Annotated in this window: 57 protein-coding genes, 1 tRNA gene and 1 pseudogene; 20 read left to right on the top strand and 39 right to left on the bottom strand. The window is 50.9% G+C overall.

Annotated features, from left to right (window positions below; translation table 11 throughout):
• A partial coding sequence (locus BZK41_RS27335) for a hypothetical protein (RefSeq protein WP_172313299.1) occupies positions 1-1,094 on the top strand: 1,094 nt, incomplete at its 5' end.
• Positions 1,095-1,167: 73 nt separating this feature from the next.
• Here BZK41_RS27335 and yfcD read toward each other — a convergent pair.
• Genes yfcD through yfcF form a run of 3 tightly spaced genes read right to left on the bottom strand, consistent with a single transcriptional unit; the run spans position 1,168 to position 3,021 of the window.
• On the bottom strand, positions 1,168-1,713 hold the full coding sequence (yfcD, locus tag BZK41_RS24515; RefSeq protein ID WP_079939902.1) for an NUDIX hydrolase YfcD: 546 nt from the start codon (positions 1,711-1,713) through the stop codon (positions 1,168-1,170).
• Between the two features lie 56 nt (positions 1,714-1,769).
• Positions 1,770-2,321, bottom strand: a complete 552-nt coding sequence (yfcE, locus tag BZK41_RS24520; RefSeq protein WP_079939903.1) for a phosphodiesterase — start codon at positions 2,319-2,321, stop codon at positions 1,770-1,772.
• Positions 2,322-2,376: 55 nt separating this feature from the next.
• Entirely contained in the window at positions 2,377-3,021 is a 645-nt protein-coding gene (yfcF, locus tag BZK41_RS24525; RefSeq protein WP_079939904.1) for a glutathione transferase, read from the bottom strand.
• Between the two features lie 134 nt (positions 3,022-3,155).
• Here yfcF and yfcG point away from each other — a divergent pair, with 134 nt between their 5' ends.
• The 4 genes from yfcG (at position 3,156) to BZK41_RS24545 (ending at position 5,709) form a co-directional block, all read left to right on the top strand.
• Positions 3,156-3,791 (top strand): GSH-dependent disulfide bond oxidoreductase, encoded by a 636-nt coding sequence (gene yfcG, locus BZK41_RS24530; RefSeq protein WP_079939941.1) that lies wholly within the window; start codon positions 3,156-3,158, stop codon positions 3,789-3,791.
• 54 nt (positions 3,792-3,845) lie between these two features.
• Complete coding sequence (folX, locus tag BZK41_RS24535) at positions 3,846-4,208, top strand: dihydroneopterin triphosphate 2'-epimerase (protein WP_003028107.1); 363 nt, start codon at positions 3,846-3,848, stop codon at positions 4,206-4,208.
• Positions 4,209-4,228: 20 nt separating this feature from the next.
• Positions 4,229-5,122, top strand: coding sequence for a TIGR01777 family oxidoreductase (locus BZK41_RS24540; protein ID WP_079939905.1), 894 nt, complete (start codon positions 4,229-4,231; stop codon positions 5,120-5,122).
• A gap of 71 nt (positions 5,123-5,193) precedes the next feature.
• Positions 5,194-5,709 (top strand): GNAT family N-acetyltransferase, encoded by a 516-nt coding sequence (locus tag BZK41_RS24545; protein ID WP_079939906.1) that lies wholly within the window; start codon positions 5,194-5,196, stop codon positions 5,707-5,709.
• Positions 5,710-5,742: 33 nt separating this feature from the next.
• Here the strand turns inward: BZK41_RS24545 and hisP are convergent, their stop codons facing one another.
• The 7 genes from hisP to BZK41_RS24580 all read right to left on the bottom strand — a co-directional run bounded on the left by hisP (position 5,743) and on the right by BZK41_RS24580 (position 11,584).
• A complete protein-coding gene (hisP, locus tag BZK41_RS24550) occupies positions 5,743-6,516 on the bottom strand; it encodes a histidine ABC transporter ATP-binding protein HisP (RefSeq protein ID WP_079939907.1) in 774 nt (257 codons plus the stop codon).
• Positions 6,517-6,529: 13 nt separating this feature from the next.
• On the bottom strand, positions 6,530-7,237 hold the full coding sequence (hisM, locus tag BZK41_RS24555; RefSeq protein ID WP_043017063.1) for a histidine ABC transporter permease HisM: 708 nt from the start codon (positions 7,235-7,237) through the stop codon (positions 6,530-6,532).
• Positions 7,234-7,920 carry a histidine ABC transporter permease HisQ gene (locus tag BZK41_RS24560; RefSeq protein ID WP_003028118.1) on the bottom strand — a complete coding sequence of 229 codons (687 nt, stop codon included), beginning with the start codon at positions 7,918-7,920 and terminating at the stop codon, positions 7,234-7,236. The genes hisM and BZK41_RS24560 overlap by 4 nt, the downstream gene beginning before the upstream one ends.
• A 186-nt stretch (positions 7,921-8,106) precedes the next feature.
• Positions 8,107-8,889: a histidine ABC transporter substrate-binding protein HisJ gene (gene hisJ / locus BZK41_RS24565; RefSeq protein ID WP_003028120.1), complete on the bottom strand. Its 783-nt coding sequence runs from the start codon at positions 8,887-8,889 to the stop codon at positions 8,107-8,109.
• 247 nt (positions 8,890-9,136) lie between these two features.
• Positions 9,137-9,919 (bottom strand): lysine/arginine/ornithine ABC transporter substrate-binding protein ArgT, encoded by a 783-nt coding sequence (gene argT, locus BZK41_RS24570; RefSeq protein WP_006683634.1) that lies wholly within the window; start codon positions 9,917-9,919, stop codon positions 9,137-9,139.
• A gap of 287 nt (positions 9,920-10,206) precedes the next feature.
• Positions 10,207-10,776, bottom strand: a complete 570-nt coding sequence (locus BZK41_RS24575; RefSeq protein WP_003028125.1) for a UbiX family flavin prenyltransferase — start codon at positions 10,774-10,776, stop codon at positions 10,207-10,209.
• 40 nt (positions 10,777-10,816) lie between these two features.
• Positions 10,817-11,584, bottom strand: a complete 768-nt coding sequence (locus BZK41_RS24580; RefSeq protein WP_253193791.1) for a LacI family DNA-binding transcriptional regulator — start codon at positions 11,582-11,584, stop codon at positions 10,817-10,819.
• Between BZK41_RS24580 and BZK41_RS27160 the strand changes: the two are divergent.
• Positions 11,570-12,654: pseudogene (locus tag BZK41_RS27160) on the top strand (beta-L-arabinofuranosidase domain-containing protein); the annotation flags it as partial. The gene BZK41_RS24580 and the pseudogene BZK41_RS27160 sit on opposite strands and share 15 nt — an antisense overlap.
• Positions 12,655-12,688: 34 nt before the next feature.
• Here the strand turns inward: BZK41_RS27160 and BZK41_RS24595 are convergent.
• The 4 genes from BZK41_RS24595 to BZK41_RS24610 all read right to left on the bottom strand — a co-directional run bounded on the left by BZK41_RS24595 (position 12,689) and on the right by BZK41_RS24610 (position 18,159).
• Positions 12,689-14,074 (bottom strand): amino acid permease, encoded by a 1,386-nt coding sequence (locus BZK41_RS24595; RefSeq protein ID WP_079939911.1) that lies wholly within the window; start codon positions 14,072-14,074, stop codon positions 12,689-12,691.
• Positions 14,075-14,140: 66 nt separating this feature from the next.
• Positions 14,141-15,244, bottom strand: a complete 1,104-nt coding sequence (locus BZK41_RS24600) for an alanine/ornithine racemase family PLP-dependent enzyme (protein ID WP_079939912.1) — start codon at positions 15,242-15,244, stop codon at positions 14,141-14,143.
• A 1-nt stretch (position 15,245) separates the two neighbouring features.
• A complete protein-coding gene (locus tag BZK41_RS24605; protein WP_075145869.1) occupies positions 15,246-16,667 on the bottom strand; it encodes an APC family permease in 1,422 nt (473 codons plus the stop codon).
• A 94-nt stretch (positions 16,668-16,761) separates the two neighbouring features.
• Complete coding sequence (locus BZK41_RS24610) at positions 16,762-18,159, bottom strand: alanine racemase (RefSeq protein WP_079939913.1); 1,398 nt, start codon at positions 18,157-18,159, stop codon at positions 16,762-16,764.
• A gap of 207 nt (positions 18,160-18,366) precedes the next feature.
• On the opposite strand from BZK41_RS24610, the gene BZK41_RS24615 reads away from it, so the two are divergent.
• Positions 18,367-19,794: a sigma-54-dependent Fis family transcriptional regulator gene (locus BZK41_RS24615; RefSeq protein ID WP_079939914.1), complete on the top strand. Its 1,428-nt coding sequence runs from the start codon at positions 18,367-18,369 to the stop codon at positions 19,792-19,794.
• Positions 19,795-19,829: 35 nt separating this feature from the next.
• Here the strand turns inward: BZK41_RS24615 and purF are convergent, their stop codons facing one another.
• The 9 genes from purF to pdxB form a co-directional block, all read right to left on the bottom strand.
• Positions 19,830-21,347 carry an amidophosphoribosyltransferase gene (gene purF, locus BZK41_RS24620; protein WP_003028127.1) on the bottom strand — a complete coding sequence of 506 codons (1,518 nt, stop codon included), beginning with the start codon at positions 21,345-21,347 and terminating at the stop codon, positions 19,830-19,832.
• Positions 21,348-21,380: 33 nt separating this feature from the next.
• A complete protein-coding gene (cvpA, locus tag BZK41_RS24625; protein ID WP_003028129.1) occupies positions 21,381-21,869 on the bottom strand; it encodes a colicin V production protein in 489 nt (162 codons plus the stop codon).
• Positions 21,870-22,082: 213 nt separating this feature from the next.
• On the bottom strand, positions 22,083-22,751 hold the full coding sequence (gene dedD / locus BZK41_RS24630) for a cell division protein DedD (RefSeq protein WP_003834793.1): 669 nt from the start codon (positions 22,749-22,751) through the stop codon (positions 22,083-22,085).
• On the bottom strand, positions 22,741-24,009 hold the full coding sequence (folC, locus tag BZK41_RS24635) for a bifunctional tetrahydrofolate synthase/dihydrofolate synthase (protein ID WP_079939915.1): 1,269 nt from the start codon (positions 24,007-24,009) through the stop codon (positions 22,741-22,743). Before folC ends, dedD begins: the two co-directional genes overlap by 11 nt.
• 192 nt (positions 24,010-24,201) lie before the next feature.
• Complete coding sequence (accD, locus tag BZK41_RS24640; protein ID WP_079939916.1) at positions 24,202-25,116, bottom strand: acetyl-CoA carboxylase, carboxyltransferase subunit beta; 915 nt, start codon at positions 25,114-25,116, stop codon at positions 24,202-24,204.
• Positions 25,117-25,265: 149 nt separating this feature from the next.
• Complete coding sequence (locus BZK41_RS24645) at positions 25,266-25,925, bottom strand: DedA family protein (protein WP_003028140.1); 660 nt, start codon at positions 25,923-25,925, stop codon at positions 25,266-25,268.
• A gap of 24 nt (positions 25,926-25,949) precedes the next feature.
• Positions 25,950-26,762 (bottom strand): tRNA pseudouridine(38-40) synthase TruA, encoded by an 813-nt coding sequence (gene truA / locus BZK41_RS24650; protein WP_079939917.1) that lies wholly within the window; start codon positions 26,760-26,762, stop codon positions 25,950-25,952.
• Positions 26,762-27,775, bottom strand: coding sequence for an aspartate-semialdehyde dehydrogenase (locus BZK41_RS24655; RefSeq protein WP_079939918.1), 1,014 nt, complete (start codon positions 27,773-27,775; stop codon positions 26,762-26,764). The genes truA and BZK41_RS24655 overlap by 1 nt, the downstream gene beginning before the upstream one ends.
• A gap of 68 nt (positions 27,776-27,843) precedes the next feature.
• The gene (pdxB, locus tag BZK41_RS24660) at positions 27,844-28,980 is read right to left on the bottom strand and encodes a 4-phosphoerythronate dehydrogenase PdxB (RefSeq protein ID WP_079939919.1); all 1,137 of its coding nucleotides are present in this window, start codon (positions 28,978-28,980) and stop codon (positions 27,844-27,846) included.
• Positions 28,981-29,088: 108 nt separating this feature from the next.
• On the opposite strand from pdxB, the gene flk reads away from it, so the two are divergent.
• Positions 29,089-30,090, top strand: coding sequence for a flagella biosynthesis regulator Flk (gene flk, locus BZK41_RS24665; protein ID WP_079939942.1), 1,002 nt, complete (start codon positions 29,089-29,091; stop codon positions 30,088-30,090).
• Here the strand turns inward: flk and BZK41_RS24670 are convergent.
• Positions 30,087-31,265 carry an MFS transporter gene (locus BZK41_RS24670; protein ID WP_079939920.1) on the bottom strand — a complete coding sequence of 393 codons (1,179 nt, stop codon included), beginning with the start codon at positions 31,263-31,265 and terminating at the stop codon, positions 30,087-30,089. The genes flk and BZK41_RS24670 overlap by 4 nt on opposite strands.
• 179 nt (positions 31,266-31,444) lie before the next feature.
• Entirely contained in the window at positions 31,445-31,819 is a 375-nt protein-coding gene (locus BZK41_RS24675; RefSeq protein ID WP_079939921.1) for a hypothetical protein, read from the bottom strand.
• 172 nt (positions 31,820-31,991) lie between these two features.
• On the opposite strand from BZK41_RS24675, the gene BZK41_RS24680 reads away from it, so the two are divergent.
• The 3 genes from BZK41_RS24680 (at position 31,992) to BZK41_RS24690 (ending at position 33,299) form a co-directional block, all read left to right on the top strand.
• Complete coding sequence (locus tag BZK41_RS24680) at positions 31,992-32,237, top strand: helix-turn-helix domain-containing protein (protein ID WP_079939922.1); 246 nt, start codon at positions 31,992-31,994, stop codon at positions 32,235-32,237.
• 163 nt (positions 32,238-32,400) lie between these two features.
• Positions 32,401-32,769, top strand: a complete 369-nt coding sequence (locus BZK41_RS24685) for an NlpC/P60 family protein (protein WP_079939923.1) — start codon at positions 32,401-32,403, stop codon at positions 32,767-32,769.
• Complete coding sequence (locus BZK41_RS24690; RefSeq protein WP_079939924.1) at positions 32,769-33,299, top strand: YbjP/YqhG family protein; 531 nt, start codon at positions 32,769-32,771, stop codon at positions 33,297-33,299. The genes BZK41_RS24685 and BZK41_RS24690 overlap by 1 nt, the downstream gene beginning before the upstream one ends.
• A 50-nt stretch (positions 33,300-33,349) precedes the next feature.
• Here the strand turns inward: BZK41_RS24690 and fabB are convergent, their stop codons facing one another.
• Positions 33,350-34,564: a beta-ketoacyl-ACP synthase I gene (gene fabB / locus BZK41_RS24695; RefSeq protein WP_079939925.1), complete on the bottom strand. Its 1,215-nt coding sequence runs from the start codon at positions 34,562-34,564 to the stop codon at positions 33,350-33,352.
• A 159-nt stretch (positions 34,565-34,723) separates the two neighbouring features.
• Between fabB and mnmC the strand changes: the two genes are divergently transcribed.
• Positions 34,724-36,724 carry a bifunctional tRNA (5-methylaminomethyl-2-thiouridine)(34)-methyltransferase MnmD/FAD-dependent 5-carboxymethylaminomethyl-2-thiouridine(34) oxidoreductase MnmC gene (gene mnmC / locus BZK41_RS24700; RefSeq protein WP_079939926.1) on the top strand — a complete coding sequence of 667 codons (2,001 nt, stop codon included), beginning with the start codon at positions 34,724-34,726 and terminating at the stop codon, positions 36,722-36,724.
• A gap of 112 nt (positions 36,725-36,836) precedes the next feature.
• Here the strand turns inward: mnmC and BZK41_RS24705 are convergent, their stop codons facing one another.
• From BZK41_RS24705 to prmB, 6 genes are read right to left on the bottom strand one after another with little or no spacing between them, the layout of a single operon-like run.
• Positions 36,837-37,115, bottom strand: a complete 279-nt coding sequence (locus tag BZK41_RS24705) for a YfcL family protein (protein WP_079939927.1) — start codon at positions 37,113-37,115, stop codon at positions 36,837-36,839.
• A gap of 32 nt (positions 37,116-37,147) precedes the next feature.
• The gene (locus BZK41_RS24710; protein ID WP_003834819.1) at positions 37,148-37,696 is read right to left on the bottom strand and encodes an elongation factor P hydroxylase; all 549 of its coding nucleotides are present in this window, start codon (positions 37,694-37,696) and stop codon (positions 37,148-37,150) included.
• Positions 37,696-38,505, bottom strand: coding sequence for a sulfite exporter TauE/SafE family protein (locus tag BZK41_RS24715; protein WP_003834821.1), 810 nt, complete (start codon positions 38,503-38,505; stop codon positions 37,696-37,698). The genes BZK41_RS24710 and BZK41_RS24715 overlap by 1 nt, the downstream gene beginning before the upstream one ends.
• A complete protein-coding gene (gene mepA, locus BZK41_RS24720; RefSeq protein WP_003834823.1) occupies positions 38,505-39,329 on the bottom strand; it encodes a penicillin-insensitive murein endopeptidase in 825 nt (274 codons plus the stop codon). Before mepA ends, BZK41_RS24715 begins: the two co-directional genes overlap by 1 nt.
• A gap of 3 nt (positions 39,330-39,332) precedes the next feature.
• Positions 39,333-40,418: a chorismate synthase gene (gene aroC, locus BZK41_RS24725; RefSeq protein ID WP_079939928.1), complete on the bottom strand. Its 1,086-nt coding sequence runs from the start codon at positions 40,416-40,418 to the stop codon at positions 39,333-39,335.
• A 39-nt stretch (positions 40,419-40,457) separates the two neighbouring features.
• The gene (prmB, locus tag BZK41_RS24730; protein ID WP_079939929.1) at positions 40,458-41,390 is read right to left on the bottom strand and encodes a 50S ribosomal protein L3 N(5)-glutamine methyltransferase; all 933 of its coding nucleotides are present in this window, start codon (positions 41,388-41,390) and stop codon (positions 40,458-40,460) included.
• A 166-nt stretch (positions 41,391-41,556) separates the two neighbouring features.
• On the opposite strand from prmB, the gene smrB reads away from it, so the two are divergent.
• On the top strand, positions 41,557-42,108 hold the full coding sequence (gene smrB / locus BZK41_RS24735; RefSeq protein WP_003839296.1) for an endonuclease SmrB: 552 nt from the start codon (positions 41,557-41,559) through the stop codon (positions 42,106-42,108).
• Between the two features lie 74 nt (positions 42,109-42,182).
• On the opposite strand, the gene sixA is transcribed toward smrB, so the two are convergent.
• The 4 genes from sixA to BZK41_RS24755 form a co-directional block, all read right to left on the bottom strand.
• A complete protein-coding gene (gene sixA, locus BZK41_RS24740) occupies positions 42,183-42,668 on the bottom strand; it encodes a phosphohistidine phosphatase SixA (RefSeq protein ID WP_003028179.1) in 486 nt (161 codons plus the stop codon).
• Between the two features lie 208 nt (positions 42,669-42,876).
• Positions 42,877-45,024: a fatty acid oxidation complex subunit alpha FadJ gene (gene fadJ / locus BZK41_RS24745; RefSeq protein WP_079939930.1), complete on the bottom strand. Its 2,148-nt coding sequence runs from the start codon at positions 45,022-45,024 to the stop codon at positions 42,877-42,879.
• A complete protein-coding gene (gene fadI / locus BZK41_RS24750; protein WP_079939931.1) occupies positions 45,024-46,334 on the bottom strand; it encodes an acetyl-CoA C-acyltransferase FadI in 1,311 nt (436 codons plus the stop codon). The genes fadJ and fadI overlap by 1 nt, the downstream gene beginning before the upstream one ends.
• Positions 46,335-46,513: 179 nt before the next feature.
• Positions 46,514-46,798, bottom strand: coding sequence for a YfcZ/YiiS family protein (locus tag BZK41_RS24755; RefSeq protein WP_003834838.1), 285 nt, complete (start codon positions 46,796-46,798; stop codon positions 46,514-46,516).
• Positions 46,799-47,169: 371 nt separating this feature from the next.
• Here BZK41_RS24755 and fadL point away from each other — a divergent pair, with 371 nt between their 5' ends.
• On the top strand, positions 47,170-48,450 hold the full coding sequence (gene fadL, locus BZK41_RS24765; RefSeq protein ID WP_079939932.1) for a long-chain fatty acid transporter FadL: 1,281 nt from the start codon (positions 47,170-47,172) through the stop codon (positions 48,448-48,450).
• Between the two features lie 59 nt (positions 48,451-48,509).
• Here fadL and mlaA read toward each other — a convergent pair whose 3' ends face one another.
• Complete coding sequence (mlaA, locus tag BZK41_RS24770) at positions 48,510-49,265, bottom strand: phospholipid-binding lipoprotein MlaA (RefSeq protein ID WP_003028190.1); 756 nt, start codon at positions 49,263-49,265, stop codon at positions 48,510-48,512.
• Positions 49,266-49,553: 288 nt separating this feature from the next.
• On the opposite strand from mlaA, the gene BZK41_RS24775 reads away from it, so the two are divergent.
• Both BZK41_RS24775 and BZK41_RS24780 read left to right on the top strand, forming a co-directional pair.
• Entirely contained in the window at positions 49,554-50,495 is a 942-nt protein-coding gene (locus tag BZK41_RS24775; RefSeq protein WP_079939933.1) for a formate/nitrite transporter family protein, read from the top strand.
• Between the two features lie 75 nt (positions 50,496-50,570).
• Positions 50,571-50,645 (top strand) — tRNA-Arg (locus tag BZK41_RS24780).
• Between the two features lie 46 nt (positions 50,646-50,691).
• Here BZK41_RS24780 and BZK41_RS24785 read toward each other — a convergent pair.
• Complete coding sequence (locus tag BZK41_RS24785) at positions 50,692-51,324, bottom strand: DNA-binding protein (RefSeq protein WP_079939934.1); 633 nt, start codon at positions 51,322-51,324, stop codon at positions 50,692-50,694.
• Positions 51,325-51,651: 327 nt separating this feature from the next.
• Between BZK41_RS24785 and BZK41_RS24790 the strand changes: the two genes are divergently transcribed.
• Both BZK41_RS24790 and BZK41_RS24795 read left to right on the top strand, forming a co-directional pair.
• A complete protein-coding gene (locus BZK41_RS24790) occupies positions 51,652-52,683 on the top strand; it encodes an isoaspartyl peptidase/L-asparaginase family protein (protein WP_079939935.1) in 1,032 nt (343 codons plus the stop codon).
• Positions 52,684-53,022: 339 nt separating this feature from the next.
• Positions 53,023-53,631, top strand: a complete 609-nt coding sequence (locus BZK41_RS24795; protein WP_079939936.1) for a DUF1062 domain-containing protein — start codon at positions 53,023-53,025, stop codon at positions 53,629-53,631.
• A gap of 76 nt (positions 53,632-53,707) precedes the next feature.
• Here BZK41_RS24795 and BZK41_RS24800 read toward each other — a convergent pair whose 3' ends face one another.
• Positions 53,708-55,606: a methyl-accepting chemotaxis protein gene (locus tag BZK41_RS24800; RefSeq protein ID WP_079939937.1), complete on the bottom strand. Its 1,899-nt coding sequence runs from the start codon at positions 55,604-55,606 to the stop codon at positions 53,708-53,710.
• A gap of 622 nt (positions 55,607-56,228) precedes the next feature.
• Here BZK41_RS24800 and BZK41_RS24805 point away from each other — a divergent pair.
• Both BZK41_RS24805 and BZK41_RS24810 read left to right on the top strand, forming a co-directional pair.
• Positions 56,229-56,483: a DUF1471 domain-containing protein gene (locus BZK41_RS24805; protein WP_079939938.1), complete on the top strand. Its 255-nt coding sequence runs from the start codon at positions 56,229-56,231 to the stop codon at positions 56,481-56,483.
• 134 nt (positions 56,484-56,617) lie between these two features.
• On the top strand, positions 56,618-57,211 hold the full coding sequence (locus tag BZK41_RS24810) for a Slp family lipoprotein (protein ID WP_079939939.1): 594 nt from the start codon (positions 56,618-56,620) through the stop codon (positions 57,209-57,211).
• Positions 57,212-57,492 lie beyond the last annotated feature (281 nt).

Consider the following 57,492-nt stretch of genomic DNA (forward strand, 5'->3'; position numbering starts at 1 on the left):
TAACAATTATGAAGATAAAATATTTATATGCTATTTTACTTTTTGCTTTTTCAGGTTCCTCTGCTCTGGCCGCAGGTTGTACAATGATGCTGGGTTCAACATCCAGTTACAATGCCGATAGCGAAGTGAATATCACCGCCACAGCCAGCGGACTAGCTTTATTGCCCAGTACAGATGATGCTTTGCAAAAAAGCAGTTCGGCCCCGGTTAGTTATTGGGTAAAAAATGAAAACAAACAGACAAGAACTGTCATTTTCCTGCCTGAGGGCTCCACATTCCAGCCTGACAGTAGTAATAGCAAGGGCTGGCAAGCCGACAGCACAATTCCTGGGCTCTTTTTTACCCTGTCGGCTAACTTAACACCTCCTTCTTTTGGTTACATTACTGGCTGGAAAACAATGCCGATTTACCTCTCTAATAACGCCAACGTGAACCAATCTCTACCGGCTTCTGCTCTAGGTTGCTCCAGCATCAGCAGTCCGACCAAGGTGCAGGATGCGACCGCCGCCTTTACGCTGACTCTGTATACAACAACTGCATTCGATCCCGCAAAAGCTGCCGGAAAACAAATATTTACTACCCGTCAGAAAGCAGGTGTAGTAAAAGACAAAGATAATAGGGGCGGAGCACTGGATGTTTATATTTCAGGTCCGATAACAATCTCAGCATCAGGTTGTGGCGCATTTAATGCCGAAAAGAAAGTTGATTTAGGTGAATTAAACGCATCAGAACTACGTGCAAAACCCGATGGCGAGTTTAATAATACACCATTTAAAATAACACTTAATAATTGCTACGCCAAGCCCAGCTTAATAATTAACGTTTCTAACAACCAAATTAAAAATAACTTACTGGCGAATACAAATGGTCAGGCAGGTGGCGTAGGTATCGGTCTTGGATATAAAACAGCAACAACCAGCGAACGTCTGGACATGACAAAGGCTGTCACTATCGATGCAGCTAACATGAATTATACCGACAATTACGGGGATGGTGCTTTAGATATGTATGCGTTCTTAGGTGTTACAGATACAGCTGCGATCTCCGGGGGTTCTGTAGATGTTAGTGCGATAATTACGTTGTCCCATCCATAGTTTTCCTCGTCATTTCAGACAATAAGAGCCGCAAAAGCGGCTCTTCTTAAGAGAGAATAAACACCCCATCAGCTTACTCTGTTTCTTCTTCTTTCAGCGATTCATTTTTTGCGTTGCGGGTCATCCACAGCGCCAGGGCTTTCAGGGAGTCCGGTGTAAATTCGTCGCAGCGCGCGGTAATTTCTTCCGGCGTCAACCAGCAAACTTCACTGACCTCATCTTCCTGAAGCGCAAACGGTCCGTGGGAAACGCAGCTAAACAACCCGCCCCATACGCGACAGTTCTGGTCTTCAAAGTAAAACTGACCATGCTCGGCAAACGGCACGCCCGCAATCCCCAGTTCCTCTTCTGCTTCACGACGCGCTGACTCCAGCATCTGCTCGTCAGCCTGAACAACACCGCCTGCGGTGGCATCCAGCATACCGGGCAAAAAATCTTTTGTCTCAGTGCGACGTTGAACCAGAATTTTGCCCATACCATCATGTACAACGATATACGTTGCACGATGGCGTAAGCGTTGCGCCCGCATTTGTTCCCGGCTGGACTGTGCAATGACTTCGTTGTCTTCATTCACAATATCCACCCATTCAGTACTTGCCAAACGACGCTGTTCCACCATCAGGAAACCTTCTTTTTTCTGGCGCTCTTACGGCGCGTTTATGTTTGTGGGGTAAATTACGGATTAATCTCGATCTGTGCAATAACACTTTGATCATTGAGTGCCATTACGCTGAGAACATTATCATCCAGAATCCCGTAACTTGCCGCAAAGCCCCCTTTAGGGATGCTTACCGAGCCGGGATTGAAGTGATAAACCTCCCCTTGCCGCTCAACAACCGGCAGATGAGTATGCCCATAAACCAGAACATCGCCCGCATTGAGCACCGGCATATTTTGCGGGCCAAAAAGATGTCCGTGCGTCAAAAAGAGTCGCTGGTTTTCTGTCAGAATTTGCTGCCACGGCGCGGTCATCGGAAAATGCAGGAGCATCTGATCCACTTCGCTGTCGCAATTACCACGTACCGCGATAATCCGCGCTGCCAGCTCATTCAGCCGCTCTGCAACCTGCGCAGGTGCATAGCCTTCTGGAAGCGCATTACGCGGCCCGTGATTTAAAACATCACCCAATATCACCAGCCATTGCGCACCGCTTGCGTTAAACAGCTCGAGCACGCGTTCCGTGGCTGGCAACGAACCATGAATGTCCGATGCGAACATCAGTTTCATCACTCACTCCTCGTTGAAAAGTACCTTGTAATGATACTGGATTACGGCCCGTTTTTCAGCAGGAACGCTTCGCTGAAAGCGCGATAAAACGCTGGACTGAAGCGCGCTGCCACTGGAAGGTGGCGTATTCTGCAAGCGCTTCTGGAACCTCATCGCCGTTAAGGACCAGACGATTAAGCATTAGCGCTAAATCACAGTCGGCGATACACCATTCGCCAAATAAATTCTGTTTACCGTGGCTCAGTAAACTGCCAGCAGTGGCGAACAATTTTTCCGCACTGGCTTTCCCTGCGTCACTCAACGGAGCTTTCTTTACGCCAGCAAACACCACATCCGTTGAGCGTTCTTCACGGATAGGCATCAGATCGCTGCGGATCCACGCCTGAACCTGGCGCGCCCGCGCGCGCTTTTGTACATCGTGTGGATAGATACGCTCCCACTGCGGAGGCGAAAAGCTCTCTTCCAGGAATTCCGTAATCGCTGATGATTCGCTCAGCTCAAAACCGTCGATTTCAAGAACAGGTACACGGCGCGTCAACGCGTACCCTTGCCATGAAGGTTGCAAATGCTCACCACTGTTGAGGTCAACGGTTTTCAGCGTGAAAGGCAGCCCCTTCTCTTGCAGAGCGACATAAACAGACAGCACGTAAGGGGAGAAAAAATTGGCATCTGACCACAGCGTAATTGCAGGTTTGCTCATAATGTCCTCTGAAGTGTATTGGCTTGCTTTCAAAATATAGAGTCTTTCTCTCGCTGTCACTTGATGAAAACTCACGCACGCCAACAGGCTCTATACTTGTTATGACCCGGTTCATGACATAACGGATGCTGAAAATGATCGATCTCTATTACACGCCATCGCCAAACGGTCACAAAATCACGTTGTTTCTTGAAGAGGTGCAGCTGCAATACCGTCTGATTCATGTTGATATCAGCAAAGGTAGCCAGTTTCGCCCCGATTTTCTGCAGATCTCGCCGAACAATAAAATCCCGGCCATTATCGATCATGCGCCTGAAGATGGCGGAAGGCCCATCAGCTTGTTTGAGTCCGGAGAAATTTTACTCTATCTGGCGGAGAAGAGCGGTAAGCTGCTGAGCGGTGAATTACGTGAGCGTCACACCACGCTGCAGTGGCTGTTCTGGCAGGTCAGCGGGCTGGGCCCCATGCTGGGGCAGAATCATCATTTCAGCCACTACGCCCCACAAACGATCCCCTACGCTATTGAAAGGTACCAGGTTGAAACCCAGCGCCTGTACAACGTGATGAATAAACGCCTGGAAACGTCACCCTGGCTGGGAGGCGATCACTACAGCATTGCCGATATTGCCTGCTGGCCGTGGATCCACGCCCATCAGCGCCAGCGCATCGACCTCGACAACTACCCGGCGGTCAATAACTGGCATGAACGCATCCGCACCCGTCCCGCTACGGAACGCGCCATGCAGCAAGCACAGAGTGAGAAGCGGTGACGCGATTCGGTTCTCGTGTATCATGCAGAGGTTCATACATGGAGGAAACCTGCAATGTCACAACCTGACGCTATTATTCGTATAAAAAACCTTCGTCTGCGCACCTTTATCGGCATCAAAGAAGAGGAGATCCTTAATCGCCAGGATATCGTCATCAACATTGCCATTCACTATCCGGCAGACAAAGCTCGTACCAGTGAAGATATCAACGACGCGCTGAATTATCGTACTATCACCAAGAGCATCATTGCCCACGTGGAGGGTAACCGCTTCTCATTGTTAGAAAAATTAACTCAAGATGTGCTCGATATCGCACGCGAACATCACTGGGTCACTTATGCTGAAGTAGAGATAGATAAACTTCACGCATTGCGTTACGCCGACTCAGTATCAATGACGCTGAGCTGGCAGCGCTAAAACGTAACCCGGGAGGCGACATGCAGATTCTGATTACCGGTGGTACTGGCCTGATTGGACGTCATCTGATCCCCTGCCTGCTGGAACTGGGGCATCAGATAATCGTAGTGACACGTACTCCTGATAAAGCGCGTCAGATTCTCGACTCTCGGGTCACGTTGTGGAAAGGACTGGAAGAGCGGCAACATCTCAATGACATTGATGCCGTGATTAACCTTGCCGGAGAGCCTATCGCAGATAAGCGCTGGAGCGCACAGCAAAAGGAACGCCTGTGCCAGAGCCGTTGGGGCATTACGCAGAAACTGGTCGATTTAATCAATGCCAGCGAGACGCCGCCCTCAGTGTTAATCTCCGGTTCCGCTACCGGTTACTACGGCGATTTGGGCGAAGTTGTGGTTACGGAAGAAGAGCCACCGCATAATGAATTTACCCATAAGCTATGTGCCCGCTGGGAGCAAATTGCCAGCACTGCGCAAAGCGACAAAACCCGCGTGTGTATGCTGCGTACCGGCGTGGTACTGGCCTCCGCAGGCGGCATTCTGGCAAAAATGGTCCCGCCGTTTCGTCTTGGCTTAGGTGGTCCGATCGGTAACGGACGCCAGTATATGGCCTGGATCCATGTTGATGATATGGTCAACGGAATTATCTGGCTGCTGAATAACGATCTGCGCGGTCCCTTCAATATGGTTTCGCCATATCCGGTACACAATGAGCAGTTTGCCCACGCCCTGGGACACGCTCTGAACCGCCCTGCCATTCTGCGCGTTCCCGCCACCGTTATGCGACTGCTGATGGGAGAATCATCAGTACTGGTCCTTGGTGGACAACGTGCATTGCCCAAGCGCCTGGAAGCGTCCGGTTTTGCATTTCGCTGGTACGATTTAGAAGAAACGCTGGCGGATGTCATCCGATAACCCCTAAGCGCTATTCACAGTCGCCGTTGTGGTGATAAGGTTATAGACCAGATTTCCGCAATGGCGACGTTATGGCGATAATATCGACACCCCGACTTACCCTCTCTTTGTTTCAATTTTCTGACTGGTCTTTTTTCCAGAAACTCCGTGAATGTCCTGAAGTCATGCGCTATATGGGCGATATCGCCCCGGCGAAAGATATGCGTCTGTTATTCGCCAGACGTCTGGCCGCACGGCACACTTTCGTCATCCGCGAACATAACAACCCAACGCCGCTCGGCGATATTGGTTTACAAATCAGCCATCTTTACCCGCAGGAAGCTGACCTCGGCTACGCCGTCATGCCACAGGCTCAGGGGAAAGGTATTGCCAGCGAAGCCGTCCGCGCGGTGTGCCAGTATGCCTTCGAGCATGCAGGTGTGACGGCGATAAATGCATACGCGCTGGCGGATAATAAGGGTTCAATCCGTGTTCTGGAAAAGACGGGCTTTGTACGTACGCAGGTACTGGAAAAGGCGTATGAGATTGACGGCATCGCGTACGACGACTGGGTGTATCGTCTGGAGTCAGATGCGCTAAAATTGTAGGCCCGGAAAGCGTAACGTCTCCGGGCTGTTGGCTTACTTCAGTGAACCTTTAAGGAACTGCTGCAAGCGTGGGCTTTGCGGATTACCGAATACCTGTTCCGGGTCACCCTCTTCCTCAATTTTCCCCTGATGCAGGAAAATCACGTGCGTGGAAACATGACGGGCAAACCCCATTTCGTGGGTCACCACCACCATGGTTTTCCCCTCCTCGGCCAGCTGTTGCATAATGCGCAGCACTTCACCCACCAGCTCAGGATCAAGCGCCGACGTGGGTTCATCAAACAGCAACACTTCCGGCTCCATCGCCAGCGCACGGGCAATGGAAACACGCTGCTGCTGACCACCGGACAGATGCACCGGATATTTGCCCTGTGCGCGCTCATCTATGCCCACTTTAGCCAGATACTTCACCGCACGGTCGTGGGCTTCCTGCTTGCTCAGCCCCAGCACCTGGATCGGCGCTTCCATGACGTTTTCCAGCACCGTCATGTGGCTCCACAGATTAAAGTGCTGAAAGACCATCGTCAGACGCGTGCGCAGCAGGCGTAGCTGATTTTTGTCCGCAACCTTCAACTGGCCGTCTTTGTCGCGCACCAGACCAATGTTCTGACCACTGACGACAATCGACCCGGCGCTTGGTTTCTCAAGAAAGTTAATGCAGCGCAGGAAGGTACTTTTACCGGAACCTGACGAGCCAATAATGCTGATAACATCACCCGCGTTGGCCTGTAGCGATACCCCTTTCAGCACTTCATGTTCGCCGTAGTGCTTATGTAAATCGATAACGTTTAATTTATTTTCAGACATCGTGTTACTCGAATCATTTAGAGGATACATGCTGCAACCAGCGTTTTTCCGCTCTACGGAACAGACTGATCAGGACATACGAAATAATCAAATACAGTACAGCGGCAATACCGAAGGCGGTAAATGGCTGATACGTAGCCGAGTTGATATCGCGAGCGATTTTCAACAAATCTGGCACCGTGGCCGTAAATGCCAGCGCCGTGGAGTGCAGCATTAAAATGACTTCATTACTGTAAGCCGGCAGTGCGATACGCAGCGCGGAAGGCAAAATAATGCAGCGATACAGTTTGAATGACGAGAAACCGTATGCGCGCGCAGCCTCAATCTCACCGTGAGGTACGGAACGAATAGCCCCGGCGAAAATCTCCGTGGTATAGGCGCAGGTATTCAGCGTCAGCGCCAGCACGGTGCAATTCAGCCCGCTGCGGAAAAACGCGTTGAGGAAATCCGTGCCTTTAACTATCTCCAGCGTATACATCCCGGAATAAAACACCAGTAGCTGAACGTACAGCGGCGTCCCACGAAAAATATAGGTGAACAGCCAGATAGGAAACTGGATAAATTTATTACTGGAAACGCGGCCAATCGCCAAAAACAACGCCAGTATTCCGCCCATCACTACTGACGAAATCAAAAGCCATAGGGTGATAGCGACGCCAGTGTAGCGATATCCGTCGGTCCACAGCAGGGACTTCCAGTATTCCTGAATAATCTCAATCACAGGTCAGCCCTCTTCACACCCACGGAATAGCGGCGCTCAAGGTACAGCAGCACACCATTAGAAACAGTGGTAAACACCAGATAGATGACCCCGCACACGACGGCAAAATAGAACGGCTCCCAGGTACTCTTCCCGGCTAGCTGAGTCGCTTTCACCACGTCTTCAAGTCCAAGCAACGATACCAGCGCCGTAGCCTTAAGAATAACCTGCCAGTTATTACCGATTCCCGGTAAGGCATAACGCATCATCGCCGGGAACATAATGCGACGAAATATTTGTGAGCTGGTAAAGCCAAACGCCGTTGCGGCTTCAATATGGCCTTTTGGTACAGCCATAAACGCACCGCGAAAAGTTTCGGTAAAATAGGCACCGTAGATAAATCCAAGGGTGATAATGCCCGCAACCATCGGATCGATATCAATCTGGCCGATACCGATTGCATCAGTAATGGTATTCAGCGCGATTTGTAATCCGTAGAAGATGAGCAGCATTAAGACCAGATCGGGCACGCCGCGGATTAGCGTGGTGTACCCTTCGAAAATAAGCCCCATTGCCCGGCTTTGCGACAGCTTTGCTGCTGCGCCGACAAGACCTATCAGAACCGCTAGTACCACCGAGCTGAGTGCCAGCTCCAGCGTAACAATTGCGCCCTGTAAAATAACACCTGAAAAGCCATACAACATGCTGCCTGTCCTGTCGTGTGTGGTGGAGTAGTAAGCCTCTTTTGATTTCAGACTAACCGTTAAATGCCGGATGGCGGCCTTACCTTATCCGGCCTACAAAATCACCGTAGGCCTGATAAGCGCAGCGCCATCGGGCATAAATTCAACGCGTCAAAAATCTACGGGCTTTATCAGCACCTACGGTAATTAACCGCCGTAAACATCAAAATCGAAGTACTTTTTCGCCAGCTTCTCGTAAGTACCGTCAGCTCGCATTTCGGCAAAGGCTTTGTTCAGCGCTTCGCGCAGCTCGTTATCGTCTTTGCGCAGCCCCATACCGGTACCCACGCCGAATAACTTCTCGTCTTTCACAGACGGGCCGCCGAATTTGTAATCTTTACCGACTGGCTGTTTCAGGAAGCCTTCGCTGGCCGCGACTTCATCCTGGAACGCGGCGTCAATACGCCCGGCAGTCAGGTCAGAATAGATATTGTCCTGCCCCTGATAAGAGACAATCTCAATACCTTTTGGCGCCCAGTGTTCGTTGCCGAACGTTTCCTGGGTGGTGCCCTGCAGCACACCAACACGTTTACCTTTCAGCGACTCAATGGTCGGCTGAATAGCAGAATCTTTAGCGACAACCAGACGCGAATCGGCTGCATAAAGCTTGTCGGTAAAAGCGATTTCCTGCTGACGCTTTTCAGTAATGGAAAGCGAGGACATGATGGCATCGATTTTCTTCGCTTTTAGCGAAGGGATCAGCGCGTCCAGCGGGTTTTCCACGAAGGTACATTGCGTATTGATACGTTTGCACAGCTCTTTAGCCAGATCGATATCAAAACCGACTAATTCACCCTGTGCATTTTTCGATTCGAACGGCGCATAAGTAGGATCGGTACCGATACGAATTTTTTGCGGAATGGCTGCAAATGCTGCGGTAGCACTGGAGAAAGCCAGAACCAGAGAAAGAGACAACACCAGTTTTTTCATAACTATCCTCAACAGACTGTCTTTTATAGGGGATCTTTACAGGACCAGGTGCAGTTATCGTGCCATTAATCAGGCCGACAAGGCAAAGCATTCTACCCTGTCGGCGGTATTTATTTGCATGAAAAGCGCTTAAGTATGCACTCATGCTTGTTAAGTCAGCGATAAAAGCACCATAACAGTGCACTGCATTTATTATGCACCGTAATGGTTACCCGCAATGGTGCAGTCAATTCCCCACGTCGCTGTATTAATCGCCGTAGACATTAAAATTAAAATATTTGCTCGCCATTTTGTCGTAGGTGCCGTCTTTACGCAGTTCGCCCAGCGCTTTGTCGAAAGCGGCTTTCAGCTCTGCATCATCTTTGCGCAAGCCAATCCCGGTTCCGTCACCAAAGTATTTTTTATCTTTCACCGACGGGCCGGCAAAAGCGTAATCCTTACCAGCAGGCTGCTTGAGGAAGCCTTCGCTGGCCGCAACTTCATCTTGCAACGCCGCGTCCAGACGACCTGCTGTCAGGTCAGAATAGATGAGGTCCTGGTTCGCATAGGCCACCACATCCACGCCTTTGCTGCGCCAGTTGTCATTGGCATAGGCTTCCTGAGTAGAGCCTTGCAGGACGCCAACGTGTTTACCCTTGAGAGAGTCCAGAGTCGGTTGAATGGGGGAACCTTTCGCGGCGATCAGACGTGAGTCTGCAGCGTAAAGTTTGTCTGAGAACGCAATCTCTTGCTGACGCTTCTCGGTGATAGAAAGCGAGGAGATGATGGCATCAATTTTTTTCGCTTTCAGCGACGGGATCAGCGCATCAAAGTCGCTGGCAACCCAGGTACATTTGATTTGCATACGCTTGCACATCTCATTTCCCAGATCGATATCAAAGCCGACAAAATCGCCTTTGGCATCTTTAGAGGAAAAAGGAGCGTACGTTGTATCTGTACCAATACGAACCGTCTGCGGAAGTGCTGCGTAGCTGGCCGCGGTGGCGGAGAGTCCTACCAGCAAAGACAAAGCAAGAACCGTCTTCTTCATACATAACCCTCAAGTGGCGTAATTTTATTATGTTTTACGTTGTGTTGTGTGTTTGCAGACTTTTTCATGCAGGTCTTATGCCATTTTCGCGTCGATGAGGATATTCGACGTTAAATATGTTAATAAAACGTTGCAATAATGTCCTGATTTTGAAGATAGCAGGTCTGACGGTTGAACCGCAGCGTTTCGTTGAGTTTTAACGAATTAAATGTTGAGGATATGATCGCGGTTACAAAATTGCCCTGAAACAGGGCAACAGATGATTCTTTGCACGCTGATGGAACGGCTTACGCCCCTTGCCAGCGGGTGAACAGGTCCTGCGGAAGAGTAATATCAAACTGGTCAAGCACGCGATTAACCGTTTGATTAATCACATCATCGAGCGTTTGCGGACGATGATAGAACGCCGGGACAGGTGGCATAATCACCGCCCCAATTTCTGCCGCCTGCGTCATCAATCGCAAATGCCCCAAATGCAGCGGCGTTTCGCGTACACACAGCACCAGCGGACGACGTTCTTTCAACACCACATCTGCCGCACGGGTAAGCAACCCATCGGTGTAACTGTGGACGATGCCAGAAAGCGTTTTGATTGAACAAGGCAGGATAACCATTCCGGCGGTCTGAAAAGAGCCGGAGGAGATACTGGCGGCGATATCACGTGTATCGTGATTCACATTTGCCAGCGCCTGCACGTCGCGCACAGAGAGGTCCGTTTCAAGTGCCAGCGTCTGCCGGGCAGCGGCACTCATCACCAGATGGGTTTCCACATCGGTAACGTCACGCAAAACCTGCAGCAGGCGCACGCCGTAAATTGCCCCGCTTGCGCCAGAAATACCAATGATGAGTCGTTTCACTGTGAGAGCCTTTTCGTCGTAATGGCGAGACTTTGCCGGATTACGGCGTCGGGCGCAACTGTGAATGTGGCTCTGCACTGAGCGAGCTTTCACGAACCGGCAGCAGCAGATTTCGTTCCCCTTGCTCATTGAGCAACAAGCAAAACGCATCCTGTCCAAGCTCGCGCTTATCGACCGCGACGGTAGTTAACGCCGGATGCGCCCAAGCCGCCGCATCAATATCATCGAATCCAACAATGGCGATATCTTCCGGTCCCCTGATTCCCTTACGCGCGCAAACCCGCATCGCCACCAAAGCGGCAATATCGTTATAGGCAAAAATTGCGTCCGGCGGCTGGGCCAGCGCCAGCAGTTTATCCATACCCTCAATCAGCGCCTGCTCAATATTTTTGACCGGCGGCGCTTCAACCTGATATTCCTCAGACAGCGAGAGTCCGGCGTCAAACAGCGCCTGCTGATACCCTTCTACGCGCTGGCGGATACTGTAATGACGTTGCGAATGTCCAAGAAATGCAATACGCTTGCATCCCTGTTCAAGCAGATGACGTGTAGCAATAAATCCGCCATAAAAATTATCCGGATTGACGCAAGGAAAGTCGGTGGCCCACAGTTCCACCAGCGCCACAGGCAATGCCAGCTTCCGTAATTCAGCAAGTATTTCAGCTTCCAGATAACCGGCGCAGATAAGCGCATCGGGCTGGTGCAGGTTAATCAGCTCCGCCACCGAGTCTTCCGGTCCGATGGGTAAGAAACTCATCGCAATGTCATTTTCCCGACACGCTTCAGCCACGCCGAGCGCGGCCAGCAACCGTACTATTACGATATTTAGTTCGCTAAGCGCGGGGGCACCTGGCACTGGGATAACTGGGGCGATGTATGGATGGTCAAAGATAAAACCTATACCCACGCCCACAAACCGCTGGTGCAACAGAGCGAGGCCGTCAGCCATGCGGTACGTTCGGTGTATCTGATGACCGGGCTGGCGCATATCGCCCGCATGACGAACGACGAAGAAAAGCGCCAGACCTGCCGGCGCATCTGGAATAACATGGTGCAGCGCCGGATGTACATCACCGGCGGTATTGGCTCGCAAGGGATCGGCGAGGCCTTCACCAGCGATTACAATTTACCGAATGATACCGCCTATGGAGAAAGCTGCGCCTCCATCGGCCAGATGATGTTTGCCCGCCGCATGCTGGAAATGGAAGGCGACGCGCACTATGCCGATGTCATGGAACGCGCGTTTTACAACACGGTGCTGGGTGGGATGGCGCTGGACGGTAAACATTTCTTCTATGTGAACCCGCTGGAAACGCAACCCAAAAGTATTCCGCATAACCATATTTACGACCACATTAAGCCCGTGCGCCAACGCTGGTTCGGCTGCGCCTGCCAGAGTGGTGTGCGGTACCAATGGTACGGGTAAACGGCGAAGCGGCTCAGGGCAAAATAGTGAAAGGTTATCTGCACCTGCATCGCCAGTGGCAGGAAGGAGACATCATTACCCTAAATCTGCCAATGCCCGTTCGTCGCGTGTATGCCAATCCGCTAGTGCGCCATGCGGCGGGTAAAGTGGTGATTCAGCGCGGGCCGCTAGTCTACTGTCTGGAAGAGGCGGATAACGGCGCACAGCTGCACAACCTGTCGCTACCGAAGGCGAGCGCGTTTCGTGAGATTCAAGGCGTGGGCTTACTGAAAGGGAAAGTGCTGCTACAGGCGGAAGGAGTACGCGTGTTAACCGCGCATGAGGATAAGCCGCTATACAGCTTTGATAATCGCCAGACGGCGGTTGAGAAGCAGACGCTGACCTTTATTCCGTGGTTTAGCTGGGCCAACCGCGGCGAAGGCGAAATGCGAATTTGGGTCGACGAGACTTAAAACAGAGGCGTTCCCGCCAGTCGGGAACGCCTTTTTATCGTACAGTTGGTTTTAAATAAAACCATGACGCTACAATGATGCCCATCAATACCAGCTCAATGAGCATAATCAGCCCACCTTGCCCGCTAAACCAGGTACCAATGATTATCGCGATATTAGTGATGATGACAAACCAAGCCAACCACGGGAACAATCGTGATCGATAGCTGACCAGACTTGCGGGATACACTCCGCGATTTACCGCCTGTCGAAAACGGAACTGACACCAACCGATAACTATCCACGCAAGACACCCCACTTGCCCGGTACTGGCAATTAAATAGAGATAAAACTGCTGAGCGGGAATATAACGTGTCAGCATCGACACCAGAGCTAAAAGCACAGTCAGTAAAATAGCGTTAACCGGCACGCCGTTACCGCTTAATTTACCAAATCGTGCAGGGGCAAATCGGGAGCCCGCCATCGACCATAGCATACGTGAACTGGCATAGACTGCTGAGTTCGCTGCTGAAACAGCTGCGGAAAAAATAACCAGCATCATAAGAACATCAGCCCTAGGAATACCGACGTGTGAGAACACCCAGACGAAGGGACTATTTCCATCAGGTACTTTCCCATGTGGATAAACCAGCGCCAGAACAGCAATCGCCAGACCATAAAACAGGATTATTCGCAAACCAATGCCCTGAATAACCTTCGGCAACACTGAGTGCGGCGATTCCGTTTCTCCTGCCGCGCTTCCTACCAGTTCCACCCCCTGAAATGAATAGATGACTATCGTCATGCAAACCAGAATTTGCTCCCATCCGTTGGGAAACCACAAACCATCACTTTTCAACGTCGGATGCCAGTTTGCATCTCCTGAGAGAGAGAAAATCATGACGCCGCCTGCCACGATGAAAAGCACTATTGCAAAAACCTTAAGCGCTGATAGCCAGTATTCACATTCACCGAAACTTTTCGCCGAGCATAAATTGATCAGCGTGAGTACGACAAGGATGATTAGGCAATAAAAGTGGACAGGTATAGCAGGGAAAAATTGATGGGCAATGAAACCCGCAGCAGTCAGATCTGCTGCCAGGGAAAACACCCAACTCAGCCAATATAGCCACCCAATGATATAGCTCCAGATAGGATTGGGCAGGAACATCAACGCATAATGCTGGAATGAACCTGAATGGGGAAACGCGCAGGACAGCTCACCAAGGCACATCATGGTTGCCAGCATAATCGCGCCAGCGAACAGATAAGCCAGTAATGTTCCCGCGGGCCCGACGCTATTGAGCGGTTCGGCAATACCGATAAATAAACCGGTGCCAATTGTCCCACCGAGAGAAATCATCAGCAAATGGCGTTTTTTGAGGTTTCGTCGTAACCCATTTTCAGGCTCGGCGGGCGGTAGCACTTGCAGGGTACTCATGGTCACTCCCTGTCCCGGATAACGTCATAGACGCCGCCACAGATAAATGACCGTGGCGGCAGTGGCTTATTGAATAAACCTCATGGCAACGCCCTTCGTCTGACAGGCCATCAGAAGCCCCGTATAGTCAAGTTCAAAACGGACGACATCTCCCACTTTCAACGGCTGCTCGCATGCTTCAATATCCACTAACGTATGGTCACTGGTTTGTCCAAGGATGGTGATATTGTCGTCGCAGGGCACACAGTTATCGGAAGGTACGTCCTGACGACCAAACGCCAACAAGGCCCGCTTGCGAACACCATAATCAACAAAGGTTTTGGTTTGCAGGAAAGCGTCTACGCCAAGTTCTCCTACGGGTATTGTCGGCTTGCTGTTAAGCTCGATAATCTCCGCCTCAAGGACATACATATCAGAACACGCTTTTTCCACCGGCTTGGCAGAGTGATGAAATTCGTTCAGATACTTCATCTCGACATATTCAATGCCAAACTCATGCAACCCCCCGATCCGTAAATGGTTCAATCCCTGAGGCCAAATTTCTTTATCCAGTAAATGGTAGCTGGTGCAATTACCGGCAGAGAGTCGGCGCACTGGCACGCCGCTGTCCTGCTCTACTCGCGCAGCCAGTGCCAGAAAATCTTCACCATTTTTTACCGTGGGCAGGACGGTACCATAGCAATTGAAGTTGGTACCCAGGCCATACAGCTCAAGACAAGGTAATTCATGAATAAGCCGGATAGTGCTGAGAATTTGTGAATACTCGGTGAACCAGATACCTTCGCGTAAATCCCCCATATCAACCATCAGCAATACCTGATGCGTTTTCCCCTGGCGTTGGGCTTCCTGTGATAAAGCGCGCAGGATAACGGCTTCACTGTTCAGACTGATATCGGCATAGCGGATAACGTCTTCAATTTCACTTAGGCAAGGACTGCGGAGTAAACAGGTAGTACAGCCGATTTCACGGATTTTTTTCAGATTGTAGGTCCGTGATTCTGCTATCACCTGAATGCCGCCATTAAATACGGCCTGCGCAGTTTCAACACATCCATCAAAAACTTTATTGACCGCCATGACCTCAATTCCACTGCTGGCTAAAAGCGCTTTTTCTGTTCGGGCATTTTCTTCCAGCTTACGTAAATTGATTTCCAGGATGGGCATATACATTTTATTTTCCTCCTGCCATGCTCATTCGAGCATTACGTTTCTGCGCCCGATGGTAGATACTTTCAGCAACAATAACGGCCAACAATGCGCCACCAACGATCTTGCCCGCGTACTGGAAATATCCCCCCATATCAATTTGTGAAGGCGGGATAAACAGCAGAGCAACGGCAAAGGCAATAGAGATAAATCCAAGCGCCGGCAGCACTGCAGGTAGGACTTTTCCGGGTATTTTAAAGCTTCTTGGCGTATCCGGTTGCGTCTGACGCAAGCGCCAGAATGCCGGGAACATCACCAGATAGGGAATGAAGTAGGTAATTGTAGTCAGTGCGGTCAACATCCAGTACGCCGCAGCAACGCTCGGGGATATAAAGGTTGAGAAGCACAGAACAGTGACAATAATTGCCTGCACGATCAGCGCAAATGCTGGCGTTTTCCAGACCGGGTGCAGCTGGGCGATTTTATCGCCTAACAGATTATCCTCACGTGAGGCTTCCTGAAGCATGTAGATAGGCCCCACCAGCCAGGAGTTAATCTGACCCAGAGCACCAAAAAACATACAGAATGCCATCACCGGAATCAGCCACGGCATGTGTAACGTATCCGCTGCGGCGTGCATCGCCTGCATTACGCCCGCAACAATGTCGGTATTCCCCGCAGGCAGCAGCGTGTTCAACGCCCAGGTTCCCACCATGTAAATACCCACAATAACAACAGCAGAAACCGCCATTGCTCGCGGGAAATCACGTTGCGGGTTACGCGTGCGTCCGGCAATCATCGGCGCAACTTCCAGACCAGCAAAAGCAAACATCATGCTCGAAAGAAAGACAATGGTATCCCAGTGACTCAGGTCAGGAACCCAGTTTGCCGCCGTCGCGTAATCGGTTTGCATCGGATGTCCGGTGGCCAACCATACGATAGCCAAAATGATCAAAATCGCAGAAGGAATAAACACACCACACCAGGCGCTGACGCTGTTGATAATTTTGGTCCACTCCATGCCGCGTATATTCATTAATGTCAGCAACCAGAAAATAACCGCTGAACCAACACCAATAAACGCTTTATTCTCAGCCAGACCGTCACCAATCATGTAGCCCAGCGCTGTAAAACCAAATTGCAGCATCAGAGGAAAAAATAACACGCAGGAAAAGAGGAAGCACACCACGACTATCCACGCGATACGTTTACCAAACGCTTCTTTAATCCAGACAAATATCCCACCATCTTTCGGCCAACCGGTGGAGAGTTCACCACACACCATCGCCAGCGGAAAGAACAGACAGAATGCGGCAATAACCCACAACAGCATTGCTGAAGCGCCGTAGGGAGCGACATTCGGTATTTGTCGCAAACTCAGAATGGCAATGACATTCATAAAGACGATATCTTTGATGCCAAGCAAGCCAGAACTATTGTTACTCATGGCCATCTCCTGTTATTCATTCAGGGGCATCACTGCCCTCTTCGAATTACCTGACTCATGGACTCCGGCCAATGCCGAAGTCCAATAATGAGATTTAATAAATGTCGTACTTGACCATATCTTCGTAACTGTCTTCCCGACGGATTAAGCGATCTTTTCCCTCTTTGTCTATCATCACGACAGCAGAGCGCGGGCGATTGTTGTAGACCGTCTGGCTTTCGATGGTGTAAGCGCCCGCATCCAGAAATGCGACGATATCGCCAATTTGCGTGTTCTTCGGCATCAGGAACTCCTCCCCCTTCACGCCCATATGGAAGTAATCACCGCCGTCACAAAGAGGCCCTGCGAGTTTGATCCACGCGTCATGCGAATCTGTCATTCTGGAAACGTTGTAGACATAGAAGAACCAGTCAAAATGCTGACTGTCTGAAAGCACACTGTATCCGGCATCAACAAACTTCCACTCAACGTGACATTCAACATTGCCGTTAAGGTCATAGTTGGTTTTACGTTTTTCACAGGCGACTTCTGTTAGCAGTACGGCGGCCGAACCGGTAACCTTACGCCCAGGCTCAATACAGATTTCCACATCCGTACGCCACTTATGGACTTCACGAATAACCGCATCAGCAAAATCCTGTGCCGTAATCCCGGCATACATATTGTCTTTAAGCGGATCGCCATTTTCCTCATCATATTTGTAGGGGACAGGGATACCGCCGCCCACGTTGATAAGGTCAAATTTAATCCCCAGAACCTCTTCCAGACGTCGAGATTCATCCACCAATACTTTGGTTGCTTTGGCAAAAGGTTCAGATTCAGGAACCTGATCGCCCACATGCATATGTAAACCGCGAAGATGGACATAAGGCATTTCCAGGATCCGCCGACAGGTTTCTTCCGCTTGTTCCAAATCCAATCCCGATTTTGCGTGAAATGCGGTCACCAGCTCTGCATGCGTCGCTGACGGAACGTTTGGTTCCACACGAACGCAAACATTGGCGACTTTTTTCAATTTGCGGGAAATAGCATCAATGTGATCCAGTTCATACAAGCTATCGACGTTGATCAGGTACAGATCGTTAGCAATGGCGTATTCCAGGTCGGCTGGTTTTTTCACTACACCATTAAAGACAATCTGGTCGCCACGAAAGCCGATTTCCAGACATTTACGAACTTCGTACTGTGAATTAGCCTCAGCACAAATTCCTGCATCACGAATCGCCTGAAGCACTCCCATCACTGAGCAGGTTTTGGAAGCAAAAAAGGTTTTGGTATTTTTATGGGCAGCAAACGCCTGCTGGATTTCGTTGATATTACGAATAATCTCTGACTCAGAGAAAACATAGAACGGCGTCGGATACTTGCGTGCCAGAGCATCCAGATCCACGCCATCAAAACACAAGTGACCCTCTTTTTGTTGGAAACGGCGATCGTTTTCTATCACTTGCTCACGTAATTGGTTGTAGTTTTGAATAATCGAATCAGTCATAACATCCTCAGCTTATTTTCATGTAAGAGACCACATTCTCACAATGGATATAGCAACAGGCGTGCCAAAATTTAACTCGATTAAAATCAGTCTGTTACATACATAAAATTATTGTGAACTTTGTCATTTAGCGTGCTATTCATCACAACGACGAAAATTCGTCACTTTTATAATGATGTTATTAAACAAGGAAAAAGGAATTCGGCAATGGCTTCCACTAACGAAGAGTTGGCTGCAGCACTAAAAATGTTCTCCCGATTCTTCGATCTTATCCATCAACCCCTGGCGGTTATTAACGAGCGTGGTGAGTATGTCTATTACAACCAGGAGAGTGCGGATCTTGACGGATACAGCATTGAGCAGGCGCTAGGTAAACATATGCTGGATGTTTATCCGAGCATGAAAGAGACGCAAAGCACCATGCTTTCATCACTGAAGAAAGGTGTGGAATATATCGGTCATTACCAGATTTACTACAACGCTCGTGGTCAGGCGGTGGATTATCAGCATACTACCGCGCCACTCTATTCCAGTGATGGCAGCATGATTGGCGTTATTGAAATTGGCAGGAACATGTCCGGCGTCAGGCGGTTACAGGAACAGGTTGTAGAGCTTAACCATTTGCTGTACGCCGATCGCCATGAAAAACACCACGCAATTATTACTGAGAGTCCGGAGATGCTGCGTAATATTGCGAAAGCAAAACGTCTGGCGGCAAGCAATATTCCCGTGACCATCGTTGGTGAGACGGGAACCGGTAAGGAACTTTTTTCTCGTTTAATCCATCATTGCAGTAAACGCGCCGATAAGCCATTCATTGCTCTTAACTGTGGCGCACTTCCACCGACGCTTGTTGAAAGCACTCTTTTTGGTACTGTCCGCGGCGCATACACCGGGGCAGAAAATAGTCAGGGATATCTGGAACTGGCAAACGGCGGTACGCTTTTTCTCGATGAGCTCAACGCCATGCCTATTGAGATGCAAAGTAAACTATTGCGCTTTTTACAGGATAAAACATTCTGGCGCCTGGGCGGCCAACAACAAATCCACTCAGATGTACGTATTGTAGCAGCAATGAATGAAACGCCCGCGCACCTTATCCAGACTGGTAAGCTGCGCGCAGATCTTTTTTACCGGCTGAATGTGGGTATGCTCATCCTTCCCCCTTTACGGAAACGCCCGGAAGATATTGCGCTGCTAGCTAATTATTTCATCGATAAATACCGCAATGACGTACCGCAAGATATTCATGGGCTGAGTGAAGCTGCGCGTATTGCCTTACTTAATCACACCTGGCCCGGCAATGTCAGGATGCTGGAAAATGCTATCGTCCGCAGCATGATCATGCAGGAAAACGACGGGATGCTGAAAAAGATTATCTTTGAAGACGAGGAGTTAAACTTAGGCGTTGCGGATGTCCCTACCGTCGTCAGCCGCCCCGCACGCTCAGAATCAGAGGTGGATGGCTCGCTTGAAACAAGGGTGACCAGGTTCGAAAAAAGCCTGATTGAAACAGCGCTGAATAACTGTCAGGGAAATATTGCAGCAGCCGCACGAAGTCTCAATATTTCCCGAACGACGTTGCAGTACAAGGTACAAAAATACAGTATTCGTTTCGGCGTGGTGAGCCTTTGATAAAAGCCAGCGACATAATGTCGCTGGCGGTAGCATTAACCTTCGTTGTGCATCTCAAGGTTTTCCGCTTCGTTCTGACGCAACACCGCTTTGGCATCGTCATTACGCAGGGAGTCGAGGAAATCGAGATATTGCTGATCGACGTCTTTGGTAACGTACACACCGTTAAACACTGAACATTCAAACTGCTGAATATCCGGGTTTTCCGCGCGGACAGCTTCAATCAGATCGTTCAGATCCTGGAAGATCAGACCATCTGCGCCGATTATCTGGCGAATCTCGTCCACTTCACGACCATGCGCAATCAGCTCGGTCGCCGTAGGCATATCGATGCCATAAACGTTCGGGAAGCGAATTTCCGGGGCGGCAGATGCCAGATACACTTTCTTCGCTCCGGCTTCACGCGCCATCTCGATAATCTGTTCTGAGGTAGTACCGCGCACGATGGAGTCATCTACCAGCAGCACGTTTTTATCACGGAATTCCGCACGGTTAGCGTTCAGCTTACGGCGCACAGATTTACGGCGCAGCTGCTGGCCCGGCATGATAAAGGTACGTCCCACGTAGCGGTTTTTCACAAATCCCTGACGGTACGGCTTACCGAGAATACGGGCAATTTCCAGCGCGATATCGCAGGAGGTTTCCGGGATTGGGATCACCACGTCAATGTCCAGATCTTCCCACTCACGAGCAATTTTTTCGCCAAGCTTAGTACCCATGTTTACGCGGGCACTGTAGACGGAAATCTTGTCGATAAAGGAGTCAGGACGTGCGAAGTAAACGTATTCAAACAGACACGGATTGCTCACCGGGTTATCAGCACACTGACGGGTAAACAGCTGGCCTTTTTCGGTGATGTACACCGCTTCTCCAGGTGCAACGTCGCGCAGGAATTCAAAGCCCAGCGTATCCAGCGCTACGCTCTCAGACGCCACCATGTACTCGGTACGGCCATCGCCAATATCGCGTTTGCCCATTACCAGCGGACGGATACCGTTAGGGTCGCGGAAGGCAACCATACCGTGACCGATAATCATCGCCACGCAGGCATAGGCGCCGCGGATCTGGCGGTTGGTTGCCGCAATGGCAGCAAAAATATTGTCGGCTTCCAGCGGGTAATGGCGGAAGTTATCCAGCTCGCTGGCGAAAATATTCAGCAGAATTTCAGAATCTGAAGTGGTATTGATGTGGCGGCGCTTTTCTTCAAACAGCTTTTTACGTAGCTCATGCGCGTTGGTCAGGTTGCCATTATGGGCAAGCGTGATGCCATACGGTGAGTTGACATAAAAAGGTTGAGCTTCGGAGGCGCTGGAGCTGCCAGCCGTTGGGTAACGCACATGACCGATGCCCATATTGCCCTGCAAACGCTGCATATGGCGCGCTTCAAAAATATCGCTCACCATTCCGTTTGCTTTACGCAAGCGGAAGCAGTTGTTGGCATCAATGGTGATGATGCCCGCAGCATCCTGACCACGATGCTGGAGCACCGTTAACGCGTCATAAATCGACTGGTTTACCGGCATAACACCGGCGATACCGACAATACCGCACATACGTCTTTTCCTCGTTCAGCAACGACCCAAAGTTTATACTTTGGGCAAGAAACTTGACGAGCTTTGCAGATAGTCAAAGAACCATCTGATGATGAAACTGAACTGCGGGATCAGCTGCGACTTACCCCAGTCTTCACTTTTCGACAGACCGGTAAAGGTATCGAGAAAGAACAGTATGGCGGCGACGATCAACGCTCCACGCAAAGCACCGAAGCAGATCCCCAACACCCTGTCGGTACCCGACAGCCCTGTTTTCTCTACCAGTTGGCCTATCACAAAGTTAACGATAGCGCCGACGATAAGTGTCGCGATGAACAGTATCGCGATAGCAATCCCATTTCGAACCAGTTCGTCTTCAAAGCCCGTAAACCAGACAGACAGGTAAGTGTAGTAATGGCTGGCGACAAAGAAAGCACAACCCCAAGTCACCAACGATAATGCTTCACGAACAAAGCCACGGATCAGGCTAACCAGACAGGAAAAACCAATCACCGCGATAATGGCGTAATCAATCCAGACCATATGTGTCCCACGATTTTACGCCCTGTCGTCCTGTTCGGGGCGCATTCTAACAGAAAAAGAAAACGTTTGCGTAGGGATTTCCTTTCCACGCGTAAATAAAAATGGCGCTGAAAAAATCTTCAACGCCATACGATTTTATGCCTCTTCGGGCACTGCCGGATGGCGGTATAAACACCTTGTCCGGCCTACTTCAGAGCAACGTAACGCAATCCCTTAGTTAGGGGTATACCCCATCACCACCCCACTCAAACCAGAGATCTTCTGCAGCTCGCCCAGCGAGTTCTTCAGCTTATCTTTGGAGGCGTCAGGTCCTACGAGAATGCGGGTTATTTTACCCTGCACCGGCGTTGACGGGGAAGTATATACCCGGAAGCCCGCGCCACGAAGTTTACCCACGATCTCATTGACCTTATCCGCGTTTTTCAGCGCACCGAGCTGTACAACGTACGCTTTGCCGGTTGGGGCTGGCGCTTCCTCAGCGGCCGGTTTCGGCGCTGGAGTCGGTGCCGGCGTTGGCGTCGGGGCGACAGCAACAGGCTGCGGCTTCGGTTTAGGTTTCGGTGGTTCCACAGGCGCAGGGACAGGATCTAACTCCGCGCTGTTTGCCGTCGTCAAACGTGATGGATCCAACGATGGCGCGGCAGCATCACCCGCACGCACCTCTTCTGCCGCCCCTTCCGGCGGCTGAGTCGGCAGCGCCTGCGTTGCTGCAGGCATCATGTCTGGTTCATCGCGATCGCCGGGTTTAGGCACCAGTGGGATCGCTGCAAATTCATCCTGATAATGCTTTTTCTGCCCGTCAAGCAGCCCGGGAAGCACAATAACCCCGAGCGCGACCAGCACAATTGTGCCGACTAATCGATTCTGAAACTTACTCGCCACCGCTTCTCCCCACGTCTATTACTTCCATGACATGTGCGACAGTGTGAAAGGATCCACACACCAACACGGTATCTTCTGGCTTCGCCTCAGCAAGTGCTGCAGACCATGCCTGCGCCACGCTGTCATAAGCGTTGCCTTTGCCCAGGTGCTCCAGCAACTGTTCCGCCGTTGCACCACGCGGCCCTTCCAGGGGCGCACAGTACCAGTCGTCAACCACGCTTTTCAGCCAGGCCAACGTACCGGCAATATCTTTATCATGTAGCATACCGATAACCGCAAGTACACGCCCGCTTTTCACTAACTTTTTCAGGCGTCCGGTCAGATACTCCGCCGCATGCGGGTTATGGGCAACATCAAAAATCACCCGCGGCGACTCGCTCACAATCTGGAAGCGTCCCGGTAAAATCGCTTGTTCGATACCGTCACGAATAGCCTGCTCGCTGACGTTAAGGCCGCTTGCGCGCAGTGCGGCCAGTGCCGTTGCGGCGTTAGGTTGTGGCACCTGCGGCAACGGCAGGTGCGCCAGCGTTCCATGAGCATCCGTAAACGACCAGTCGTTCTCCGTGACCGCATAGCGCCAGTCCACACCGCAACGCTGCAAAATCGCCCCGCACTCCTGAGCGACATCCGCGATGGTGTAAGGCATTTCCGGTTCGCCGACGATGGCCGGTTTCTCTGCGCGGAAAATACCCGCCTTCTCACGACCAATACTTTCGCGATCCGGACCCAGCCAGTCAGTATGGTCAAGCGCAATACTGGTGACTACTGCGACATCGGCATCGACGATATTTGTGGCGTCAAGGCGGCCGCCTAATCCCACTTCCAGAATAACGACATCCAGTTGGGCCTGTTTAAACAGCCAGAGTGCCGATAACGTACCGTATTCAAAGTAAGTCAGGGAAATGTCACCCCGTGCGTCTTCAATCTCAGCAAACGAGGCGGTATGGGCTGATTCCGGCAGTTCACGCCCCTGTACGCGTACGCGTTCCGTGTAGCGCACCAGATGAGGCGAACTGTACACCCCAACTTTATAGCCTGCCGCAGTCAGCACAGATTCCAGCGTACGACAGGTTGTGCCTTTCCCATTGGTTCCCGCCACCGTAAAAACAAATGGTGCAGGTTTCAACACACCCAGTTTACGCGCCACCTGGCTGACGCGTTCAAGGCCCAGATCAATGGTTTTACTGTGCAGGTTTTCCAGATAAGAAAGCCACGACGCCAGGGGCGACGCGGCTTGAGGGATACGTTTATTGTCCATGATGCCTGTAGATTCTTTACGTTAAGAAAAGCAAAAGGGCAGCGCCAACCGGCCTGCCCTTTTTTACACGTTGTTTTCCACGTTGCAGATGCGTTGGCTGTACTCGCTCTCCCGAATCGCTTACCGGTGTAAGCTCATCGGGGTCAACACTCTTGTCGCCTGCCTGCAACCCGAAACCCATAGCGTAAACTATCAGGCCTCTGGTTCCTGATCGGGAACCGGAGGTACCACTTCGCCTTCACGCGGCTCATCCGGATTCGGCGCAGGAAGATTCATCAGCTTCGCCAGGATACTTGCCAGTTTCAGGCGCATTTCCGGACGGCGGACGATCATATCGATAGCGCCTTTTTCAATCAGGAACTCGCTGCGCTGGAATCCCGGCGGCAGTTTCTCACGTACGGTTTGCTCGATAACACGCGGACCCGCGAAGCCGATCAATGCTTTCGGTTCTGCAATGTTGAGATCGCCCAACATCGCGAAACTTGCGGAAACACCACCCATTGTTGGGTCGGTCAGTACAGAAATATACGGTAAACCGCGTTCCTGCATTTTCGCCAGCGCAGCAGAGGTTTTCGCCATCTGCATCAGAGACATCAGCGCTTCCTGCATACGCGCCCCGCCAGAAGCGGAGAAGCAGATCATTGGGCAGTTATCTTCCAGCGCCTGCTCAACGGCACGGACAAAACGCGCGCCGACCACAGAGCCCATGGAGCCGCCCATAAACGCGAACTCGAATGCCGCAGCAACGACCGGCATACCGTGAAGCGTGCCTTTCATCACCACCAGCGCATCTTTCTCGCCGGTTTCTTTCTGCGCAGAAGCCAGTCTGTCTTTGTATTTTTTGGAGTCACGAAACTTCAGCACGTCTTTCGGCTCAAGCTCGCTACCCAGTTCCACAAGAGAACCTTCATCTAACAGGCTATGCAGGCGATTGCGCGCCGACATGCGCATATGATGGTCACACTTCGGACAGACCTCAAGATTACGTTCCAGCTCAGCACGGTATAAAACCTGACCGCAGCTATCACACTTGGTCCACACCCCTTCAGGAATGCTTGCCTTGCGGGTGGGAGTAATGTTGCTTTTAATTCGTTCAATCCAGCTCATTGGTGACCTTTCTGCCTGAACCCTAGTCAGCTTTGTTATAAGGGACGCATAATGCCATTTTTGCCCCTAACAGACCATGAATGTTGCACATTAAAACATAACAGCCCGAAACTTTGGATAAAAAAGTGGTCGAACCGCTGAGTTACTTTCTATTTTGCAGCCCGTGACGCAGCACGCTTATGGCGAATTACTTCAATCACCCCCGGCAATACGGAAAGGACGATAATCGCCACAATCAATAATTTCAGGTTTTCCTGGACGATCGGCAGATCGCCGAACAGGTAGCCTGCGTAGGTAAACAACAATACCCACAGCAATGCACCTACGACGTTATACATCGCAAAGTGACGGTAGGACATATGTCCCATACCGGCAACAAACGGCGCAAATGTACGCACGATAGGCACGAAACGCGCCAGGATAATCGTCTTACCGCCATGACGCTCGTAGAACGCATGGGTTTTATCCAGGTAGCTGCGGCGGAAAATTTTGGAGTTCGGGTTACTGAAAAGTTTTTCCCCGAACAATCGGCCAATCGTGTAGTTCACCGCATCGCCCACAATCGCCGCCACAATCATCAGTGCCACCATCAGATGAACATTGAGATCGTTGGTTGGCAGCGCAGAAAGCGCACCCGCAACAAACAGCAGTGAGTCACCAGGCAGGAATGGTGTCACCACCAGCCCGGTTTCACAGAACAGGATCAGAAACAGAATGGCGTATACCCAGATACCGTATTCCGCAACCAGCTCCGCCAGGTGCACATCAATGTGCAGGATAAAATCGATAAGAAAGTAAATCAGGTCCATAGTTTTGCCTTTATACGACTCAAATTAGTCCGCCAGAAATAGCGGGCCCATAGGCGGTTTTGGCAGGTCGAACCGCTCTGGGTAATCTACTGCAACCAGATACAGTCCTTCCGCTTTCGCCGTTGCCGCTGCCAGCGTTCTGTCCTTTGCCGCTAACAGTTCTGCTATCCAGCTCTCCGGCTGGTTGTTGGCGCCAACTTCCATCAGGCTGCCGACAATATTCCTGACCATATGATGTACAAAGGCATTCGCTTTAATATCCACCACCACATATGCACCGAAACGTTCGACGTTAATGTGCATCACGTTGCGCCACGGCGTGCGCGACTGACACTGCACCGCCCGAAACGAGGTAAAATCATTTTCGCCAATCAGACACTGGGCCGCACGATGCATACGCTCAGCGTCCAGCGGTTCATAGTAATGGGTTACCCCTTTACCCAAAACCGCAGGGCGCAACCGATGATTGTAGATGATGTAGCGATAACGGCGAGCCGTGGCGCTAAATCGGGCATGAAAATCATCGGGTACAGCTTTAACCCAGCGCACAGCGATGTCACCAGGTAAATTCGCATTTACCCCCAGTGTCCAGGCCGCATCTTTACGCTGGGCAGTGGTTTCAAAATGCACGACCTGCCCAGTGCCATGAACGCCCGCATCCGTGCGTCCTGCACAAAAAACATTGATGCGTTCATTCGCCACCTGAGAGAGCGCTTTTTCCAGTTTTTCCTGAACGCTACGCACTTCGTTCTGGCGCTGCCACCCATAATATTTGCTGCCGTCATACTCAATGCCCAGCGCAATTTTATGGGTTGACTGCTGTTGCTGGTCAGACATTAGTACAGGTACTCCTGCACCAGTTTTTCCGCAATTTTCACCGCCATTAACGCGCCGCCAAAACGCACGTTGTCTGCCACAGACCAGAACTGAACCTGTTCCGGAATACCGTAATCGTTATGCACACAGCCAATAGAAAGGTGCGGCGTGCCCGACGCATCGCCAACCTGGGTCGGGAAATCGGTTTCTTCCGACAACACCACGTCCTCTGCGCGTGAAAAAGCGTCGCGTGCTTCTTCCGCCGCCAACGGGCGCAGGGCCTCAAAGTTCACCATCTGTGCGTGACCATAAAATACCGGGGACTGCACAATGCTGGCGGAGATGAGCAGGCCGTCGTCCTGCATAATTTTGCGCACTTCATCGACGATACGACGCTCTTCACGCACGCTACCTTCGCGATCGGGCAGCAACGGCAGCATGTTGAATGCCAACTGGCGGCCAAAAAAATCATCTTCGTCAATCGGGATGCCATTAAGCAGTTTTGCACTCTGTCCGGCCAGCGCATCCACCGCTTTTTTGCCATGAGCGGAAGCTGAAATAATATTGGTCACGGTAATACGCGAAAGCCCACCGTCATCAATCAATGGTTTCAGCGCAGACAGCAGTTGGCTGGTCAGGCTGTTAGGCACCGCAATCACATTGCGGTTACGGTAATCCGCCAGCACGAACGGGTTAACGTCCGGAACCACCAGCGGAACGTCAGGCTCAAGCGCGAACAGACCGCTGCTGTCGATCACCAGGCAACCCGCATTAGTGGCTTCTTCTACCCATGCGGCGGTGGCTTCAGCGCCCGCAACAAAAAATGCCAACTGTGCCTGCGTCCAGTCAAAGTCTGCAACGTCCTGCACTATGACCGATTTACCGTTAAAACGCAGATGCTCACCGGCGCTTTCATTACGCGCCAGCGCATAAATTTCACCGACCGGGAACTGGCGTTCAGCCAGCGTATCGAGCAGGGCTTCGCCTACGGCGCCCGTTGCGCCCAGAATGGCAATATTCCAGCCTTCAGACATGGTGATTTACTCCAAGAAATACGTAAGCGTCCCTGTCGCATTATTCGACAGGGAGCATTAAGAAGACATTAATGTGCCGGATGATGAACAGCGTTAAAACCCAGCTTACACAATAAGGCAGCAGCCGTTGCGTCGTCACACATCACATATAAAGACGACCATTCACGACGCTCAAGGTAATTTTTACGCAGTTTATCAAACTCACCCGGAATTCCAGCGACTTTACGCAGCGGCGCATCATCGCGGCGCACATCATACACTAAATGCACCAGCCTTTTCAGCGTTGGCTGATCTAACGGGCCATGCAGGGTGATACGACCAAATTCCGGCGCGGGTAACAGGGTACTGAGCGCAACGTGCTGCTCATGACCAATAAACTTACTATAGGCCTCAAAGACCTGCGTGGTGCCACGCGCTTTTCCTTCGAGGGTATACCCGGCAATGTGCGCCGTACCGATATCAGCTTTCTCCAGCAACGCCACATTGAGATCCGGCTCTCCTTCCCAGACATCCAGCACAACGCTCAGCGACTGACCGGCATTCAATCGGTTCAGCAATGCCGTATTGTCGATGACCGGCCCACGGCAGGCGTTGATCAGAATAGTGCCCGGCTTCAACCGGCTAATCAGCGCGTCATCCGCCATATGCAGCGTTTTGTACGGCCCGTCTTTAAACAGCGGGGTATGGAAAGTCAGCACATCGGCTTGCTCAACCAGTTCATCCAGCGAGCAGAAATTGCCTTCGTCACCGCGATCGGCTCGCGGTGGATCGCACAGTAGCGTGCGGATCCCCAACGCTTCCAGACGCGCCTGCAAACGCCCGCCCACGTTCCCCACGCCCACAATGCCTACGGTGCGATCGCGTAACGCAAACCCGTCGCGCTCCGCCAGCATCAGCAATGCTGAAAAAACATATTCTACGACCGCTATTGCGTTACAACCGGGTGCGGCGGAAAAACCTATCCCCGCCTGAGCAAGCCAGGCGTCATCCACATGGTCTGTGCCAGCGGTTGCCGTCCCGACGAATTTAACCGGTTTTCCGCCAAGCAGTGATTCATTTACTTTCGTCACCGAGCGCACCATTAAAGCATCCGCATCATCCAGTTCAGCAACGGGAATCGGACGACCGGGAACCGCTTTGACCTCCCCCAAACGACTGAACAATTCGCGGGCATAGGGCATATTTTCATCAACGAGGATTTTCACGTCTTTCGCACCTGTTTGAGAACGAGAGTTAACCGGGCAAGTGTGCCATAATCTCGCCGCCAGGCATACTGCGAGACCTGGTCAGCACAGATTTAAGGAACAGAGATGATGCAGCCCATTTCAGGTACGCCCGCACGCCCTCCCGGCGAAGGCCAAAATGCCCCTTCCGCTGCGGGTGAACAACCGTTATCCACGCAACAACGTACTGTGCTGGAACGGCTAATTACCCGTTTGATTTCACTCACCCAGCAGCAAAGTGCTGAAGTGTGGGCCGGAATGAAGCACGATCTGGGCGTCAAAAGTGATACGCCGCTGCAGTCACGTCACTTTCCAGCCGCTGAGCAAAACCTTAACCAACGACTGGGGGTTGCTCAGCAAAATCATGTTAATCGTCAGGTGCTTTCGCAGCTCACTGAATTACTGAGCCAGGGAAATAATCGCCAGGCGGTGAGTGATTTTATCCGTCAGCAGTATGGGCAAACGGCGCTCAGCCAGCTCACGCCTGAGCAGTTAAAGAACGTGCTCACGCTGCTGCAACAGGGGCAGCTGTCGATACCGCAGCCGCAGCAGCGCCCGGCCACCGATCGTCCATTGCTCCCCGCAGAGCACAATACGCTGAACCAGTTAGTTACCAAACTGGCGGCGGCCACGGGAGAATCCGGGAAGATGATCTGGCAGTCGATGCTGGAGTTGTCTGGCGTAAAAAGCGGTGAGCTGATCCCTGCCAAACAGTTTACGCACCTGGTCACCTGGCTGCAGGCGCGCCAGACGCTCAGCCTGCAAAGCGCCCCAACGCTACAAACGCTCCAGGCGGCGCTGAAGCTGCCATTAGAGCCGAATGAGCTGACTGCAATAAAAGAGTACGCACAGCAAACGTATCAGATCCAACCACAATCGATTCTGACCATGGTGCAGGTGCAGGACTTGCTCAATCAAATTTTCCTGCGTCGCGTGGAACGAGAACGCGAGCTCAGCGATCCGCGTCATCTGCAGCCCATTTACAGCCCGTTCGCGCCGATGATTGAAACGGTTAAATCTCTGTCGGCACGACCGGGACTGCTGTTTGTTGCGTTGATAATTGCGTTAGCCATTTTCTGGCTGGTCGCTTAACCTTTTCGCAGCGTAAGTAACGTCACGATAATCCCCACCACGGCGGATATCGCCCCGGCAAGGAACACTGAAGGATAACCGTACGCAGTGGCCAGCACCCCGGCGACCGGACCGCTTATACCGTAGGAGATATCCTGAAACGCGGCGTAACCGCCCAGCGCCGTCCCACGAACCTGCGCGGGCACTCGCTTCACTACCTCGACACCCAAGGCCGGGAAGATAAGCGAACACCCGGCCCCGGTTAATGCCGCTCCGAGCAGCGCAATCCAGGCTGTTGGGGCCTGCCACAGCAGAATCAGCCCCGCTGTTTCCACCAGCAAAGAGACAACGGCAACCTTCACGCCGCCGAACCGGTCCGGCATCCAGCCAAACAGAATGCGCATCAGCACAAATGCCCCGCCAAACGCAGTCAGGGTGAACCCCGCCATCGTCCAGCCGTTGCTGACAAAATAGAGCGAAATAAAGGTACCGATCACCGCAAAGCCAACGCCCTGCAGCGCCAGGCCCAGGCCCGGTTTCCAGATAAGCCCTACCACGCTCCATAACGAAGGACGTTCTCCTGCATGCGCAGGCACTTTGCGCACGGTGCCGTTGAATGCCCATGCCAGCAGCGGTAATACCATTGTGGTTCCCGCCAGCGCCGCGAAGCCAAAGTGGCTGTGGATCAACAGGCCTAACGGTGCACCGGCGGCCAGCGCGCCGTAAATCGCCATTCCGTTCCACGACATCACTTTACCGGAGCGTGTCGGGCCGACCAGCCCAAGTCCCCAGGTCAGCGTTCCGGTGAGCAGTTGGCTTTCGCCAAAGCCGAGGATCAAACGCCCGACGATTAATAACGCAAATTTTACGGGGACAGAGACAGGCAATAGCGCGGCTAAAAGCCACGCCGCGCCCGCCAGCCCACAGGCAAACATTCCCTGTAGCGCCGAACGTTTAGCGCCATATTGATCGGCTAAGCGCCCGGCGTAGCCGCGCGTTAATACCGTTGCCAGAAACTGTACGCCTACGGCGATACCGACCATGGTATTGCCATAGCCCAGCTCCTGGTGCACAAACAGAGGAATGACGGGCAAAGGTAGACCGACCGTCATATAGGTCAGGAAAACCGCAAAAGCGATACGAAACAGCGAAAAATTCGCCGAAGGTGTTTTTTCTTGTTGGGTTACAGCTGTCATGCGTTACTCCAAAATGCAGAGTAAGGCGAGGAATGTCCACGCCCCCTCTACCTGACTATCAGGATTAAGGTGCGTTGGATAACGTTAAACGCTTACGCATTATCAAGAGGATAATGTTGAAGCTGGAGTCTGCCTGCGAGTGACCCTGGCTGTCAACTGTGAAAGCATAGCTGTGCGTTTCAAAGCGGTGACTTCTCAACGAACAAAAAGGGAAATACCGCATCAATGCCTTTCGCTCTGAACCGCCCGGTTACCTGTTCACGCTGCTGCGGCGTCAGGAGCCGGAACATCATATCCCAAATCTCTTTGGGCTCGGCTTCCTGCACAATGTTGAGTTCTGGCACTACTGTTTTCTCATTTTCATTCAGATACGAGCGAACATACAGTGGGAACACAGAAATATGGAATTCCTCGGCCTTAGACTTCGCACGCTTGCGCTTAACGCCCTCCTTCCCTTCACTGTAGGTATTTAAGCACAGGCGTACAGCGGGTGCGCTTCCAGGAAACCCCGGTAATTCAAGACACTCCTTTACCGTGAACCACTCTTTTACCATCAGTCTCTTTCCTTTCTGCTGATGAAATAAAAATAATTTTTCTTTTCCGCGAAATTTCAAATTAATTCTGGCAATATTCCTACGATAAAAAAGAAAGTAACGTTCTTTTTTCTTTCTAATTTATACCCTGAAAAATATCGGCGCCGATAACACATCTTCTTAGGATTACAGAATGGAACACAAAAGCCAAGACTGGCATCGTGCAGATATTAAAAGTGCACTGGAAAAAAGAGGCATTACGCTCAGAGAATTATCACGTTCGGCAGGCTTGTCTCCTGATTCGCTACGAAATTTATTTACCCGCAGTTGGCCCCGAGCAGAACAGATCATCGCACAGGCGCTAGAAACCACGCCGGACGTAATTTGGCCGTCACGCTATATATCGAAACCAGCAAAAAAAAACCGTTACAAAGAATAATCATCAATTATAAATATATTATCTAAAATTTACCCGACAGATTGATTAATATCTCAATAAAATATATTTACGATATTGATAGCACTATCGGCCATTCCCATCAGATTAAATCCTGTTAAAGCAATACACGAACTAATTACCTATTCCATTAACAGGGGTCATGATGAGCTGGAATAAAACAGCAGCAACAAATTATGCGAAATCACATGCAGGCGTGCATTCTCAGAAGCGCTGTGCAGAATTTACCCGCAAAGCCATTCAGGCAGGAGGTATTTCTCTTGGAAATACCTACCATGCTAAAGATTATGGACCGCTGTTAAAAAACGCAGGATTCAGTCCTATCGGCACATTTGAACAGCCCAGAGCAGGTGATGTCGTCGTCATTCAACCTTATGAGGGAGGAAACCCAAGCGGTCATATGGCGATATTTGACGGTCAGGAGTGGTACTCCGATTTTAGACAACGTGATATGTGGGCGGGGCCTGGCTATCGGGCGGCAAAACCGTCATACACTATTTACAGGAAACAATAATGAAAGCGTTCTCGTTGATTGCTCTGGTTTTGTTACTTTGTGGTTGTTCTTCACCTCGCAGTGACAGCACACAAGATGTAAAGCAGTTCTATCTCGCGTGGATGAACAACTTTACCCAAGATCTGGATACTTCTCATGACACATCCGCATTATTGCAACGCTATGTGGCGAAAGACGTTATCAATCGTCTGGCGCTGATTGATAGTCTTTATGAGCAGGAAATACTGGATTCTGACTACTTTATGTACGTGCAGGATTACGACCCTGAATGGATCCCGCTGTTACGGGTTGGACCAGCTCACCCCTTTCTCGGAGGCGAAAAAGTGGAAGTCCAATTAGGTGGACCGACAGGCGAAGCCCCCATACTGCTGGAAGTGTATACGCGTTGGGAAGAGGGTCGCTGGAAAATATATCGCGTAACGGATCTGGGCAATCATTTTGAACAGCCAATCTACAGCACCGGTGACATCGCGCAAGCCAAAGCATGGTCTGCGGAGATCGCACCGGAGTATGAAAAGATGAATAAGTAAAAAAGGGAGCCTCACGGCTCCCCTTTGCATCTCATTTTGCAGACTTACGCTTACAGCTTACGCATGACCAGCGTTGCGTTGGTGCCGCCAAAGCCGAAGCTGTTGGACATCACGGTGGTCAGCGTCTGCTCGGTCGGTTTAGTCACGATGTTCAGACCAGCCGCCTGCTCATCCAGCTCTTCAATGTTGATGCTTGGCGCGATAAAGCCGTGTTCCAGCATCAGCAGAGAGTAGATAGCTTCCTGTACGCCAGCTGCACCCAGAGAGTGACCAGTCATCGCTTTAGTCGCGGAGATTGCCGGGCTATTGTCGCCAAATACTTCACGAATTGCGCCCAACTCTTTCACGTCGCCTACCGGGGTAGAGGTACCGTGAGAGTTCAGGTAGTCGATCGGCGTGTCTACGCCGTGCATCGCCATCTGCATGCAACGTACTGCGCCTTCGCCAGACGGAGCAACCATGTCTGCACCATCGGATGTTGCGCCGTAACCGACGATTTCCGCATAGATGTGCGCGCCACGTGCCAGCGCATGCTCCAGCTCTTCAACCACAACCATACCGCCGCCGCCTGCAATAACGAAACCGTCACGGTGTGCATCATAGGTACGGGAAGCTTTGGATGGATCGTCGTTGTATTTAGTGGACAACGCGCCCATAGCGTCGAATTCACACGCCATTTCCCAGCACAGCTCTTCGCCGCCGCCAGCAAAAACGATGTCCTGTTTGCCCAGCTGAATTTGTTCTACCGCGTTACCGATACAGTGCGCAGATGTCGCACAGGCAGAGCTGATAGAGTAGTTTACGCCGTGGATTTTGAACGGCGTTGCGAGGCAGGCTGAAACGCCGGATGCCATCGCTTTGGTGACCACATACGGGCCAACCGCTTTCAGACCACGCGGGCTACGCATTGCGTCAGCACCGAACACCTGAAAACGCGGGGAGCCGCCGCCGGAACCTGCAATCAGGCCAACGCGCGGGTTGTTCTGGTAATCTTCTGCAGCAAGGCCGGCATCAGCCACTGCCTGTTCCATAGAAAGGAATGCATAGATGGATGCGTCGCTCATAAAGCGCACTACTTTGCGGTCAATGAGGCCAGTGGTATCCAGTTTTACGTTGCCCCAAACGTGGCTACGCATGCCGGAGTCCTTCAGCTCCTGAGAGAAAGTGATCCCTGAACGTCCTTCACGCAGAGATGCCAGGACTTCCTGCTGGTTATTACCGATGCTGGAAACGATGCCCAAGCCAGTAATCACTGCACGTTTCATTCAATACCTCTGTAAGTCGCACTATTTTAAAGTTTCGAGTGGCACAATAGCGTACACTTGTACGCCGAACAAGTCCGATCAGCCATTTAGTGTGGAAATTTGCGCAGCCAGGCACTCATCGCTAAGATCGGGGCACAGCCTGCCAGACGAGTAACTTACGTGAAACAATACGCTATACAACCTGCAAACCTTGAATTCAACGCTGAGGGTACACCTGTTTCCCGAGATTTTGACGATGTCTATTTTTCTAATGATAACGGGCTGGAAGAGACACGTTACGTCTTTCTCGGCGGGAATCATCTCGCCCAGCGATTCCCTGCGCATTCACGCCCCCACTTCGTGGTAGCGGAAAGCGGGTTTGGCACCGGACTTAACTTCCTGACGCTGTGGCAGGCATTTGCCGATTTTCGCGATACCCATCCTGATGCTACCCTGGAAAGATTACATTTCATCAGTTTTGAAAAATTTCCGCTGACGCGAGAGGATCTGACATTAGCGCATCAGCACTGGCCGGAACTTGCCCCGTGGGCCAAGGCTCTGCAAGAGCAATGGCCTCTGCCGCTGGCGGGATGTCATCGCCTGCTCCTTGATGATGGACGCGTTACGCTGGATCTGTGGTTTGGCGATATTAACGAACTGACCAGCAAGCTCGATGACTCCCTGAATCAAAAAGTGGACGCCTGGTTTCTGGACGGTTTCGCTCCGGCAAAAAACCCGGATATGTGGACGCCAACGCTGTTTAACGCAATGGCCCGCCTGGCTCGTCCCGGCGGCACGCTGGCGACCTTCACCTCAGCAGGCTTTGTGCGTCGGGGGTTGCAGGAAGCCGGGTTTACGATGCAAAAATGCAAAGGCTTTGGTCGCAAACGCGAAATGCTCTGTGGCGTAATGGAACAGACGCTGACGTTCCCCCCATCGACACCCTGGTTTGCACGTACCGGAACAGATAAACGCGAAGTTGCCATTATTGGCGGAGGGATTGCCAGCGCATTGCTGTCGTTAGCGTTACTGCGCCGCGGCTGGCAGGTCACTCTCTATTGCGCCGACGATAACCCAGCAGGGGGTGCATCCGGCAATCGCCAGGGCGCGCTTTATCCGCTACTCAGCAAGCATGACGCAGCCATTAATCTCTTTTTCCCCACCGCGTTTACCTTCGCTCGTCGGCTGTATGACGCCCTCCCCATTGAGTTTTCGCATGACTGGTGCGGCGTGACGCAACTGGCATGGGATGAGAAAAGCCAGCAAAAAATCGACCAAATGCTGTCCCTTGAACTGCCTGATGCGCTCGCCGTTAGCGTTGACGCAGAGCAGGTTTTACAAACAACCGGCGTAGAAACCGGATGCGGTGGGATTCAGTACCCTGCCGGAGGGTGGCTGTGTCCGGCACAGTTAACCGCCGCCTTATTCGACTATGCCGCAACGCAGGGATTACGCACCCGGTATCAACATACGCTGGCCTCGCTGTCTCGGCAGACAGAAAGCTGGCAATTGACGTTTGCCAGTGGGGAAACCGCCACTCACGCAGCTGTTGTTTTGGCTAACGGGCATCGCATTAACGGCGTTGAGCAAACGCAGTCGCTACCGGTGTACTCCGTAGGCGGTCAGGTGAGTCATATTCCTACTACGCCTTCGCTTTCAGCGCTGCGCCAGGTGCTGTGCTATGACGGCTACCTCACGCCGCACAACCCGCAAAACCAGCAGCACTGCATTGGCGCCAGCTATCATCGCGGAAGTGAAGAAACGGTGTATCGTGCTGACGATCAGCAGCAAAACCGTCAGCGCTTAATAGATTGTTTCCCGAATGCCGCGTGGGCAAAAGAAGTAGACGTTAGTGGCAATGCCGCCCGTTGTGGAGTGCGCTGCGCCACGCGCGATCACATGCCGATGGTCGGCAACGTCGCGGATTATGACGCCACGCTCAGCCAGTATGCCACTCTTGCCGAAGACAAAGAGCACGCCGTAAACGCCCCGGTGTATTCCAATTTATTTATGTTGGGTGCGCTGGGCTCGCGCGGGCTGTGTACTGCCCCGCTGTGTGCAGAAATTCTGGCATCGCAAATGAGCGATGAACCAATTCCCATGGATGCCAATACGCTGGCGGCGCTGAATCCGAATCGTTTGTGGGTAAGGAAGTTACTGAAGGGTAAAGCGGTGAAATAGGATTCCATCCCACCATTGCCTGATGGCGCTACGCTTATCAGGCCTACCTCCTCCCGTCCACGTAGGCCGGATAAGACGCCTTCGCGTCGCCATCCAGCACAATCCGCTGCAATTATTGTTTTGTTGCCTTCTGGAACAGTGTGTCCCACATCTCTTTCACTAACGCCTGGTCACGCGGCGAGAGTTCGCCTGCGCTGATGGCTTTTTCCAGGCTGCTGGTCACATTGGCGTACAATGCCTCAGCGGAATGGTCCTCGCCAGCATCCAGCTCTGCCACAGCCAGCGTCAGGTGCCCACGCAAATAGCCACTGGCAAATAACTCATCATCGCTGGCGTGCTCTACCATATCGTCGATTAATGCCAGAATGCGTGATTCAAACTCCGCGATCATCTTCTTTCCTCATTGTAAACGTGGCAGCGGCTTCAGTTGAGCGCTTCAGGCCACGGGAATTGTTCCGCCGTAAGTTCAGGCGTGTGATAATAATTCTGTAACGCGTTAATGAAACGCGCCGGACGTTCAGGGATCCCCTTTTCCAGGTACTCCATCACCTGAGCATGAACACGGCGCTGGAATACCACGCGATCCGGTTCAAAGTCCCCTTCCAGGTTGTCGCAACTGACGTTAAACGGGTAGCCCGCCGCCATGCAAAACAACCAGTCAAACGCCTGCGGCTTCACTTCCACATCTTCAAACTGGCATTGTGTTTTGGCATCGCGTCCGTCCGGGCAGTACCAGTAACCAAAATCGACCAGCTCACGACGGGCTTTACCGGCGATGCACCAGTGTGAAATTTCGTGTAATGCACTGGCGTAATAACCATGCGCAAAAACGATACGGTGATACGGCAATTCCGCATCCGCAGGAAGATAGATCGGTTCGTCGTCGCCTTTAATCAGACGGGTATTAAATTCATCGGCAAAGCAGCCGTTAAAAATCTCAATTAACTGTTCGTAGTGATGCGTATTATTCATTAGTTCATCCCCAGCCAGTGGAGAATCTCCTGTCCATGATTATCATAAAGTAGCTTGGCGCTCATCACGGCGGAGACAATAACGATCATTGGCCGAATGAGTTTTTGTCCTTTGCTGAGCACCAGTCGTGAGCCCATCCGTGCGCCAATAAACTGGCCAATGAGCATCACAAACCCGGTCGCCCAAATCACTTTGCCGCCGAGGGCAAACAGCAACAACCCACCGATATTCGATGTGGCATTTAATACTTTGGCGTGGGCCGTCGATTTCGCCAGGTTGTATCCGCACAGCATGACAAAAGCCAGCGCGTAGAACGACCCTGCCGCCGGACCAAAAAAGCCATCGTAAAAGCCGACGCAGCCCCCGGCCACCAGCGCGAAAGGCAAACCGTGCAGTCGGCGCTGTCGGTCCTCTTCCCCGATTTTCGGCATCAACAGGAAGTAAAGGCCAATACAGATAACCAAAACCGGCAGGATCTGGCGCAGGACATCTGACTGCACGTGCTGAACCAACAGCGCGCCGCTCATTGAGCCGATAAAGGTCATGAAGATATTGAGCTTCTGATCCGCCAGATTAACCACACCACGACGAATAAAATAGAGGGAGGAAGAGATAGATCCCCCGCAGGCCTGCAGCTTATTGGTCGCCAGCGCTTGCGCAGGTGGCATCCCGGCCGCCATCAATGCCGGGATGGTGAGTAAACCACCGCCTCCGGCCAGAGAATCAATAAAACCTGCCAGCATCGCCACAAAAAAAAGCACACCTAACAGCAGTGGCGACACCATAAACAGAGAGGCAAAATGGTCCATTAGAGTACATGCTCGTCCAGTAGCGCCTGGCAGGAAGGCGGCAACGGCGGCGGTGTCTTCTTCTCAGGCTTGGTGGTTCCAGGTTTTGGAGGTTCGAACCAGCTTTGCAGCTCTGCGCCACAGCCGTCACCCGGTGGCGGTAACGGTTGATCTTCGCACTCAAGGCTGTCCGCAGGACAACGTAACCGCACGTGCATATGCGCACGATGCTGGAACCACGGCCGCACTTTACGCAACCAGTCCCTGTCGGTCCCTGCATCCAGACAAAGTTGTTGCTTAATCGCCGGATTCACGAAAATACGCGTTACTTCATTATCTTTTGCAGCCAGCCTAATCAGGCTGAAAATCTCCGGTTTCCACAGTGACGGCACAACACGCTTGCCGTCCTGTGAGACCAGATCTAACGCCTGCGGCCGCAGCAGTTGCGACTGGGTCCAGCGCGTTTTGGGCAGTTGCAGGAAAATATCCACATCCAGTCCTGTCTGGTGGCTGGCGTGACCGCCATTGAATCGCCCACCGGCCGGCATACCCATATCGCCGATTAACACCGTGCCCAGCCCCTGACTATTGGCCTGATTACTCAGACGCTGGATAAACCTCACCAGGTCCGGATGGCCAAAGTAACGACGCTGATCGGTGCGCATCACCTGATAATGTTCTGACTGGACAGGCAGCGTATCTGCGCCAACGATACAGCCATTGGAAAACGCGCCGATAGACTGCGCGCTGCCCGCAACCGGATGGGTAATTTTCTGCCAGGGCGTTGCCGCCAGACAGGCGGTACTGGCAAACAGAGCCAGCGCCGCAAGTGCCGTTTTTTTCATCTCTTACCAGCGTGGAATATCGGTCTTCACGTCCGCATTTTGCGCCCGCTGACGCAGCAGGTGATCCATCAATACGATCGCCAGCATCGCCTCGGCGATCGGTACGGCGCGGATCCCAACGCACGGATCGTGACGACCCTTAGTGATCATTTCGACTTCTTCACCAAAGCGGTTAATAGTGCGCCCAGGAACGGTAATACTGGACGTCGGTTTCAGCGCCATATGAGCAATGATTTGTTGCCCGCTGCTGATCCCACCCAGAATGCCGCCCGCATGGTTACTCTGGAAACCTTCTTTGGTGATTTCATCTCGGTTCTGGCTGCCGCGCAGCGCAACAACGTCAAATCCGTCGCCAATCTCAACGCCCTTAACGGCGTTAATGCTCATCAGCGCATGGGCGATGTCGGCATCCAGGCGGTCGAATACAGGTTCGCCGAGACCCGCAGGTACACCGCGTGCAACAACGGTCACCTTCGCTCCGATGGAGTCACCTTCTTTCTTCAGCCCGCGCATCAGTTCATCCAGCGCGTCGAGTTTATCCGGGTCCGGGCAAAAGAACGGGTTAAGTTCCACCTGGGACCAGTCTTTGATCTCCAGCGGAATATCACCCATCTGCGTCAGGCAGCCGCGAATCTCAACGCCGAATTTTTCCGCCAGATATTTTTTGGCAATCGCTCCGGCCGCCACGCGCATCGCTGTTTCACGTGCGGAAGAACGTCCGCCGCCACGGTAGTCGCGCAGGCCATATTTTTGCTCATAGGTATAGTCGGCGTGCCCTGGACGAAAAACGTCCTTAATCGCGCCGTAATCCTGTGAACGCTGATCGGTATTTTCGATCAGCAGGCCAATGCTGGTGCCAGTGGTAACGCCCTCGAACACCCCGGAGAGGATTTTCACCTGATCCGGCTCACGACGCTGCGTAGTGTAGCGCGATGTGCCCGGACGGCGTCTGTCGAGATCGTGCTGCAGGTCAGCTTCTGTCAGAGAAATGCCCGGCGGAACACCATCGACAATACAACCGAGCGCCAGCCCGTGTGATTCGCCGAAAGTGGTTACGCGAAAGAGTTGCCCAATTGTGTTTCCTGCCATCACGGCTCCGTTATGAGTGTTGTGTATGTGCGCGTGTAATTAGTCTTTATAAATGCTGAAGTGCTCACGAGCAGCAACTAACTGCTCTTTGGTCAGCATGAATACGCCGTCACCGCCGTTGTCGAACTCCAGCCAGGTGAACGGTACATCCGGATACTGCTCCATCAGATGTACCATGCTGTTTCCGACTTCACAAATCAGAATACCGTTATCTGACAGGTAGTCTGGGGCGTTCCCCAGAATGCGGCGGGTAAGTTTCAGTCCATCGGTGCCGGACGCCAGACCCAGCTCAGGTTCGTGACGATATTCGTTTGGCAGATCGGACATATCTTCCGCATCGACATACGGCGGGTTGGTCACAATCAGGTCATACTGGACTTTCAGCAGATCGCGGAACAGATCGGAACGGATCGGCGTGACGTGATGGATCAGACCGTGTTCTTCAATATTGTGTTCGGTCACCGCCAGCGCGTCAGTGGAAATATCTACTGCATCCACTTCGGCTTCCGGGAAGGCATAGGCGCAGGCAATGGCGATACAGCCGCTGCCGGTACACATATCGAGGATATGCTGCGGCTGCTCATTGATAAGGCCCGCAAAGCGGTTATTGATAAGCTCGCCAATCGGTGAACGCGGAACCAGCACGCGTTCATCAACATAGAACTCATGCCCGCAGAACCAGGCCTTGTTGGTCAGATAAGCAACCGGAATGCGCTCGTTGACGCGGCGAATCACGCGTTCAACAATACGATGACGCTCGCTGGATGTCAGACGTGCGGTACGCATATCTTCTGGAATATCCAGCGGCAAATAAAGTGACGGCAGCACCAGTTGTACAGCCTCGTCCCATGGGTTATCCGTGCCATGGCCATACCAGATGTTCGCCGCGCTAAAACGGCTGACCGCCCAACGCAACATGTCCTGAATGGTATGCAGTTCACTCACTGCTTCATCGACGAAAATTTTATCCACGTATTCCTCCAGGGCATGCTCGTATTAATTTCGGCGGCTAGTTTGCCACGAAGACGGCGATAAATCAGCATTCACACGGGGCCTGAGCGCGAAAATTGCGTTTTAAGCGATCGGATGCCCGCCGAGTCGGGTTAAACTAACGGAAAATAAAAGTTGAGACTCTCGAATGAAAAAGAAAACATCGCTCAGCGAGGAGGATCAGACGCTGTTTCGCCAGCTGATGACCGGCACGCGTAAAATTAAACAGGACACCATTGTTCACCGACCTCCACGTAAAAAAATTGCCGAGGTTCCGGTTAAAAGACTGCTACAGGAGCAGGCTGATGCCAGCCACTATTTCTCGGATGAGTTTCAGCCGCTGCTGAATACGGACGGCCCGGTAAGATACCTGCGTGCCGACGTCAGCCATTTCGAACTGAAGAAAATGCGCCGTGGTGATTACTCCCCGGAGCTGTTTCTCGATCTGCATGGCCTGACTCAGCAGCAGGCCAAGCAAGAGTTAGGTGCGCTGATTGCCGCCTGTCGTCGTGAGCATGTATTTTGCGCCTGCGTGATGCATGGTCACGGGAAGCATATTCTTAAGCAACAAACGCCGCTCTGGTTAGCCCAGCATCCACACGTGATGGCCTTTCATCAGGCGCCGAAAGAATACGGTGGCGACGCCGCGTTGCTGGTGCTGATTGAAGTGGAAGAGTGGCTACCGCCCGAACTTCCGTGATGCAAAAAAACAATAAGAGCCGCATTTGCGGCTCTTTGATTTTCCGGGTGGCGGCTGCGCCTTATCCGGCCTGTTTAAATCGCTTTTGCCATTTTCAGGTTACACGGGCTCATCTGCCAGTTAAAAGTACCCTTCCCGCTCTCATCAAGCGTAACGCTGGCAATCGCTGATGTGGTAAACATCGGCGGTGTTTCACCAGGGCAAAGCTCAGACACCAGATATCCCACTAAAGGCAAGTGAGAGATAACCAGTGCCGTGGCGATACCTTCATTGGCCAGAGCCTGTAAATAGGCGCTGACCAGACCGACATCGCCGCAGGGAGTCAGCTCCGGCAAAACATCCACGCCGGTTGGCAGGTTCATACATTCCCCCACCACATCCAGCGTTTGTTCGGCTCGTAGGAACGGGCTCACCAGAACACGTTCGATATCCACTTTTTGACCTTTCAGCCAGTTCGCCATCAGGCGAGATTCGTCACAACCACAGGAGGTTAAGGGACGAACCGAATCACTGGCGGCATCGAGGGCCGCGTCGCCGTGACGCATGATAAAAACTTGCATATTGCACCGCTTTTGTTAACCAGAATCACCACTACCTATACTCACAGCCCCTATTGGCTGTGGTAACGATATGGTGGCCGGCATTGTGCCTTATCCATTCACCGAATGAAACGCTGTTTTTTACCTCAACGGCGTAAGTATAGTCAATCTCTGTTTACATTTTGAGCGCGACCCATACATTCAGTGCGGATTCATCCTACTTTTGACCTCATGAATTCAGGTCAGTTTCCCCAATATTCCAGAATCTTTCACTGCGTTCCGCCATCTGCAATAACTGCTCACACGGTGTAAACCGCGAGCCGTATTGCGTGGTCAGCCGTTGCAGAACCGCAACCACTTCACCCGCGCCGAGAGAATCCATATACCGGAACGGACCGCCGAGGAATGGCGGAAAACCAATACCAAATACAGCGCCGATGTCGCCATCACGTGCGCTGCGGACTATCTTCTCGTCGAAGCAACGGGCTGCTTCATTGAGCATTAACATGACGCACCGCTCTGCTACCTGCGCGGCGGTAAGTCGGCCCTGACCCTGGACGCCAATAAGCGTATAAATTGCAGGGTCGACCTGTTTTTTGCTTTTACGCCCTTTCACACCATAAAGATAGAAACCCCGACCATTTTTTCTACCTTTGCGATCGTCATTCAAAATTGAAGCAACAACATTTGCAGGCGCGCTAAAACGTTCTCCATATGCAGCTTCAAGCACTGGTATAATTTTAGTGCCCGTATCAATTCCGACCTCATCCAAAAGTTGGATTGGCCCAACAGGAAAACCAAACTTAACCAGCGCGGCGTCTATGGTTTCGACCCGCTCGCCTTCGGTCAACATACGAATCGCTTCGTTAATGTAAGGCGCTAAAATACGGTTAACGTAAAAGCCGGCCTTATCTCTGACCACTATCGGCGTTTTGCCCTGTTTTTTCGCTAACTTAACGGTAGTTGCAATCGTCTGTTCAGAGGTCGTGGCATGTGGGATCACTTCGACCAACGGCATTTTTTCCACCGGACTGAAAAAGTGTAAACCAATCACTTGTTCAGGCCTGGCAGCGTTCGCGGCAATATCGCCAATGGGCAAAGATGAGGTGTTAGAAGCAAAAATGGTATGAGGTGCGCAATTTTGCTCAACTTCTGCCACCATCCGTTGTTTTAGCGACAGATCTTCAAACACGGCTTCAATAATCAAATCGCGATGCGCAAAGCCACGGTAGTCGATCGATCCCGAAATCAGCGCCAGTTGTTTATCGCGTTCACTGGCTTTGATATGACGGCGGCGAACCTTCGTTTCAAGCTGATCCCAGCTGTACTTCAGCGCGTGGTTGATTCCCTTAGCGTTTATATCTTTGATGCGCACAGGCAAGCCGCCTTTACAGGCCGTCACGTAGGCAATACCGCCGCCCATCAGACCGCCACCCAAAATACCTACGCTGTTTAGCGGGCCAGGTTTCGCATCACTTCCGGGATCTTTTTTCACATCGGTGTTGGCAAAAAAGATATGCCGTAGCGCCTGAGACTGGGATGTCATCGCCAGCTCACCAAACGCGCGGGCCTCAGCGTCGTAACCGCTGCTGCTGCCTTGCTCTAGCCCGGTTTCGATGACTTCAAGAATACGTTCTGTTGCAGGGTAGTTACCTTGCGTTTTTTGCGCCGTCTTTTTACTGGCCATGCGGAACAACAGCGCTCGCCCCAGTGGCCCCGCCAACACCCGCTCTCTCACGGGCAGCGTTCGGTGCGCAAAATTGTCCTTTTTAGCCAGTTCAACGGCCGCTTCCAGCAAAATAGAATGCGGTACAACTTCATCCACTAAACCAACTTTCAGCGCCTGTTTTGCACGTAATTGTTTTCCGGTGAGGATCATATCCAGTGCGGTACTGACGCCAATCAGGCGCGGCAGCCGCTGCGTACCACCGGAGCCAGGCAACAAGCCAAGTTGTACTTCCGGTAAACCCAGTACGGTTTTAACATCATCGGTACAAATACGGTTGTGGCACGCCAGCGCCATCTCCAGGCCACCGCCGAGGCATGCGCCATGAATCGCGGCGATAACCGGGATCGGTAAGGCATTAATTTCCGCCATCATCTGCTGCCCCTGACGGGCCAACGTTTCGGCTTCCTGTGCGCTGCGACAGCTACCAATCATATTGATATCCGCCCCGGCAATGAAGTTATCGGGTTTAGCCGAAATAAACACCACGCCGCGCAATGCTTTGTTATCGCGAATTTGTTTCAGAATAGCCCGTACCTGAGAAGCAAACTCCGCTTTCAGGGTGTTCATTTTCTCTCCGGGCACATCAATGGTGACAACAGCAACGTTATCCAGACGTACGTTTAGTGTAAAAGCCGATGCCATTTCCATTATTCCGCCTCCAGAACCATGGCTGCGCCCAGACCACCAGCTGCACAGGCGGTCACTAAACCAAAACCACCGCCACGACGTCGTAATTCATGGAGAGATTGGGTGATCATGCGCGCGCCAGTAGCGGCGAAAGGGTGTCCATAGGCAATCGATCCGCCCAGCACGTTAAATTTACTGTCATCAACCTCGCCAGTGGCATGCGCCCTGCCCAGCACGTCGCGGGCAAAACGTTCGCTACCCAGCAGTTGAAGATTCGCCAGCGTTTGCGCGGCAAAGGCTTCATGCATATCGATCAGGGTTAAATCTGCCATGGTCAGACCCGCTCTCTCCAGGGCTAGCGGCGTTGACCACGCTGGTCCCAGCAGCATGTCCTGCCAGACATCGATGGCGGTAAAAGCAAAACTACGCAGGTATCCCAGCGGCACCAGTCCCAACTCTTTCGCACGCGACTCCGTCATCATAATCACGGCGGCTGCGCCGTCCGTTAGCGGGGTACTGTTTGCTGCGGTGACGGTGCCGTGCTTGCGGTCAAACGCCGGACGTAGTTTGGCGTAATCCGCCAGCGTAGAGTTACCGCGAATATTGTTATCTTCCGAAAAAGGATCTTTAAACGGCGGCGCGTAGGTAGTCATTACCTCATCTGCCAGCTTTCCTTCAGCCCACGCCTGAGCGGCACGCTGATGAGAGCGGTGCGCCAGGGCATCCTGTTGCTCTCGGGTAATACCATAGGTTTTGGCCATTTGCTCAGCCGTATCCCCCATACGCAAACCGGTGGAATACTCGGCGACGGCAGGCGGCACAGGCATCAGGTCACGTAAGCGCAATCGGGAAAAGAGTTTAAGGCGTTGACCGGTAGTCCGGGCCTTATTGACATCCACCAGCACCCGCGCCAGCTTTTTACTGACGCCAATAGGCAAGACTGACGAGGAGTCCGCACCACCCGCAATTCCCGCACGAATAGACCCCGCCATCAAGCTTTCCGCGACATTCGCCACTGCCTGGAAGCTGGTAGCACAGGCTCGGCTTACGCTGTAGGCATCCGTGTGCACATTCATGCCGGTTCCCAGCACAATTTCACGAGCAATATTTGGCGCTTCAGGCATTTGCACCACCTGACCAAAAACCAGTTGCTCAATCACATCAGCAGGTATTTCGCTGCGCGCCAGCAGCTCACCGACGACCATTTTTCCTAAATCAACGGCGGGAATGCCATGAAACGCGGTAGCCTGACGAGCAAATGGCGTACGCAATCCACTTACAATGGCAATACGGTCGCCCTGGCGGGTAACCAGCGGTAAAGCCTGACTCATAACACTCCCCTGTAAAAAAATAAAATAAGTGGTCTGACCTGATCATAGTCTTAACCAATTTTTTACATTTAGCCAAGCGGAGAGAAAAGAAAGTGGGAGCTAAGACACAGTGAATAATCACTGACAGTTACGAAAAAGCCCTTGCTATCAGATAGCAAGGGCTTTTGCAGAAGGGGGAATTAACGCAGGCCCAGTTGGAAAATCAGCGTTTCAGCTTCACAGGCAAAAACAAAGTCGATATCCAGACGCACACCTTCTGACTCTTCAGTAAAGGTAGAGGTGATTTGGCAAGGCTCAGATTCCACACCACGCGCCTTTTCAGTCAGAGCGGCCAGTGTTTCTTCTGCCTCTGCGCGATTCGCGAACACACGGCTGTAAGACGCGGTGCAGTCGGAGTTGTCCATGATGGTGCCAACATCCATACAGCAGCAAACCGGGGTTTCATCAGCACTGCATTTACTCATTGTAGATTTCCTCTGTATTCGCACCTGAGGTGCCAGATAAACGATAGGGATATTTTACGCTCCCATTATTCGCCTCTCCAGTCGTTAATTGTATGAAATGCGATAAGTGACCGAAATCACACTTAAAAATGATCTAAAACAAAAATCGCCCAAACAGGTGAGTGCGCGCCCCCGCAATTTTGCCAGCTGGATCGCGTTTCTTTGATCAAGTTTGAAAATATTTATAAACATACTTGCAACATTTCAGCTGGTCAGACCTATACTCTCGGCACTGGTCTGATTTCTAAGTCGTACCTCAGACCCTACACTTCGCGCTCCTGTTACGGTATGTAACATTGTTTGTATAAAAATAAATCTATGAGGTTATGGTCATGAGCCAGAAAACCCTGTTTACAAAGTCTGCTCTCGCAGTCGCAGTGGCAATTATCTCCACACAGGCCTGGTCTGCAGGCTTTCAGTTAAACGAATTTTCTTCCTCTGGCCTTGGCCGGGCATATTCGGGTGAAGGCGCAATTGCAGATGATGCAGGTAACGCCAGTCGTAACCCGGCACTGATTATGATGTTCGATCGCCCTACTTTTTCTGCGGGCGCGGTCTATATCGATCCAGACGTTAATATTTCCGGTAAATCGCCATACACCGGACGCAGCACTGATGCGGATAACATCGCGCCTACGGCGTGGGTTCCGAATGCTCACTTCGTGATGCCTATTAACGAACAGTTTGGTTGGGGTGCTTCCGTTACCTCAAACTATGGTCTGGCTACCGAATTTAACGACAGCTACATCGTCGGTGAATACGGCGGTAAGACCGACCTGAAAACGGTCAACCTTAACCTGAGCGGCGCCTACCGTCTGAATGATAGCTGGAGCTTCGGTCTCGGTTTTAACGCCGTTTATGCTGATGCAAAAATTGAGCGTTATTCCGGCGAGCAGACGGCTGCATTACCGAAGGTCAGCAACAAAATTGCCAGCCTGAAAGGGGACGAATGGGGCTACGGTTGGAACGCCGGGATTCTGTACGAACTGGATAAAAATAACCGTTATGGTTTGACGTACCGTTCTGAAGTTAAAATTGATTTTGATGGCGATTATAAGAGTGGCATCCGTACCCAGGCGAACGCTATACCAGGCGCTGGCACTACATTCCCATGGGGAACGACCAATGCCACCGTCCCGGGTTCTCTGACGCTTAACCTGCCTGAAATGTGGGAATTGTCAGGTTATAACCGTATTGCACCACAGTGGGCTATCCACTACAGCATGGCCTATACCAGCTGGAGTCAGTTCCAGGAGCTGAAAGCAACAGGTTCCGATGGACAGACACTGTTCTATAAAGAAGAAGGCTTCAAAGATTCTTACCGCATCGCGCTGGGTACCACTTATTACATGGATAAAAGCTGGACCTTCCGCACCGGTATCGCCTATGACGATAGCCCTGTTCCAGCAAGCAAGCGTTCCATCTCCATTCCGGATCAGGACCGCCTGTGGCTGAGTGCGGGTACAACTTATGCGTTCAATGACGATGCCTCTATCGACGTCGGTGTGTCTTACATGCACGGACAAAAAGTAACAGTGCAAGAAGGCGACTATACTTTCGACTCTGAAGGTAAAGCCTGGCTGTTTGGTACAAACTTCAACTACGCATTCTGATTTTCTTCAGACGTAAAAAAGGTGAGCTTTTTAGCTCACCTTTTTATTTGTCCAATTCCTTACTCAGAATCGATCTCTTTTAAATCGTCCTGAATATCTTTCGCGTTCGGGTTTTCTTCTGGTTTGAGTTTCCCGCCGTTCGCAATAAAGTCATGACGCTGGAAGTAAGCTTCACGCACCATGATGTAAGGATCGGAAGACTGACGCAGCAGACCGTCAGAGTCGAGCAATTGCGCACGGGTTTCAATCCCTTCAACCGTCCATTTGCCTATCGACAACGGCCAGGTCAGCCAGGACAGTACCGGATACAGCGTATCGACCATATCGCCGCCATCATCACGCAGTGTGAAACTACCGTAGAACGGAAGCTGCATATACGGCCCGTAACCAACATCATAATGGCCTAACGTACTGCCAAAGCGGTGTGGTTCAACGCGCTGCAACTTCGGATTAGCCATACCTGCCACATCTATAAAGCCGCCCATACCTAACAGGGTATTCAGGAAGAAACGGGTAAAGTGCACCATTCCCTGATAAGGATCGCCTTGCAGGAAATAGTTGACCATGACGGCCGGCTCTTCAAGGTTCCCCGTAAAGTTGCTTAAACCATTACGCGCTGGCTGCGGAACATAATCACGCCAGGCAACAGCTACGGGTCTAACAACATATGGATCTAAAACATTAAAGTTGAAGTTGTACATGGTGCGGTTGAACCCTTCAAATGGGTCCGAACGCCCCTGCTGTTCAGTACCGGAGCTCGCACACCCCACCAAAAGTGTGGTTCCCAGCGCAAGCGCCGACAGGCGAAGCTTCATAAGTGTCTCCCTGTGTTTTATGGCTATCGCTGATTGCCATCCATGACGGAACGATGACGTATCCGCCTGCTTAGATGTGAGCGATTGTAACAGCACGTCAAATGATGTCTATATACCCTGTCTTACTGATTTGATCATAGCCTGGTAATGCGCACTCCGCGGCGGTTCTATTCTAACTAACCCGATAAAAACAAACGTTACTATTTTTGCTATCTCAGACTTTCTCCCGCTGATTTTCGGACAAAAGCCGCTACGCTTTAGCAATACGTGCTTATTCAGGATTCGGCCATGAATGACATCAAGAAAGATAAGATTGATCGACACAGCGACGAACTCGAGGTGGAAAGCGATGAAAAGCTAACAGGGAAAAAGATAGAGCTTGATGAGGACAGACTCCCCTCCCGCGCCATGGCAATCCATGAACATATTCGCCAGGATGGGGAGAAAGAGATGGAGCGCGACGCAATGGCGCTACTGTGGTCAGCCATCGCAGCAGGACTGTCGATGGGCGCCTCGCTACTGGCAAAAGGGATTTTTCACGTACAGCTGGAAGGCGTGCCAGGGGGATTTTTACTGGAGAACCTCGGTTATACCTTCGGCTTTATTATTGTCATTATGGCCCGCCAGCAACTCTTTACCGAAAATACCGTCACCGCCGTACTGCCAGTGATGCAAAACCCTACCCTCGGCAATTTTGGCCTGTTGATGCGTCTGTGGAGCGTAGTTCTGCTGGGTAATATTGTTGGCACCGGGGTTGCAGCATGGGCGTTTGAACATATGCCGATTTTTGATGAAGAGACCCGCGATGCCTTCGTGAAAATTGGTATGGATGTGATGAAAAATACGCCAACAGAGATGTTTTCCAACGCCATCATTTCTGGCTGGTTAATTGCCACGATGGTGTGGATGTTCCCCGCCGCCGGAGCGGCAAAAATTGTGGTCATTATTCTGATGACCTGGTTGATTGCGTTAGGCGATACCACGCATATCGTCGTCGGCTCGGTGGAAATTCTTTATCTGGTCTTTAATGGCACGCTGCACTGGAGTGATTTTTTCTGGCCCTTTGCGCTACCAACGCTCGCAGGGAATATCTGTGGCGGAACGTTTATTTTCGCGCTGATGAGCCATGCGCAGATCCGCAATGATATGAGCAACAAACGCAAGGAAGAAGCCTGGTTGCAAGCAAAGCGTGATGAGCAAAAGCAGAAAAACCAGAAAAAACAGGCCTGAATGGTGACTGTTTGAGCAGTCGGGCGGCCTGAGACTTACCGTTGTGAGTAAAAAACGCTATACTCGTGCCGCTTCGTCCCCTTAGTTAAATGGATATAACGAGCCCCTCCTAAGGGCTAGTTGCAGGTTCGATTCCTGCAGGGGACACCATGAACTCTTATGCTTCCAGTTAAAATTCTTTCATTTACCAGTCAGTTCATCTCTGGGCCAGACGGTAAAACGGCACATTCCTCACTGTTGCAGTAAGATTGTCGGACACCACTGTCTGCTCTGTCGCTATCCGCATCCCTGCTTTTCTCAGCCTTAGCACATCAGCGGCAATACGTTGGCTGCCAAACCAGAAAAGCCCGTCCAGCGCAGTGACATCAAGGCCCGATTCCAGTGCCAGCTTCAGGCGTTCGCGTGGCGCTTTTACAGTTTTAGCTATCTGCTGATATGGCGCTTCGCTTGAACCTGCAGGACTAATGCGCCGGATGCGATGTGACAGACGGTACTGAAAATCATCCGGTATCCCGCTGAGACTGGCTTTCAGGCTATAAACACAACCAAAGCGTTTGCCGTTAAAGATGACGTTTTTCTGACTAAGCTGCAGTTCTTCACGTACGCTGGCAATCAGTTGCGGGGTACGGAGTAATAACAGGCGGAAAGGCAACTCAAAACTGGTCACGTAGTCCACATTCAATAAAGCAATACGCAGACGTTCTTCTGGACCTGCCTTCAATACTCGACATTCAGCAATAACATCAGCCCATTGGCCGGTAAGACGAGAACTCTCAGTCGCCTCAGTAAAGCTGTATTTTTCAGCCTGATAATCAATACGCTCGGTCACACTGAATTCCCTTCTGGCCACATCTCGGTATCGGTTGCTCACTTTACCAGCGACAGGCTGCAACCGGAAGCCTGCTAGTATTGTCAGTGGAATAAGAGAAACTTCTGCTGAAACGCTTCATTATTTGGTAAATCAATCATTAAAAATATTTTTTGACTAAAATCAATTCACATGAATTATGACTATTGAAATATAGCCATGATTAATTTTTAGCCAGCTCATCAGGGAAACTTCTCCCAAGCAGGCTGATTAATACCGGTAATAATAAAAATTACCGGTGACATTGTTCGAACTGATTCATCGCTTAGAAAAAAGGAATTTATTCATATGATCAGAATCAAGACCAGTATCGCTACCTTGGCCCTATGTACCTTACTGACTGCTCCCGCATGGGGAGATACGCAATCGCCGATACGGCTGGTGATCCATGGTGGTGCCGGTACTATTACAAAAGATACCATCACACCAGAACAAGAAAAGCAGTATACAGAAAAACTCACTGAAGCTCTGAATGCTGGCTATGCCGTTCTGAATAAAGGCGGTAGCAGCCTGGAAGCCGTTCAGAAAGCGATTAATGTGATGGAGGATTCCCCTCTCTTCAATGCAGGTAAAGGCGCCGTGTTTACCCACGATGGCCGTAATGAACTGGATGCGTCCATTATGGACGGGAAAACACGAAAAGCCGGCGCCGTTGCCGGTGTAACCACAGTTAAAAACCCAATTAATGCGGCGTATGCCGTTATGACACAAAGTCCGCATGTTCTCATGGTCTCGACAGGCGCGGATACCTTTGCAAAAGAACAGGGACTCGCAACCGTTGATCCGGCTTATTTCAAAACTGATTTTCGCTGGCAGCAATTACAGAATGCAATCAAAAAAGAAAAAGTACTCCTGGATCACGACGGAAAGAGCGCAGCTCTGTTTGCTGATCCGATGATGTATGACTATAAATATGGCACTGTCGGTGCTGTTGCACTGGATAAAGAAGGTAATCTGGCTGCCGGAACGTCTACAGGCGGAATGACCAACAAACGTTACGGACGAGTGGGAGATTCACCTATCATTGGCGCAGGTAATTACGCCGATAATGAAACCGTGGCGGTATCCGCAACCGGTTCGGGAGAAATGTTTATCCGCACGCTTACCGCTTATAACATTGCAGCCCAAGTGAAATACCGCAATACCCCTTTAAAGGACGCAGCACAGAATGCCCTGGATGAAGTTAAGGCGCTGAATGGCAGCGGTGGGGTTATTGTGCTTGATAAAGCAGGTAATTACTCCATGTCCTTCAACTCTGAAGGGATGTACCGCGGAACCATAGGTAATGACGGAAAACCTGTTGTAGCCATTTATCGTTAATGATATTTCCCCGCCATAAAGGCGGGGATGCTCTGTGACTCACGTCAGTCCCTTTCTCTTTTCACCCCCTCCTCGAATACCTGCAGGAAGAAATTACCAGGGTGACCGACGTCAGAAGTTGCACTCCCTCCGGGCAACATAATAAATATTGATTGAACTCATATACTTGAGTGCATCCACACTGATAATCTCTCGAGATTCATTTGTTGGCAGAAAGGGTCACTGTGTTAGAAATCTTTTCTTAACCCACTGAAAAATATTTAAAAATATTTTTCTCACATAAAAACGATGGTTCGTTCAAAACGGATCCGAATTTATTTGGGTTAAAAAAGGTACGGTATGAAAGTCACATGGACTGTCACCCCTGTCGGGTACCAGCGCATAGCTAAGCGTTGTCCATCATGTAATGTAAAACGCGAATTCGCACCTTCCGGAGCATTCAGAGTCAATTCGCAAAAGAAAGTGCTCGATATCTGGAGCATTTATAAATGCATCCACTGCGAATATACATGGAACATCTCGCTGTTTTCACGGCTTCGCGTCAGCAAAATCAATCGCGAGCTGTATCATCGATTTATCACCAACGATGCCAGTACAGTTCACTATTTTGCCAATGATACAGCGACCCTGAACCGGAATAATGCTGAGCTTGCAGGTAAACCTGATTTTCGTATTCATGAACAATGGCAAGTCAGCATCAACAGTGGCCAGTACGTCACCGTCAGCATCAGACTTTCCCATTCTTTTCAGATTAGTGTGCTCTCGATATTGAAGCGACAGCTTTTACTCAGCACTGCGGAGATAAAGAAACTGATAGATGAAGGTCATATTCGCGGTATTACGATGAAAGAACTTAAATCCCGAAAACTAATGACAGGACATTTAAATTTTAATCTGTCAGTAGTGACATTATGTGCTCAGCGAAAAGTTGTTCTGAGTCAGCGTTAACAATATGCAACTCACAATAAGGTGATGAGACTTAACCGACCCGGTATGTCGTCCGGGTCGGTTAAACGGCGTCACGTCAGACAACAAAACGGTTAACAAGACCCTTCATGGTTGCCGACAGATTGTCCAGCCGCTGGCTGTCGCTCGCAGCCTGAGAAACCAACGCCGCATTTTGCTGCGTGACCTGCTCCATCGGTCGCAGTGCCAGATTTATCTGGGTTACCCCTTGCGACTGCTCCGTCGCCACACGTGCGATATCCGCAATATATTGCTTCATACTGGTGGTATTATCCGCCGCGGCTTCCAGCGCGGTTGCAGACGCAGTAACCCGCTCAACGCCCTCACTAATTTTGACCATATTCTGCGCGACCAGCTCACGGATTTGGTTAGCCTCTTTGGCGCAACGCTGCGAAAGATTTCTCACTTCACTGGCTACGACAGCAAACCCCCTGCCCATCTCTCCTGCCCGTGCAGCTTCCACTGCCGCATTCAGCGCCAGTAAGTTAGTCTGAAACGAAATATCGTCAATCGAAGTCACAATATTCGAGATTTTCTCACTGGAAGCGCGAATATCCCCCATGCTCTGGTTCGCAGCACTGGCAACGTTACTGGCCTGTCGGACCTCTTTTTCCAGTCTGATTGTCAGATGCTCCGCTTCGCGGGCATTATCCGCCGTTTGCGTAATCGCAGTTGATAACTGCTCCATACTGGCCACAGCTTCTACTATTGATGCAGCCTGTTCATCTGTACGTTGAGCCAGATCCTGATTTCCCGCCGTAATACTGCTACTGGCATCGGATAAAACCACGGAGCCTTGCTTAATCTCCTGCACGATATGCTGAATACTTTCCAGCATCGTGTTATAGGCACGATTAAGTGAGGAAAGCTCATCTTTGCCCGGGGTCGCCAGACGTTGAGTCAGATCGCCGTTCATACCCGCAATCGTGCGTAGCGTGTCACTAAACTGACGGTGCATATTGATTGCGATGGCTCCAGCGAACGTCAATGATGCCAGGAGCGCTAACAAGCTAACAGCCATATATATTTGCCAGTTTTTTCGTGCATCCTGCGCGAGTTTTTCTGCATTCGCCAACAGAAGATTCGCCGCCACATTTTCTATCTGCCGCATCACTTCAATACGCTGGGTTTGTACTTTAAACCAGACAGTAGGGTCGACACCGAATCCACCGTTCTCGACATGGTTAAACGCGGTTTCACGAAATGAAAGGGCTTTTGACGCTTCTGCTGACTGTAAGCGGTTTTTCAACATAGCCGCCTGTTCCGGTGTACTCAGGCGTAACGATTCGGTCAGCCAAACGTTCTGTTTACTGACGACATCACTGAGCTGATGTAATTGTCCGTCGGCGAAATGACCGGAGGAAAAGATATTTGACAGCAGCGCCCGTTCAATACCCGCTTGTTCCTTCAAATTCAGCAGGTTGTAGTAGGCGGCGAAGGCGTTCGCCATTTCGCCAGAATCCGTCAACTGCCCCAATCTACCCACAAAACTCAGCACATCAGCAATGACGTTGGTATAAAACTTAACGACATCCGATGCTGGAAGCCCCAACTGCGTGACGTTTTCGCGGATGGTGGCAAGCGAAAGAATGTTTTTCTTAAACGCAGCGACAGAAGTGGCGACATCCCCTTTCGGCAATGCGGTATCGGACAGTGAACGCACAAATACCTCGATCTCGCGATCGGTCAAAGCCCGCTGTGCGTTTAACTCATCTTTGAACGTAGTCCCTGCAGCCCCCAGAAATCCGACACTCATTCCCCGTTCTTTTTGCAGTTCATGCACCACATTTCCGGCACTACGTGCGAGCGCTGTCAGTTGGGCAATATTCTCCATCTGCCGTTCTGTCTCAATACGCGTTAATATTCCTGAACCAGCAAACCAACACAACGCCAGTAATAATGGTTGTAGCGCAATTATTAACTTCATTTTCATCGGCATTCGATAAACCCACCACATGCCACTTCCTCCATTATCCATATTTTCACTATGGTTATCGGCGTAAAGAGGCTGTACTTTAAGATTTATCAAAAGACAGATAGGTATTTTTCAGGTTTAATTTTCGACAAAATAACTCTATTTGATTACGCATACCAAGACAAATAACTACCAGAACAGCATTTATAGGTCTATATTTTGCACTTTTATTATATATAGGATAATATTCTTTTTAAGAAAATGAAGAAACATCCAGGCGATACCATTCAAATGGGCGGAAATCAACTCTCATATGCAGCGTTCCCACCTTACGCTGGTACACCATAACCAACGAGATACCGCGTAGTGAAGATAGCTCATAGAAATAACTCAACAATCCGTAGTAATTTTAATCAGCATAAAATCCCCGGCTAAAATAGCTGACTCATAAAAGCAACAATCGGTATTCTTTGCAGATCGCAGATGGAATCCAACGTTCGGATTATTATATTAAACATCAATTTATCAAAAAACACATTCAGATCAACTAATTAATCACTTCGAGAAACGTGGTATCGATAACAGACTCACATTCACATTGAATAAAAAAATAATTTATCTAACATAATTAATGTTCACCATTACTCTATAAGAGAATCAATTTATGAAAAAACTCAGTGTCATTGTATTGTTAGGTTCGGCATGCGTATTTTCTGCATATGCTGCTGAGCAAATTACACCAGAACAGGCAAGTAAATATACAAAAACAGGAGAAATTAGCGTAACTGAAGATGGATTCACAATGACTGATGATGGGCTCAGCAAAAAAGTGGACGAAAAGGGTGGCAAATACTACGTAATTACATCAACTGAAGGACGCTCTGAACATAAAACCATCAATGCAGACATTTATAATTAAATGTCTTGATATAAATAAATCGTTAATAAACTATATCTGTACGAATACCAGATCCTCTTGATAAAGGAGGATCTGGTAACTTTATCTCGCAATAAATCTACAGCCTTTCATTTAATCTATTTAAGGAGGGTAATATGTCCAAGGTTTATACCTCTGGGAAATTGCCATATATCGCCTTCGCTGCAATTACACTCTTGCTCTCAGGTTGCACCACCATTCCTTCATCAATTAAAGGTAATGGTCAACCAGACTTGCAAAAAGATTTTCTTAAACTGAAGCAAACCCCTAACCTCTATGTAGGACAGCAAGTTCGATTGGGAGGACTGGTTATCAATGTTGTTAATCAACCTCATGAAACATTGCTCGAAATAGCAGTACTGCCGCTTAATAATGATGCTCAGCCAGAAATCGGGGCGCAATATCAGGGACGGATACTGGCTAAAAGCTTAACATTTCTCGATCCGGTTAACTTCCGGAATCACTATGTTACCGTACTGGGTAACCTGACGGGAAATCGTCCGGGTCGGGTCGGTAATTCCAGTTACCCGTTTGTTACAATGAACATTCTCGGTTATCAGATATGGCAGGAAGAAACACGTATTATGCCAGCACCGGGTTTTGATTACGGTATTGGGCCAGCCTGGCCAGCCGACTGGAATAGTATGATGTATCCAGGGTGGGGATGGTATGACCCACCGCTACAAGTGGAGAAAACTCTGTCTCCATAACATTCAATAATTCTCCTGCTCCACACCTCTATTCAATGCCTGGAAAAATGACACTACCAGGCATTATCACATGAATGCTTCACTTTTTATCCTATTGAATATAAATAAAAAAGCTGGCAAATCCATCGCCAGCAAAAGTCTATATAGGAGTCTCGAGTTCGTCACCAATACAAGTGACATATTTATCCTAATGCCCCAGAAAACATCCGACAAGTTTGTTTTATATAAATTAATCCTGGATAACATAAAACATAATATTTCTTAGTAATACCTAAGGAGTA

The sequence above is a fragment of the Citrobacter sp. A316 genome (assembly GCF_002042945.1).
Classification (GTDB): Bacteria; Pseudomonadota; Gammaproteobacteria; order Enterobacterales; family Enterobacteriaceae; genus Citrobacter; species Citrobacter portucalensis.

Excerpts from the sequence above, each read along its gene's own strand:
- yfcD (WP_079939902.1), bottom strand. The coding sequence starts at position 1,713 with ATGGTGGAACAGCGTCGTTTGGCAAGTACTGAATGGGTGGATATTGTG.
- yfcE (WP_079939903.1), bottom strand. The coding sequence starts at position 2,321 with ATGAAACTGATGTTCGCATCGGACATTCATGGTTCGTTGCCAGCCACG.
- yfcF (WP_079939904.1), bottom strand. The coding sequence starts at position 3,021 with ATGAGCAAACCTGCAATTACGCTGTGGTCAGATGCCAATTTTTTCTCC.
- yfcG (WP_079939941.1), top strand. The coding sequence starts at position 3,156 with ATGATCGATCTCTATTACACGCCATCGCCAAACGGTCACAAAATCACG.
- folX (WP_003028107.1), top strand. The coding sequence starts at position 3,846 with ATGTCACAACCTGACGCTATTATTCGTATAAAAAACCTTCGTCTGCGC.
- BZK41_RS24540 (WP_079939905.1), top strand. The coding sequence starts at position 4,229 with ATGCAGATTCTGATTACCGGTGGTACTGGCCTGATTGGACGTCATCTG.
- BZK41_RS24545 (WP_079939906.1), top strand. The coding sequence starts at position 5,194 with ATGGCGATAATATCGACACCCCGACTTACCCTCTCTTTGTTTCAATTT.
- hisP (WP_079939907.1), bottom strand. The coding sequence starts at position 6,516 with ATGTCTGAAAATAAATTAAACGTTATCGATTTACATAAGCACTACGGC.
- BZK41_RS24560 (WP_003028118.1), bottom strand. The coding sequence starts at position 7,920 with ATGTTGTATGGCTTTTCAGGTGTTATTTTACAGGGCGCAATTGTTACG.
- hisJ (WP_003028120.1), bottom strand. The coding sequence starts at position 8,889 with ATGAAAAAACTGGTGTTGTCTCTTTCTCTGGTTCTGGCTTTCTCCAGT.
- argT (WP_006683634.1), bottom strand. The coding sequence starts at position 9,919 with ATGAAGAAGACGGTTCTTGCTTTGTCTTTGCTGGTAGGACTCTCCGCC.
- BZK41_RS24595 (WP_079939911.1), bottom strand. The coding sequence starts at position 14,074 with ATGAGTACCCTGCAAGTGCTACCGCCCGCCGAGCCTGAAAATGGGTTA.
- BZK41_RS24600 (WP_079939912.1), bottom strand. The coding sequence starts at position 15,244 with ATGTATATGCCCATCCTGGAAATCAATTTACGTAAGCTGGAAGAAAAT.
- BZK41_RS24605 (WP_075145869.1), bottom strand. The coding sequence starts at position 16,667 with ATGAGTAACAATAGTTCTGGCTTGCTTGGCATCAAAGATATCGTCTTT.
- BZK41_RS24610 (WP_079939913.1), bottom strand. The coding sequence starts at position 18,159 with ATGACTGATTCGATTATTCAAAACTACAACCAATTACGTGAGCAAGTG.
- BZK41_RS24615 (WP_079939914.1), top strand. The coding sequence starts at position 18,367 with ATGGCTTCCACTAACGAAGAGTTGGCTGCAGCACTAAAAATGTTCTCC.
- purF (WP_003028127.1), bottom strand. The coding sequence starts at position 21,347 with ATGTGCGGTATTGTCGGTATCGCCGGTGTTATGCCGGTAAACCAGTCG.
- cvpA (WP_003028129.1), bottom strand. The coding sequence starts at position 21,869 with ATGGTCTGGATTGATTACGCCATTATCGCGGTGATTGGTTTTTCCTGT.
- folC (WP_079939915.1), bottom strand. The coding sequence starts at position 24,009 with ATGGACAATAAACGTATCCCTCAAGCCGCGTCGCCCCTGGCGTCGTGG.
- accD (WP_079939916.1), bottom strand. The coding sequence starts at position 25,116 with ATGAGCTGGATTGAACGAATTAAAAGCAACATTACTCCCACCCGCAAG.
- BZK41_RS24645 (WP_003028140.1), bottom strand. The coding sequence starts at position 25,925 with ATGGACCTGATTTACTTTCTTATCGATTTTATCCTGCACATTGATGTG.
- truA (WP_079939917.1), bottom strand. The coding sequence starts at position 26,762 with ATGTCTGACCAGCAACAGCAGTCAACCCATAAAATTGCGCTGGGCATT.
- BZK41_RS24655 (WP_079939918.1), bottom strand. The coding sequence starts at position 27,775 with ATGTCTGAAGGCTGGAATATTGCCATTCTGGGCGCAACGGGCGCCGTA.
- flk (WP_079939942.1), top strand. The coding sequence starts at position 29,089 with ATGCAGCCCATTTCAGGTACGCCCGCACGCCCTCCCGGCGAAGGCCAA.
- BZK41_RS24670 (WP_079939920.1), bottom strand. The coding sequence starts at position 31,265 with ATGACAGCTGTAACCCAACAAGAAAAAACACCTTCGGCGAATTTTTCG.
- BZK41_RS24675 (WP_079939921.1), bottom strand. The coding sequence starts at position 31,819 with ATGGTAAAAGAGTGGTTCACGGTAAAGGAGTGTCTTGAATTACCGGGG.
- BZK41_RS24680 (WP_079939922.1), top strand. The coding sequence starts at position 31,992 with ATGGAACACAAAAGCCAAGACTGGCATCGTGCAGATATTAAAAGTGCA.
- BZK41_RS24685 (WP_079939923.1), top strand. The coding sequence starts at position 32,401 with ATGAGCTGGAATAAAACAGCAGCAACAAATTATGCGAAATCACATGCA.
- BZK41_RS24690 (WP_079939924.1), top strand. The coding sequence starts at position 32,769 with ATGAAAGCGTTCTCGTTGATTGCTCTGGTTTTGTTACTTTGTGGTTGT.
- fabB (WP_079939925.1), bottom strand. The coding sequence starts at position 34,564 with ATGAAACGTGCAGTGATTACTGGCTTGGGCATCGTTTCCAGCATCGGT.
- BZK41_RS24705 (WP_079939927.1), bottom strand. The coding sequence starts at position 37,115 with ATGATCGCGGAGTTTGAATCACGCATTCTGGCATTAATCGACGATATG.
- BZK41_RS24710 (WP_003834819.1), bottom strand. The coding sequence starts at position 37,696 with ATGAATAATACGCATCACTACGAACAGTTAATTGAGATTTTTAACGGC.
- BZK41_RS24715 (WP_003834821.1), bottom strand. The coding sequence starts at position 38,505 with ATGGACCATTTTGCCTCTCTGTTTATGGTGTCGCCACTGCTGTTAGGT.
- mepA (WP_003834823.1), bottom strand. The coding sequence starts at position 39,329 with ATGAAAAAAACGGCACTTGCGGCGCTGGCTCTGTTTGCCAGTACCGCC.
- aroC (WP_079939928.1), bottom strand. The coding sequence starts at position 40,418 with ATGGCAGGAAACACAATTGGGCAACTCTTTCGCGTAACCACTTTCGGC.
- smrB (WP_003839296.1), top strand. The coding sequence starts at position 41,557 with ATGAAAAAGAAAACATCGCTCAGCGAGGAGGATCAGACGCTGTTTCGC.
- sixA (WP_003028179.1), bottom strand. The coding sequence starts at position 42,668 with ATGCAAGTTTTTATCATGCGTCACGGCGACGCGGCCCTCGATGCCGCC.
- fadJ (WP_079939930.1), bottom strand. The coding sequence starts at position 45,024 with ATGGAAATGGCATCGGCTTTTACACTAAACGTACGTCTGGATAACGTT.
- fadI (WP_079939931.1), bottom strand. The coding sequence starts at position 46,334 with ATGAGTCAGGCTTTACCGCTGGTTACCCGCCAGGGCGACCGTATTGCC.
- BZK41_RS24755 (WP_003834838.1), bottom strand. The coding sequence starts at position 46,798 with ATGAGTAAATGCAGTGCTGATGAAACCCCGGTTTGCTGCTGTATGGAT.
- fadL (WP_079939932.1), top strand. The coding sequence starts at position 47,170 with ATGAGCCAGAAAACCCTGTTTACAAAGTCTGCTCTCGCAGTCGCAGTG.
- mlaA (WP_003028190.1), bottom strand. The coding sequence starts at position 49,265 with ATGAAGCTTCGCCTGTCGGCGCTTGCGCTGGGAACCACACTTTTGGTG.
- BZK41_RS24775 (WP_079939933.1), top strand. The coding sequence starts at position 49,554 with ATGAATGACATCAAGAAAGATAAGATTGATCGACACAGCGACGAACTC.
- BZK41_RS24790 (WP_079939935.1), top strand. The coding sequence starts at position 51,652 with ATGATCAGAATCAAGACCAGTATCGCTACCTTGGCCCTATGTACCTTA.
- BZK41_RS24795 (WP_079939936.1), top strand. The coding sequence starts at position 53,023 with ATGAAAGTCACATGGACTGTCACCCCTGTCGGGTACCAGCGCATAGCT.
- BZK41_RS24800 (WP_079939937.1), bottom strand. The coding sequence starts at position 55,606 with ATGTGGTGGGTTTATCGAATGCCGATGAAAATGAAGTTAATAATTGCG.
- BZK41_RS24805 (WP_079939938.1), top strand. The coding sequence starts at position 56,229 with ATGAAAAAACTCAGTGTCATTGTATTGTTAGGTTCGGCATGCGTATTT.
- BZK41_RS24810 (WP_079939939.1), top strand. The coding sequence starts at position 56,618 with ATGTCCAAGGTTTATACCTCTGGGAAATTGCCATATATCGCCTTCGCT.